At 50.9% G+C, this 57,671-nt stretch carries 46 protein-coding genes and 4 tRNA genes (1 of these 50 only partly in view); 12 read left to right on the top strand and 38 right to left on the bottom strand.

The window, feature by feature from the left end:
* Positions 1–213, top strand: the final stretch of a protein-coding gene (locus B2M23_RS12390; RefSeq protein WP_052237493.1) for a class I SAM-dependent methyltransferase. Its footprint begins 408 nt before the window's first position; 213 of the gene's 621 nt are visible here — the last part of the coding sequence; its start codon lies off the left edge, out of view; it ends in the stop codon at positions 211–213.
* A 45-nt stretch (positions 214–258) separates the two neighbouring features.
* Here the strand turns inward: B2M23_RS12390 and ligA are convergent, their stop codons facing one another.
* The 9 genes from ligA to polA form a co-directional block, all read right to left on the bottom strand.
* Complete coding sequence (gene ligA, locus B2M23_RS12385; protein WP_038354130.1) at positions 259–2,259, bottom strand: NAD-dependent DNA ligase LigA; 2,001 nt, start codon at positions 2,257–2,259, stop codon at positions 259–261.
* Positions 2,260–2,289: 30 nt separating this feature from the next.
* On the bottom strand, positions 2,290–4,494 hold the full coding sequence (gene pcrA / locus B2M23_RS12380) for a DNA helicase PcrA (RefSeq protein WP_013379273.1): 2,205 nt from the start codon (positions 4,492–4,494) through the stop codon (positions 2,290–2,292).
* Positions 4,495–4,514: 20 nt separating this feature from the next.
* Positions 4,515–5,654: an iron-containing alcohol dehydrogenase gene (locus B2M23_RS12375; RefSeq protein WP_038354131.1), complete on the bottom strand. Its 1,140-nt coding sequence runs from the start codon at positions 5,652–5,654 to the stop codon at positions 4,515–4,517.
* Entirely contained in the window at positions 5,651–6,994 is a 1,344-nt protein-coding gene (locus tag B2M23_RS12370; protein WP_013379271.1) for a sensor histidine kinase, read from the bottom strand. Before B2M23_RS12370 ends, B2M23_RS12375 begins: the two co-directional genes overlap by 4 nt.
* Complete coding sequence (locus tag B2M23_RS12365) at positions 6,978–7,664, bottom strand: response regulator transcription factor (RefSeq protein ID WP_013379270.1); 687 nt, start codon at positions 7,662–7,664, stop codon at positions 6,978–6,980. Before B2M23_RS12365 ends, B2M23_RS12370 begins: the two co-directional genes overlap by 17 nt.
* Positions 7,665–7,666: 2 nt before the next feature.
* Complete coding sequence (locus tag B2M23_RS12360; protein WP_038354132.1) at positions 7,667–9,772, bottom strand: hypothetical protein; 2,106 nt, start codon at positions 9,770–9,772, stop codon at positions 7,667–7,669.
* A 262-nt stretch (positions 9,773–10,034) separates the two neighbouring features.
* Positions 10,035–10,124: transfer RNA gene (locus tag B2M23_RS12355), tRNA-Leu, on the bottom strand.
* Positions 10,125–10,179: 55 nt separating this feature from the next.
* A complete protein-coding gene (gene coaE, locus B2M23_RS12350; RefSeq protein WP_038354133.1) occupies positions 10,180–10,794 on the bottom strand; it encodes a dephospho-CoA kinase in 615 nt (204 codons plus the stop codon).
* A 31-nt stretch (positions 10,795–10,825) separates the two neighbouring features.
* Positions 10,826–13,483 (bottom strand): DNA polymerase I, encoded by a 2,658-nt coding sequence (gene polA / locus B2M23_RS12345; protein WP_038354134.1) that lies wholly within the window; start codon positions 13,481–13,483, stop codon positions 10,826–10,828.
* A 361-nt stretch (positions 13,484–13,844) separates the two neighbouring features.
* Between polA and B2M23_RS20945 the strand changes: the two genes are divergently transcribed.
* Positions 13,845–14,354, top strand: a complete 510-nt coding sequence (locus B2M23_RS20945; protein WP_146209094.1) for a hypothetical protein — start codon at positions 13,845–13,847, stop codon at positions 14,352–14,354.
* Between the two features lie 46 nt (positions 14,355–14,400).
* Here the strand turns inward: B2M23_RS20945 and B2M23_RS12340 are convergent, their stop codons facing one another.
* Positions 14,401–16,707 (bottom strand): hypothetical protein, encoded by a 2,307-nt coding sequence (locus tag B2M23_RS12340; protein WP_038354135.1) that lies wholly within the window; start codon positions 16,705–16,707, stop codon positions 14,401–14,403.
* Entirely contained in the window at positions 16,697–18,793 is a 2,097-nt protein-coding gene (locus tag B2M23_RS12335) for an efflux RND transporter permease subunit (protein ID WP_038354136.1), read from the bottom strand. Before B2M23_RS12335 ends, B2M23_RS12340 begins: the two co-directional genes overlap by 11 nt.
* A gap of 185 nt (positions 18,794–18,978) precedes the next feature.
* Here B2M23_RS12335 and B2M23_RS12330 point away from each other — a divergent pair, with 185 nt between their 5' ends.
* The gene (locus tag B2M23_RS12330) at positions 18,979–19,566 is read left to right on the top strand and encodes a TetR/AcrR family transcriptional regulator (protein WP_038354137.1); all 588 of its coding nucleotides are present in this window, start codon (positions 18,979–18,981) and stop codon (positions 19,564–19,566) included.
* A gap of 99 nt (positions 19,567–19,665) precedes the next feature.
* Here B2M23_RS12330 and B2M23_RS12325 read toward each other — a convergent pair whose 3' ends face one another.
* The 23 genes from B2M23_RS12325 to prmA all read right to left on the bottom strand — a co-directional run bounded on the left by B2M23_RS12325 (position 19,666) and on the right by prmA (position 46,417).
* Complete coding sequence (locus B2M23_RS12325; protein ID WP_038354138.1) at positions 19,666–22,842, bottom strand: InlB B-repeat-containing protein; 3,177 nt, start codon at positions 22,840–22,842, stop codon at positions 19,666–19,668.
* Between the two features lie 330 nt (positions 22,843–23,172).
* On the bottom strand, positions 23,173–25,581 hold the full coding sequence (locus tag B2M23_RS21555) for an Ig-like domain-containing protein (RefSeq protein WP_052237494.1): 2,409 nt from the start codon (positions 25,579–25,581) through the stop codon (positions 23,173–23,175).
* 594 nt (positions 25,582–26,175) lie between these two features.
* The gene (locus tag B2M23_RS12310; RefSeq protein WP_038354140.1) at positions 26,176–27,777 is read right to left on the bottom strand and encodes a sensor domain-containing diguanylate cyclase; all 1,602 of its coding nucleotides are present in this window, start codon (positions 27,775–27,777) and stop codon (positions 26,176–26,178) included.
* A 271-nt stretch (positions 27,778–28,048) separates the two neighbouring features.
* The gene (locus B2M23_RS12305) at positions 28,049–29,791 is read right to left on the bottom strand and encodes an ABC transporter ATP-binding protein (RefSeq protein WP_038354141.1); all 1,743 of its coding nucleotides are present in this window, start codon (positions 29,789–29,791) and stop codon (positions 28,049–28,051) included.
* Entirely contained in the window at positions 29,791–31,578 is a 1,788-nt protein-coding gene (locus B2M23_RS12300) for an ABC transporter ATP-binding protein (protein ID WP_181396938.1), read from the bottom strand. Before B2M23_RS12300 ends, B2M23_RS12305 begins: the two co-directional genes overlap by 1 nt.
* A gap of 103 nt (positions 31,579–31,681) precedes the next feature.
* Positions 31,682–32,635 (bottom strand): helix-turn-helix domain-containing protein, encoded by a 954-nt coding sequence (locus tag B2M23_RS12295; RefSeq protein WP_038354143.1) that lies wholly within the window; start codon positions 32,633–32,635, stop codon positions 31,682–31,684.
* A gap of 198 nt (positions 32,636–32,833) precedes the next feature.
* On the bottom strand, positions 32,834–34,243 hold the full coding sequence (locus B2M23_RS12290; protein ID WP_038354144.1) for a trimethylamine methyltransferase family protein: 1,410 nt from the start codon (positions 34,241–34,243) through the stop codon (positions 32,834–32,836).
* Positions 34,244–34,253: 10 nt separating this feature from the next.
* Entirely contained in the window at positions 34,254–34,538 is a 285-nt protein-coding gene (locus tag B2M23_RS12285; protein ID WP_038354145.1) for a hypothetical protein, read from the bottom strand.
* A 12-nt stretch (positions 34,539–34,550) separates the two neighbouring features.
* Positions 34,551–35,558 (bottom strand): DMT family transporter, encoded by a 1,008-nt coding sequence (locus B2M23_RS12280; protein WP_038354146.1) that lies wholly within the window; start codon positions 35,556–35,558, stop codon positions 34,551–34,553.
* A gap of 121 nt (positions 35,559–35,679) precedes the next feature.
* On the bottom strand, positions 35,680–36,366 hold the full coding sequence (locus tag B2M23_RS12275; RefSeq protein WP_052237495.1) for a GntR family transcriptional regulator: 687 nt from the start codon (positions 36,364–36,366) through the stop codon (positions 35,680–35,682).
* The gene (locus B2M23_RS12270) at positions 36,366–37,067 is read right to left on the bottom strand and encodes a GntR family transcriptional regulator (RefSeq protein ID WP_038354147.1); all 702 of its coding nucleotides are present in this window, start codon (positions 37,065–37,067) and stop codon (positions 36,366–36,368) included. The genes B2M23_RS12275 and B2M23_RS12270 overlap by 1 nt, the downstream gene beginning before the upstream one ends.
* Entirely contained in the window at positions 37,067–37,738 is a 672-nt protein-coding gene (locus B2M23_RS12265; RefSeq protein WP_052237496.1) for a cobalamin B12-binding domain-containing protein, read from the bottom strand. The genes B2M23_RS12270 and B2M23_RS12265 overlap by 1 nt, the downstream gene beginning before the upstream one ends.
* Before the next feature lie 642 nt (positions 37,739–38,380).
* Positions 38,381–38,456 (bottom strand) — tRNA-Phe (locus B2M23_RS12255).
* Positions 38,457–38,490: 34 nt separating this feature from the next.
* Positions 38,491–38,567 (bottom strand) — tRNA-Ile (locus tag B2M23_RS12250).
* A 23-nt stretch (positions 38,568–38,590) separates the two neighbouring features.
* Positions 38,591–38,667, bottom strand: a tRNA-Pro gene (locus tag B2M23_RS12245).
* 207 nt (positions 38,668–38,874) lie between these two features.
* Complete coding sequence (locus B2M23_RS12240; protein WP_038352138.1) at positions 38,875–41,262, bottom strand: cation-translocating P-type ATPase; 2,388 nt, start codon at positions 41,260–41,262, stop codon at positions 38,875–38,877.
* 126 nt (positions 41,263–41,388) lie between these two features.
* The gene (locus B2M23_RS12235) at positions 41,389–41,832 is read right to left on the bottom strand and encodes a GatB/YqeY domain-containing protein (protein WP_013379248.1); all 444 of its coding nucleotides are present in this window, start codon (positions 41,830–41,832) and stop codon (positions 41,389–41,391) included.
* Positions 41,833–41,845: 13 nt separating this feature from the next.
* Complete coding sequence (gene rpsU / locus B2M23_RS12230) at positions 41,846–42,028, bottom strand: 30S ribosomal protein S21 (protein WP_013379247.1); 183 nt, start codon at positions 42,026–42,028, stop codon at positions 41,846–41,848.
* Positions 42,029–42,211: 183 nt separating this feature from the next.
* The gene (locus B2M23_RS12225; RefSeq protein ID WP_038352139.1) at positions 42,212–42,760 is read right to left on the bottom strand and encodes a glutathione peroxidase; all 549 of its coding nucleotides are present in this window, start codon (positions 42,758–42,760) and stop codon (positions 42,212–42,214) included.
* Positions 42,761–43,014: 254 nt separating this feature from the next.
* Positions 43,015–43,359, bottom strand: a complete 345-nt coding sequence (locus tag B2M23_RS12220) for a histidine triad nucleotide-binding protein (RefSeq protein WP_013379244.1) — start codon at positions 43,357–43,359, stop codon at positions 43,015–43,017.
* A gap of 14 nt (positions 43,360–43,373) precedes the next feature.
* The gene (gene mtaB, locus B2M23_RS12215) at positions 43,374–44,681 is read right to left on the bottom strand and encodes a tRNA (N(6)-L-threonylcarbamoyladenosine(37)-C(2))-methylthiotransferase MtaB (RefSeq protein WP_038352140.1); all 1,308 of its coding nucleotides are present in this window, start codon (positions 44,679–44,681) and stop codon (positions 43,374–43,376) included.
* Positions 44,682–44,720: 39 nt separating this feature from the next.
* A complete protein-coding gene (locus B2M23_RS12210) occupies positions 44,721–45,458 on the bottom strand; it encodes a 16S rRNA (uracil(1498)-N(3))-methyltransferase (protein ID WP_038352141.1) in 738 nt (245 codons plus the stop codon).
* Positions 45,459–45,472: 14 nt separating this feature from the next.
* The gene (gene prmA, locus B2M23_RS12205; RefSeq protein WP_038352142.1) at positions 45,473–46,417 is read right to left on the bottom strand and encodes a 50S ribosomal protein L11 methyltransferase; all 945 of its coding nucleotides are present in this window, start codon (positions 46,415–46,417) and stop codon (positions 45,473–45,475) included.
* A 267-nt stretch (positions 46,418–46,684) separates the two neighbouring features.
* Here prmA and B2M23_RS12200 point away from each other — a divergent pair, with 267 nt between their 5' ends.
* The 5 genes from B2M23_RS12200 (at position 46,685) to B2M23_RS12180 (ending at position 51,014) form a co-directional block, all read left to right on the top strand.
* Complete coding sequence (locus B2M23_RS12200) at positions 46,685–47,038, top strand: BMC domain-containing protein (RefSeq protein WP_013379239.1); 354 nt, start codon at positions 46,685–46,687, stop codon at positions 47,036–47,038.
* A gap of 3 nt (positions 47,039–47,041) precedes the next feature.
* Positions 47,042–47,512 (top strand): EutP/PduV family microcompartment system protein, encoded by a 471-nt coding sequence (locus tag B2M23_RS12195; protein WP_013379238.1) that lies wholly within the window; start codon positions 47,042–47,044, stop codon positions 47,510–47,512.
* Positions 47,513–47,588: 76 nt separating this feature from the next.
* Entirely contained in the window at positions 47,589–48,890 is a 1,302-nt protein-coding gene (locus B2M23_RS12190; RefSeq protein ID WP_038352143.1) for an S-methyl-5-thioribose kinase, read from the top strand.
* A 2-nt stretch (positions 48,891–48,892) separates the two neighbouring features.
* Positions 48,893–50,128: an S-methyl-5-thioribose kinase gene (locus B2M23_RS12185; RefSeq protein WP_038352144.1), complete on the top strand. Its 1,236-nt coding sequence runs from the start codon at positions 48,893–48,895 to the stop codon at positions 50,126–50,128.
* 109 nt (positions 50,129–50,237) lie between these two features.
* Positions 50,238–51,014, top strand: a complete 777-nt coding sequence (locus tag B2M23_RS12180; protein ID WP_038352145.1) for a Tim44 domain-containing protein — start codon at positions 50,238–50,240, stop codon at positions 51,012–51,014.
* 66 nt (positions 51,015–51,080) lie between these two features.
* On the opposite strand, the gene B2M23_RS12175 is transcribed toward B2M23_RS12180, so the two are convergent.
* The 4 genes from B2M23_RS12175 to B2M23_RS12160 form a co-directional block, all read right to left on the bottom strand.
* Positions 51,081–51,605, bottom strand: a complete 525-nt coding sequence (locus tag B2M23_RS12175; protein ID WP_038352146.1) for a hypothetical protein — start codon at positions 51,603–51,605, stop codon at positions 51,081–51,083.
* Between the two features lie 57 nt (positions 51,606–51,662).
* Positions 51,663–52,211, bottom strand: a complete 549-nt coding sequence (locus B2M23_RS12170) for a YcbK family protein (protein ID WP_052237215.1) — start codon at positions 52,209–52,211, stop codon at positions 51,663–51,665.
* 386 nt (positions 52,212–52,597) lie between these two features.
* A complete protein-coding gene (locus tag B2M23_RS12165; RefSeq protein WP_038352147.1) occupies positions 52,598–52,834 on the bottom strand; it encodes a DUF2922 domain-containing protein in 237 nt (78 codons plus the stop codon).
* Positions 52,835–52,866: 32 nt separating this feature from the next.
* Complete coding sequence (locus tag B2M23_RS12160) at positions 52,867–53,091, bottom strand: DUF1659 domain-containing protein (protein ID WP_038352148.1); 225 nt, start codon at positions 53,089–53,091, stop codon at positions 52,867–52,869.
* 81 nt (positions 53,092–53,172) lie between these two features.
* Here B2M23_RS12160 and B2M23_RS12155 point away from each other — a divergent pair, with 81 nt between their 5' ends.
* The 4 genes from B2M23_RS12155 to B2M23_RS12140 all read left to right on the top strand — a co-directional run bounded on the left by B2M23_RS12155 (position 53,173) and on the right by B2M23_RS12140 (position 57,668).
* Positions 53,173–54,168: an MFS transporter gene (locus tag B2M23_RS12155; RefSeq protein WP_081571210.1), complete on the top strand. Its 996-nt coding sequence runs from the start codon at positions 53,173–53,175 to the stop codon at positions 54,166–54,168.
* Complete coding sequence (locus B2M23_RS12150; protein WP_146209095.1) at positions 54,101–54,616, top strand: MFS transporter; 516 nt, start codon at positions 54,101–54,103, stop codon at positions 54,614–54,616. Before B2M23_RS12155 ends, B2M23_RS12150 begins: the two co-directional genes overlap by 68 nt.
* A gap of 27 nt (positions 54,617–54,643) precedes the next feature.
* Positions 54,644–56,101, top strand: coding sequence for a trimethylamine methyltransferase family protein (locus B2M23_RS12145; RefSeq protein WP_038352151.1), 1,458 nt, complete (start codon positions 54,644–54,646; stop codon positions 56,099–56,101).
* 160 nt (positions 56,102–56,261) lie between these two features.
* On the top strand, positions 56,262–57,668 hold the full coding sequence (locus B2M23_RS12140) for a sigma-54 interaction domain-containing protein (RefSeq protein ID WP_052237216.1): 1,407 nt from the start codon (positions 56,262–56,264) through the stop codon (positions 57,666–57,668).
* Positions 57,669–57,671 lie beyond the last annotated feature (3 nt).

Raw genomic sequence — 57,671 nt, 5'->3', positions numbered from 1 at the left:
TACCGTGTGCTGAAGCCCGGCGCTGTCTTTGCCAATGCTTTTTACACAAAGGCCTGGCTGGACCGGCTGCCCATTACCCGCCAGGGCTTTATAAAATACACGGCCGCCGACCTGGTGCACGTGGCCGAAATCGCCGGATTTGAGAATCTCAGGCTGATCGAAATCCTGAAAAACAACATTTACTGCCTTGTGGCCGCCAAACCAGCGGATTAATCTAAAAACCAAGGGGTATCGCCACGATACCCCTTGGTTTTATTTTTATTCCAAGCCGACCATTTTTTTAAAGGTTTCCTCGTCAATGACTGGCACGTCCAGGCTCACGGCTTTCTCAGCCTTTGAGCCGGGGTTCTCACCGGCCAGCACATAATCGGTTTTTTTACTGACTGAGCCGGACACCTTGGCGCCGTGGCTCTCCAGGATCTCCTTGGCCTCACGGCGTCCCATGGTGGGCAGTGTGCCGGTCAGGACAAAGGTCTTACCCGCAAGCTCTGCTGTGGCCCTGGCGGCATTTTCCGTCATATTGACACCAGCCTCGCGCAGACCGTCCACAATGCGGCGGTTGGCGTCGGTCTTGAAAAAGTCCACAATTTCCACAGCCATTTTGCCGCCAATGTCATAAATCTCTGTCAGCTCCTCCTCGGAGGCTTCCATAAGGGCGTCCATGCTGCCGAAGTGGGAGGCCAGTATTTTAGCCCCATTAGCTCCTACCAGCGGAATTCCCAGGGCAAAAACCACCTTGGAGAGGGGCCTGCTCTTGGAGTCCTCTATGGCATTTATGAGGTTATCCACAGATTTTTCACCCATTTTTTCCAGACCGATCAGGTCCTCACGACGGTCCGAAACATGGTAGATATCCACAATGGTGTGGATCAATTCGCTATCCAGCAGCTGTCTCACCACCGCAGGACCCATACCGTCGATGTTCATGGCGTCTCTGGAGGCAAAGTGCACAATCTTGCGGAACACCTGGGCCGGACAGTCCATGTTCAGACACTTGGTCACAGCCTCGCCGGGCACCCGGTAGGTTTTGGAGCCGCAGACCGGGCAATGGGCAGGCATGGTGAAAACAACCTCTGCGCCAGTGCGGTCCTCTGGGATGGAGTGGTCCACCTCAGGGATAACATCCCCGGCCTTCTGGATGACAACCCTGTCGCCGATCCGGATATCCTTGTCGATGATGTAGTCCTCGTTATGGAGGGTCGCCCGGGAAATAACGGAGCCGGCCAGCAGCACAGGCTCAAGCTCTGCCACAGGCGTCAGGGCGCCGGTACGGCCCACCTGCACGGTAATATCCCGCACAGTGGTCACTGTCTGCTCAGGCGAGAACTTGTAGGCAATGGCCCAACGCGGCGACTTAGAGGTGTCCCCCAGCCGCTCCCGCTCCGCCAGATTATTGACCTTGATGACCATGCCGTCAATCTCATAGGGCAGGGCCTCTCTTCCGCCATGTTCCATCTCCTCAATGTAGGTGATGATGTCCTCCATATCCTTGTAAAGCTTCACCTCACTGGTTTTAAAACCGCAGTGTGTGAGGAAATCAAAGCTTTCCTTATGGGTCTCGAAGGACCGATTCTCGCAGTATTCCAGGTTAAATACAAAGATGTCCAGAGGCCTTTCGGCCGCCAGTTTAGGGTCAAGCTGACGGATAGAGCCTGCGGCGGCGTTTCTGGGATTGGCGAACAGGGGCTCACCCTGTTCCTCCCGCGCAGCGTTCAGCTCCTCAAAGTCCTCCTTATAGATCAGCACCTCCCCACGGACCTCCAGGGTCATGGGTTCTGTGAGACGCAGAGGAATGGTCTTGACCGTTTTCAGATTCTGGGTGACATTTTCGCCGGTCACACCGTCGCCGCGGGTAGAGCCGCGGACCAGCAGTCCATTTTCGTAGTCTAACACGACGGTCAGGCCATCGAATTTATGCTCGACACAGTACGCCACATCGGGGCAGACCTTGCGGATACGGGTATCAAAATCCCTCAGATCCCCGGCGTTAAAGGCGTTGCTGAGGCTGAGCTTGGGCGTGGTGTAGTGAACCTTCTCAAAGGCCTCTGACGGCGCGCCGCCCACACGCTGGCTGGGTGAGTCAGAAGTCAGGAACTGTGGATAGGCTGTCTCCAGACTGATGAGCTCCTGCATCATGCGGTCATACGCATAGTCTGGTATGACAGGCGCGTCCTTATCGTAATACCGGACATTGTTCTCTTCAATTTGTTTTTTAAGCTGGCTGATTTTGGCCTCAGCCTGTTTTAGTTCTTCATTCATAAGTGATTGTCCTCAACGCAAAATTTAGACCTAGGCTTTTGTTACATAAGATGGGTCCAGTTTCTTTATACCCACTCCTGGGAATGCGATTGACACCTGATTCGGTTTTACCTCGACAATGGTGCCGATGCCAAATTTTTTATGCTTGACCTTATCGCTGAGATTAAAGGCGCCGGAGCTTTCCTCCTTGGCCTTTTTAGGCGCTGCAGATTTATAAACATTGGGTTTATGCTGCAAATGGTCGGAAAAGCTGTAGGTCTTTTTCTCCACCGAGGCTTCCTCGACAATCTCGTTGCGCTCGTATTTCTGGACATTCAGTTCCAGGCATTCCGGAGGCAGCTCCTTCAGGAAGCGGGACTGCATCTGAGGCTGGCGGCGTCCGTAAACGGTGCGTTCTGCCGCCCATGACATATACAGCCGCTCCTTGGCGCGGGTGATGCCCACATAGCAGATACGGCGTTCTTCCTCCATTTCCTCTGGGTTGTCCATGGAACGGCCGTGGGGGAATATCCCTTCCTCCACGCCGGGCAGAAAGACCACTGGAAACTCAAGCCCCTTGGCGTTGTGCAGGGTCATGAGCAGGATCTTCCCTTCCTCGCTGTCATACTTGTCGGTTTCTGCTGTCAGGGCCACGGTTTCCAGGTAGGCGGTCAGGCTCTTGTCATCGCTGTTCTTTTCAAATTCCACGGCCGAGGAGATCAGCTCCTCAAGGTTTTCGATACGGCTCTCGCTGTGGTCCAGCTTGCCGAGCTCCAGCATCTCAAGATAGCCGGTATCCTTGATGACATGGTCGATGAGCTCGCTGACCGAATCGGTTTCGCAGCGGTCCCGCAGCTCCTCCATGACCGCGGCGAACTCGCGGACCTTGTTGCGCACACTGGAGCTGAGCTCTGGCACTTCCTCGCAGTGGTAAAAAGTTTCCATGAGGCTCCAGCCCTTGAACTCGGCAAATTCCCGGATTTTTTCCAGGGTGGCTGTGCCGATGCCGCGCTTAGGTACGTTCACGATGCGCATAAAGCCGATATTGTCCAGGGGATTGATGAGCACATGGAGGTAGGAAATAATATCCTTGATTTCCATACGTGAGTAAAAGCCTGTGCCTCCGATGAGCTGGTAAGGCATGCCCTCGCGCATGAAAGCCTCTTCAAAGAGACGGGACTGGGCATTGGTGCGGTAGAGCACCGCAAAGTCGCCGTAGGTATAGCCCTTATCTGCCCTCAGGTTCTCGATTTCCTGAGCTACAAAGCGGGCCTCGTCATAGCCCTGGTTAAAGGATGAGACGACGATCTTATCCTCCCCGGGATTTCGGGTCCAGAGGTTTTTATCCTTACGGCCAGTATTGTTGGCGATCACCTTGTTGGCACAGTCCAGGATCACGCTGGTGGAACGGTAATTTTCTTCCAGCTTGACAACCTTGGCGTCAGGATAGTCCTTTTCAAAGTCGAGGATATTGTTAATATCTGCCCCACGCCACATGTAGATACTCTGGTCGTCGTCCCCGCACACACACAGGTTGCGGTGCTTCGCGGCCAGCAGGTTAACCAGCTCGTACTGGCTGTGGTTCGTATCCTGGTACTCATCGACCAGAATGTACTTAAACCGGTTCTGGTACTGCTCCAGAATTTCGGGAAAGCCCTTAAACAGCACCAGCGTGTTGTAGATGAGGTCATCGAAGTCCATGGCGTTGTTCTTTTTCAGGGTGTCCTGGTACAGGCGGTAGTACTGGGCCACCTTCTCTGCCCGGAACTCGCCGGGGTTGTTCTTCAGGTAATCCTCCGGCGTCCAGAAATTATTCTTGGCTGTGGAGATCTGGCCCGATACATACTGGAATGGAAACATCTTATCGTTAAAATCCAGCTCCTTGATCAGGGTTTTGTAGAGGCGCTTCTGGTCGTCGGTATCATAGATGACAAAGTTGTCTTCATAGCCCAGCCACTGGCTGTGGATACGCATGATGCGGGCGCACATGGCGTGGAAGGTATACATCCAGATGCGGTCGCTCTCCTCCACATTCATGGCGGCGATACGCTCGCGCATTTCGCCCGCTGCTTTATTGGTAAAGGTAATGGCCAGGATCTGTGACGGCCAGGCCTTTTTACTCTCGATAATATAAGCGATTCTGTGGATAATGGTCCGGGTTTTCCCGGAGCCGGCACCGGCCAGAATCAGAACCGGCCCTTCGGTCGTTGCTGCTGCTTCCCTCTGCTGTTCATTCAGTCCGTCTAATAAACTCATTGTTCCTCCGCTTGTTCTCTCTAAAACAAAATATCGCCGTAGTAGATGCTCTTTAAAACCTTGTCCATTTCCTCGCGGGTCATCGGCACCGGATTACGGGCGGTCGAGCCCTTCATGGAATTGTCCAGAAGGCTCTCGTAATGGGCGTTGAAGTCCTCCTCGCTGATCCCCATCTCCCTGAAGGTTTTAGGAACGCCAAACTGGGCGTTAAAGCCCTCGATGGTCTTTATAATATCGGCTCCGATCATTCTTGACAGCTCATCCAGATCTGCCTTGACGGCCTCATCCCGCGCGTTGTACTTGAGAACATAGGGCAGGGCCACTGCGTTGAGCAGGCCGTGGCTTGTGCCAAAGCGTCCGCCGAAGGCATGGGCAATACCGTGGTCCATCCCCAGGCCGGAGTTCTGGAAGGCCAGACCGGCCAGGCACTGGAAGTTGTGTACCTTCTGGCGGTTTTCCACATCGCCCTTTTCGTAGGAGAGGGGCAGGTACGCGCACAGCCCCTCCACTGCGCCCTTGGACATGAACTTGCAGAAATCGTCGTTGTTCTTGTTAATGTAGCTCTCGACCGCGTGGGTCAGGGCATCCATACCGGTTTCTACCATGACGTGTTTTGGCATGGACAGGGTCAGGCTGCCGTCGAGGATGGCGATGTCGGGGATAAACGCCGTGGTCTTCAGGCCCACCTTAATATTTTCCTCTGCAAAGGTAATGACCGCTGCGCGGGTGACCTCACTGGCAGTGCCAGAGGTGGACGGCGCAGCGATAAACTGAAGCTTTTTCCGTTCTGCCGGCGCCTTTCCGCCGCGGATATCCTCCAGTGTAAGTTCCGGGTATTCGCACATCAGGGTCATAACCTTGGTGGCGTCGATGGCGGAGCCGCCCCCCACTGCCATGACCGTGTCCGGGTCAAAGGCCTTCATGGCCGCAAGGCCGGAGAGCACCTCGCCGGTGGTCGGGTTGCCGCCAATCCCGCTGTACACCTCGCAGGTTTTGCCCTGCTCCGCGAAAACTGCTTTGATGTGGTCAATGGTTCCGTTTTTAAACATAGCGGACTTTCCGGTGACCACAAAGATCCGCTGTCCATCCAGATTTTTAATATAATCAATGGCGCCTGGTCCTGTGACCAGCTTATTGCCGTTAAACTTTAATTCTTTCATTCGTTTGCCTCCTTTGGTCCTTCATAAGACGGGAACACAATGATCATTTTGGTTCCCACATTTTCTTCGCTTTCCACCCGGATGATGCCCTTGTGCTTCTGGACGATCCAGTAGGCGATGGACAGGCCAAGGCCTGTGCCGCCCTCTGCTCTGGAGCGCACCTTATCCACACGGTAGAAGCGCTGGAAGATTTTCTCCTGTTCCTCTTTGGAAATACCGATGCCCTTGTCGGTCACACAGATTTCAATGCCTTCTTCAATCCGCTCTGCCTGGACGACGATGGTTTTATTCCGCTCGTCAGCCCCCGGCTCGGTATATTTGATGGCGTTGTCGATGAGGATGACCATGAGCTGAGTCAGCTGCTTTTCATCCCCCATCACGTTCAGTTCCTCCATAGGGACTTTGCTGAGGATCGTGATGGATTTCTGGGCAGCCATGGGGATAAACCGCTCAGTAACCTCCATAATCAGGTAGCCAATATCCACCGGCGCAGGCTCAAAATGCACGTCGCCAGAGTCGGCCCTGGCCAGAAACATCAGGTCCTCGACAATATGGTGCATGCGCTTGGTCTCGTCATAGGCGTTGTCCAGCCAGGTGGACTGGCTCTCAACGGTTTCGTCGCCGCTGGCCTTCACCACTTCCAGATTGGTCTGGATAACGGCAATGGGCGTCCTGAGCTCATGGGACGCATCCGCGAGGAATTCCCGCTGCTGGTCCATACTCTTTCGCACAGGCACCAGCGCCCTGCCGGACAGAAAATAACCGCACAGTAAGGAAAGGGTCGCGCCGGCCAGCACCACGATAAGGATCATCCGGACCGCGTTCTTTAACACACCGCGCTCCGTATCCATATTTTTCATGGCCTGCACCACCCGCATTTCACCATCCTTACTGACGGTAACATAGGTACAGATTTTAAGATTATTGTCGTCGGTCTCATAGTCACTGATCAGGTACTTGTCCCGGTTGCCGCTGAAATAGCGGTTGATAAGCCGGAAAAGCTGGTCCTGATTCAGAGGCTGGGACTCGGACTTGTCCATCACGTTAAACGCATCATCCCAGATGGTAAAGGCAATGCTGTTGTGCACCAGTGTGTCCTTAAACTCCTGGTAGCCCTTCTGGGTCTCTGGCGCAACCGTGCCGCCCTCCTGCTGGGTCTGGAGCTGCTCAACATTGTTGGCCAGCTGGGAGCAGTAGATCTCAAGGTTGTTGCTGACGCCGGACTCCATGTCCATGTTGATGGTCAAATAGAGCGAAACAGCGACAAATACCGACAATCCAATCAGGACCGCGGTATTCATCAGCGTCAGGTTTAATCTTAATTTATTGAGGCTGAGCATTGTCCTCTTCCTTCAGCACATAGCCCAGACCACGGATCGTCTTGATGACAGTCCGGGATTTTTTCAGTTTTTTCCGCAGGTAGTGGACGTAAATCTCCACCGAATTCTCCATGGCCATGCTCTCAATGCCCCAGATCCGGTCGAGGATCTGTTCCTTTGAGATGGTCATCCCCGGGTTTCTGATAAACATTTCCAGCAGCTGGGCCTCCTTGGAGGTCAGCTTGATGGGCGCGCCGCCGATGAGCAGCTCGCCGCTGTTGATGTTCAGCGATAAATCGGAAAAGGTGATGGCATTGTCCTGATAAACCTCCCAGGGACGTCTGCCCAGGGCGCGGATACGGGCCAGCAGCTCCTCAGTGACAAAGGGCTTGACAAGGTAATCGTCCGCTCCCATATCCAGGCCCTTTACCTTATCGGCCGTACTGTCCTTTGCGGTCAGGAGCAGCACAGGCACGTTCTTGCCGCGGTCGCGGATGGATTTGAGAATGTCCAGCCCGCTCATACCTGGCAGCATAATGTCCAGGACAATGACGTCGTAGACATCATTCTCGCTGAGCAGCTTGCCCTCAATGCCGTCGTGGACCACATCGACCAGGATTTTATTTTTTTCAAGGATTTTCCCCAGGGCGGTTGCCAGAGACACTTCATCCTCTACCAGTAAAACACGCATGCTTACTCACCCCGCTTGTCGTCGTCCCAGTTCAGGGGCTTGAATTCGGGCTCGGGCGCCGCGTCTGCCGGTGCCGCCTGCGGCCGGGGCGTTTCGGGCTCGGTATTTATTTCCCGGGTTATGGGCTCTGCCGGCTGCTCGGCCAGGGTGCGGTCAACCTCCCGTTTACATTCGAGGAAGGTCTGCACTGCCCGCTCATAATTGTCCAAAAAATCGGTATCCGGCAGGATGTTTTTATCCATCAGATAGTAGATAAACAAGCCGATATAGTAGGTCTTTTCCGGCTCAATGGTCTTAAGGCTGGAGTATTTGAAAAAGGCGGTCACCAGGTCGTCCCCGGCTGCCAGAATATCGCCGCCAATGCGGACCCACTCCTTGGACAGGGTATCGATGAGGGAGGCCTTAAAGTAGCACCACAGCAGCCCCTTGGCAATGCTCTCGCCCGCAATCTCCAGATTGGCCTGGAGCTCCTTGGCGCCGTTTTTAAAGGCGTCGAGAATCTTGGGCGCGTAGATGACATCCCCGGTGGCGTAGCGCTTGCGCAGGCCGCTCTTTTCAGGAATCAGCCGGTTCAGGAGTATATCGTCCTGCCGCAGTTCCTTCTGAATGACATACCACTCGTCGTACAGGCAGAAGGGCATGTAGCCAAAATCCCTGAACAGGTGGTCGGACACCCGCTTGACTTCCATGAGCTGCTCAGGGTCGCCGTAGACAGCCTCCTCAACCTCAATGAAGTTTTCCATCTGGTAAAACATATTGTTGCGCTCAAAATAATGGCTGATGCCCATGATCAGCTTGACGTCGCGGCTGAAGAACAGGATGCCGTCCAGCTCGTCATCGTTTGGCACCTCGTCCTCCATTGGCAGCTGGAGGTACTGGCGGCCGTTGTACATCATCTCGTTACACGGGAAGTACAGGTCGTTGGGATAGTCGTCGGTATACATGAAAAACAGACGCTTGCTCTGGTCAAAGGCGACAATATAACCCTTGGTCGCAAAGAAAGCCCAGCCTGTTTCCGGATCCTTTTTGCCGTATTTTACATGGAAGCCGTCCGCGTACAGGCAGTTCTTCGCAATGTACTCGGCTGCCTTTTCTTTACTGTCGATCCCCATGAGCGCCAGGTTGGCCGTGTATTTTTTCCAGAGCAGCTCTACTGCCAGGCCATCTGGGGCCTGTATGGGCGATTTGCGCCCCTCGGGGTCTTTTCGGATGTTTTTGGCAATACAGAGCAGCACGCAGTCCAGATGAATGGTGTCAATGGCTTCATCGGGCTTCAGAGATTTCAGGTCTCTCACGACTTTCTCGTTAATGATGTTGAGGGTGTCGCGTATGCGGCGCTCCTCTTTCTTGGTGGTCTTTGTATTGAAATTGTCAATGGTTTTGGTAATGGTCTTTGCGTTTTCCACGCCATTCACATAGCACTGGACATTTTTTTCCGGATCGCCGGTATAGAAAAGATTTTTAAAGTCGATCAGGTAATAGTCCTCAGTCTGCCTCATTTCATAGTCAATGACGGTTTCGTCCTTGATCATGACGTAGAGCAGTGTTTTCTTTTCAATGCGCTCCATAATAAAGCCCTTGCGGGAGAAAAAGGCGTTGACGTAGGTTCGCGGCACTTCCTCGCTGCAGTTCATAGACAGCTGTTCCATGTAAAGGGTATTCTGCATCATGTAGCTGACAAAATTTTTGCTCTTGTCCAGCCCGTTGTTTTCCAGATTGTCAAAGAAGCCGTAGAGCAGCACCTTGTAGACAATCTTGGCCATGTCGTTCTGCTTGTTGATGATCCGGTCGGTCCGGTTGATAATGGTCTGGTTCAGACTGGTCTTATCCGAAAAATAATTCGGTTCGACGACCAGCAGCGCTTCGACTGCCAGAAAGATCAAGGTGTCAATATCCACGGCTGCCATGTTGGTGGCGTGGTAGTTTTCCTTGAGGTTTCCCATGACACGCTGGTACATTTCGTCGATCTGGCTGATGCCCTCCTTGATGGTCCTGTGGCATTCGCTGCAGAGCGCGTCGTATTGTATGTTAATCCGTGAATTGTTTATTTTTAAAGAACGCTCAAAAAACCCCAGTTCTTTTCCGCATTTTTCACAACAATTCTTCATTAAAACACCCTTCCTTTCGATTGAAATAGATCTATTGGTTAAATCCTTCATCCACATCTAACACTTTGCATAGTTCATTATAGTTTATCATAAAACCCTTAAATAATGTAGCTAAAAAGCGGGGAAGATTTGGTCAAAGCACAAAAAACCAGAGAAACAGGCTCTCTGGTAAGAAAAATTATTTTCAAAGGGTATCGCCGCGATACGGGACGGAAATAAAAAAACCATGGAACACTCTTCCATGGTTTTGTTTTTTATAAAATGGTGCGAGGAAAGGGACTTGAACCCTCACTGGAGATAAGTTCCAACAGGCCCCTCAAACCTGCGCGTCTGCCAATTCCGCCATCCTCGCATAAATGCGGACCGATTGTATCACCGGCCCGTGACCTTATTTATTATAAACGGTCTTAGCTCATAATGCAAGCATTTTTTAATTTTTCTTTCATATAAAAATCAAGGCTGTTTTTGAGGTCAGCCAGCGAGCCGTTATTATAGAGGATGGTGTCTGCCAGCGCGATCTTTTTTTCGTCAGGCATCTGGATCTCGATTTTCTTTTTTGCCAGACTTTCGTCCACGCCGTCCCGCTCCATGATGCGTTTAAGCCTTGTCTGGACATCGGTCACTACCAGCAGAACCTCGTCCACCTCCTCGCGCTGTCCGGCCTCGATGAGCAGCGGGCAGTCGTAGATGACAAGCGGCTTCCCGTCCCGTTTCAGCCTTTCCAGGCTCGCGTAGTACAGATCCTTGATGGCCGGGTGCAGGATAGCGTTCAGCCGGTCCCTCACCGCACTGTCGTCGCAGATGAGCTCCCCCATACGGCTGCGGTTCAGACTGCCGTCGGGCAGGAGAACCTCACGGCCAAAGGCGGCCTCGATCTGGCGCATGCCGGGGCTCCCCGGCAGCACAGCCTCTCTGGAAAGCAGATCGGCGTCGATGACGGGCAGCCTGTAGTCCTCCCTGAAAATGGTGGAGACCGTCGATTTTCCCGAGGCGATGCCTCCGGTTAATCCGATAATTTTCATTGCCTTTCTCCTTTCAGAAAGCCGGCCCGTTCTATTTGACCGCGTACCAGGAATCCCCGGCGTGGGCGTCCACTGTCAGGGGCACCTTGAGGTCTACGGCGTTTTCCATTTCCTCTACCAGCAGCTTCATGACGGTTTCCTGCTCGGCCCTGAGGGTGTCGATGATCAGCTCATCGTGCACCTGAAGGATCAGCTGAGATTTCAGTCCCTCGCGTTCAAGACGGTCGTAGACCTTGATCATGGCGATTTTAATGATGTCCGCGGCTGAGCCCTGGATCGGAGTATTCAGCGCCATGCGCTCACCGGCCTGCACCAGCATCCGGTTTCGGGAATTGATCTCGGTGATGTAGCGTCTGCGCCCCCAGATGGTGGTCACATACCCCTTCTCCTTGGCCTCGGCCTTGATGTTTTCCATATATTCCAGCACCTTGGGGTATCTGGAGAAATACAGGTCGATATAGGACTGGGCCTCGCCCCGGGTGATGCCCAGGTCCTTGCCCAGGCTGAAAGCCTGCTTGCCGTAGATCAGGCCGAAATTGATGGCCTTGGCGTGGCTCCTCTGCTCTCTGCTCACCGCGTCCATGGGCACGTTAAAAATCTCGGAGGCGGTCCGGGTGTGGATGTCCTGGTTCTTCACAAAGGTGTCGATCAGGTTTTCATCTCCGGACAGGTGGGCCAGCACGCGCAGCTCAATCTGGGAGTAGTCGGCGTCGACCAGCACCCGGTCCTCGGCTGAGGGCACAAAGACCTTGCGGATTTCCCGGCCCATCTCCGTCTTGACCGGGATGTTTTGAAGATTGGGGTCGGACGAGCTCAAACGTCCGGTGGCGGTGACGGTCTGGTTAAAGGTGGAGTAGATCTTGTGGGTTTTGGGGTCTACCAGCTTAATCAGGCCCTTGCCATAGGTGGAATCCAGTTTGGAGATCATGCGGTAGTCGATGATTTTCTGGATAATGGGGTGGAACAGCACCAGCTGGTCCAGCACCTCGGCGTTGGTGGAATAGCCGGTCTTGGTCTTTTTAACCACTGGCAGCTTAAGCTTATCAAAGAGGATGGCGCCCAGCTGCTTGGTGGAATTGATATTAAAATCATCCTCCTCAGCCAGCTCGTAAATTTCCGAGGTCAGGGTCTCGATCTTTTTCTCAAACTCTACGGACAGCTCCTCAAGCTGGTGGATATCCACCTTAAAGCCCAGTGCCTCCATGGAGGCCATGATTTTGAGCAGGGGCAGCTCAATGTTCTGGAACAGGCCGGTCATGCCGTCGGCTTCGATCTTTTCCGCCAGAGGTTTTTCAAGACGATGGATGACCTCGCAGTTTTTAACCATAAAGGCAGCCAGTCTGGCGATGTCCATATCCTCTGCCCGCACCAGGGTCTTGCCCTTGCCGAAGAAATCCTCCTCACTCTGGATGGTGTCGCCCAGATATTTCATGGCAACTGTCTGAAGATCATAGCGCTGGTCGGACGGGTTCAGCAGGTAAGCGCCGATATAGGTATCAAAGGTGTAATTGACAATGACCGAGCACTGGCTGTGGTAAATATGGGTCAGGTTCTTGAGGTCATGGCCGACGGTCTGCAGGCTGTCGGCCTCAGGAATTTCACCGAGACCGCTGAAAAAGGCTGAAACCATGGCGGGCTTTTCCACAAAGTAGTACACACCGCCGATATACGCAGCCACCCAGACTCGGTCGTCCTCGCGGTAGGCGTAAACCGTCAGCTTCAGCTCTCTGGCCAGGCGGTTCATGACCGTGATCATCTCTGTGGTAGTGCCGATGGTGGTGTACTGGATATCGCTGGCCGCCACCGGTTCGTCTCCCTCGCCGTCATCGGACAGGATTTTATTGAGAATGGACTTGAATTCCAGGTCCTTGAGCATTTCGATGCTCTCCTCGGTAAAAATCGGCTTAAAGGCCAGATCCTCAAGGCTCAGGTCAAGGGGCACATCGAGGCAGATGGTGCCCAGGAAACGGCTCGCAAAGGCAGATTCTTTACCGGTTTCCAGCTTTTCCTTCTGTTTTCCCTTGAGGTCGTCGATGTGCTCGTACAGCGTGTCGATATTGTGGTACTCCTTGATGAGCTTGATGGCAGTCTTTTCGCCTATGCCGGCAACACCGGGAATATTGTCGGACGGGTCACCCATAAGGGCTTTAACGTCGATGAGCTCCTTGGGCGTCACACCATAGCGTTCCATGATGTAGGCGTCGTCCACAGTGGCGAACTGGGTGCCGCTGCGGGTCGCCGTATAAAGCACGTTGACATAGTCGTCCACCAGCTGGAAGGAATCCTTATCCCCTGTGATAATCTGGGTCTTCGTCTCTCTGGCTTCCCCCTGCTTGGAGAGGGTGCCGATAATATCGTCGGCCTCATAGCCCTCCTTTGTGATCATGGGAATCCCCATTTTGCCGAGCAGCTCCTTGAGCAGGTCCATCTGCACCTGCAGATCCTCAGGCATTTTGTCACGGCCGCCCTTATAATCCTCGTACTCCTTATGCCGGAAGGTTGGGGTGCTCAGGTCAAAGGCTACTGCCAGATAATCTGGCTTATACTCATTCTGGATTTTTACTAAGACGTTGACAAAGCCGTAGATGGCGTTTGTAGGAATGCCTTTGGAATTGGACATTTCCCGCACGCCGTAAAACATACGGTAAACCAGGCTGTTTCCGTCGATTAATATACTTTTTTTATTCACGTGAATCCTCCATGGATTTAATTTTGGTCGGTGAGCCCGTATCGCGGCGATACGGGTTGAAGAAAGGAGATGAAATTTGGACTCATTTCTAAGGAGCACAGATTCTTCGGAAATTCTTTTTTCTTTTTAGGAAAATTCAGCGTACCAAAAAACTGAGAGACGGAGCCTTTTACCTAAGAAAGAAAAAAGCGTCCTGCGGGCCTTCCCTTCACAACGATATCTTCTTCTCTAAAGTTGATGCTTTATCTCGCCAGTGTCCGGCTGTACCGGTAATGCGGCACGATTCCTAGTCGTTGTCCACAGCGCTTGGATCTTTTTGCTTATCTGGATAAAAGGCGCAGTCTCGGACTGGGCCACTTCTTTGACAGCCCGTTTTTTCCTTTCAGGAAAATTTCCTCATCATCTGCGTTTGCTTCGTTACCGGTCGCCCATTCGCCTATCGGCTCTTTCCTTGCTCCCTGCCAAATTTCCTTTGGAAATTTGGACTCGTTTCAAGGTGCACAGATTCTTCGGAAATTCTTTTTTCCTTTCAGGAAAATTTCCTCATCATCTGCGTTTGCTTCGTTACCGGTCGCTCATTCGCCTGCCGGCTCTTTCCTTGCTCCCTGCCAAATTTCCTTTGGAAATTTGGACTCGTTTCAAGGTGCACAGATTCTTCGGAAATTCTTTTTTCCTTTCAGGAAAATTTCCTCATCATCTGCGTTTGCTTCGTTACCGGTCGCCCATTCGCCTGCCGGCTCTTTCCTTGCTCCCTGCCAAATTTCCTTTGGAAATTTGGACTCAGCTTCATTATACCAAAAGCGGCTTAAATGTACAGGGGTATTGTAAAAGCTTCTCTCTGTCAGAAGCAGGTGGTTTCATGAAAAGCTGATAAAAAACAGCCGCTGTCAGACATTTGACAGCGGCCAATGGTGTTCCTATTTTTTATTAAACAATGCGGTTACTTTATCCCAGAAGCCTGTTTTTTCGGCTGATATTTCCGGTGCTGGCTCTTCCTGTTTTTTGATGGCCTCTGTCATCATGACGAACTGCACGCTGGCTATATTTTGATTCTGGCTGGATACAAAGGAGACTGGCTTGAAGTTCTTTCCTGTAAGCTTATCCACTGCTGAATCAATTTGATCATTGATTTCAACGTCGATATTCTGTGTTTTATCCGAAAAGGCCTGGGTACCATCCTTCATATCGCCGGCGCCGGATTTCAAATTCTGGATTCCCTGTGCCAGCAGTGAACTGCCTGACGACAGGCTTCCAGCCCCTTCCGACAAAGCCTCTGCCCCCGCTGACAACTGCCTGGCCGCGCTCGAAAGCTGCGCTCCGCCTTCTTCTGCTTTTTGGTTTGCCTCGGACAGCTGCGCACTGCCGTCCTGTAAGTCACCGGCGCCTTTTTCAAGCTCCTGGCCTCTGGCCGCAAGGGTGTCAGCTGCTGTGGACAGGCTTCTGCCGCCATCAATCAGACCATCCGCCCCCTCTGCGAGCTTCTGGCCGCTGCCGCTGTGCTGAAAAGCCTCTGCGCCAGACGTTATCTGCCCAACACCGGAAGCCAGTGCCGGAAGCGAGGTGTCTGCCTCACGTTTTAAAGCGGCCAGGCCATCAGCCTGGGAGGTTATTCCCGCGTTCAGGCTGCCGGCGCCTGTTGAAAGCCCACCGACAGCTTCGTGCAGACCTGCCAGCGCTTCCAGTCCGGAGACATCTGGAATCCCGCTCGCGCTCTGGCCGATTCCCTCTCCAACTGAGAGCAGCTCCCGGCTGTCAGCATCGACGGCTTCAAGGCTGGCCTCCAGCACTGCCCACTCCTCGGCAGTCAGAGCCTTATAGGCGTCTGGATCATTTTTCAGCTTTTCAGTCAGGCTGCCGACAGTCGAATTGGCAGCTTCAATGTCCCGTGAACGCGTACTGACAAGTGCTCCGGCAGCAGTCATCTGGCTTTTCAACTGGTCTATTTTCTCACTCACACCGCTGAGATTCCCAAGATCTCCGGTCTGTTCATACAAGTCTGCCAGACCACTGCTCAATGCCTGGCTTCCTGCGGCCAGCTGGTTGAGATGTTCCTCATCTGCGGCCTGGTCAATGCCCTTCTGGAGGTTTTCGAGGCTTCCAGGCACCTGCTTCAGGCCGGCAATACTGCCAGCCAGCTGATCGGCCGCGTTTACATAGATTTTCGTGCCCTCCGCCAGATTTTCAGCGTTTTGAATGTACACGCCGGTGACCTGGCTCAAGGTTCTGGCGCCATCCACATAACCGCTGACACCTCCGAAAAGCGCGCTGGCCCCAGATGATAAACCGGCTGTCTCTTTATTTAAAAGCGTCAGACCGTTCACCATCTCGTCAGTCTTTTCACTGAGCAATGCGGCGGAGGTATCAAAGCTCCAGGCTCCTTCTGCGAGAGCGGCCGCGCTGCTGTCCAGCGTATCCGCGCCCTGGGACAGGGCATAAACGCCTTCCCGCATGTTACCCGCACCTGCGTCAAGGTCGGCGACGGCCTCACTGATTTCGGCTGTCTTTTTATCCAGCTCGCTCATATCAATCATGCTCGTGTCTGCATCAAAGCTCATGGGAATCCCCTTAAAGGTGATGCCCTCCATCTCAAAATCCACAACATCTGTCTGAATCACAATTTCTTTTTCCTGTCCTGCCATAATATTATACAGCAGCTGTTGGTCGCGTCCCACGTTGGCAGCGGCCGCTCCTTCCGCCTGAATATTTTTACAGTTTTCGTTCAGGTTAACACTGGCCTGGAGGAGATAATTGTCGAAAAAGGCCGGATCCATTTTCTGGTTCTGCCGGACGCTGATCGTAATGACCAGATGTCCGCTTTTTCCTGCCAGATTCTCGGGCAGTGTATTCTTTCCGTCCAAATTGTAGCTCAGGTTGATAACCCAGGGGGTATCGGTTGTTTTCATGGTGCCCTGGTAATAGAATTTACCTTCTGCTGCCTGCACCTGGTAAGCTGTTCCATTTTCCTCAATGGCCGCCTGGGAACTCAGGTTCCGGGTATCCTGGTAATCGCCATAGTCGGTGATGGCGCCCGCGCTTTCTACCTCAAAGGCATTCACCACGTAGATGCGTTCCACACTGCCGTTTTTGTTCAAATTGACATACACATTTTCATCTTTTTCCGCCGTTGCAGGCGCTGCCAGGGCTGCCGGGGTGCTGGCGCAAATCATTAAAACGGCCAGTACAACAGCCAAAACCCCAGACCCTTTCCTGTTTCTAATGTTCATAAGCTGCTTTCCTTTCAAATTTATCGTTTTTTTTATAAAATCTTGCTTTCCAGGTTGTTTTCTCAATAACGCCGTCACAGACACTCAAAATAGCGGGCAATACGAAAATGACCAGCGTCATAGAGATCAGCGCCCCGCGGCCGATTAAAAAGCCCAGCTGGCTGAGGACAGCGTTGGTCGATATCCTGCCAAGCAGGCTCCCGGCAATGGTCATAATGGAGGCTGAGGTCATAATGGACACGGTTGTACTCTGGATGGTTACGCGCAGCGCCTCCTTTTTGGGCAGCAAACGGCGGTTTTCCAGAAACCGATCCGTAAAGAGAATGCCATAATCGATGGTGGCACCAAGCTGTACCGAGCTGGTGATCAGATAAGCGATGTAGTTCAGCTCCTCACCTCTGAAGTAAGGAACCGCCAGATTCAGCCAAATCGATCCTTCTATCACCAATGTCAGAATAAAGGGCAGGCTCAGTGATTTAAAATTAAAGATCAGAATCAGTAACACAAAGCCTACCGCCACGCCGTTAACCAACATATTGTCATGTACAATGGTGTTCCGGAGATCCTCGGCGTTTGGCAAATCTCCTGCGATCAGCGCACCATCACCATAGTAATCCGCCGCAATACCGCGCACAGCATCCACTTTTTCAAATGCGCCGGGATCGGTTTCCACAATATCCATATTGACAACAAACCGGCTGTAATGCTCTGAATAAAGCTTTGAGATTTCGCCCTCCGGCGCAAATTCCGGCGGAATAACATCGCTCACAGTATTCACATAAGAGACGACTGAAGTCACATTTTCCGCCTGCAGGATTGCATCATTCATTTGCTTTTCCCTGGCAATATCTCCTTTAGGCACCATGAGCACAAGGGGACTTGACTTGCCATAAGTTTCCTCGATGGCGGTCATATCTCTTCCCATCTGCGTCGCTGCACTGCTGTAAATCTTAGAAGCTCCGTATATAAACTGGTTATTCTGGCTGGCTAAAAACGAGGGTACCACCAGCAGGCAGAAAAGAATAAGAAAGGGCGCTCTGAGTTTGAGTGCAAAGCGGCTGAATCTTTCAAACCCTGGTATAAAGGGCCTGTGACGGGTTTTATCAATGAGCTTATAGGTACAGATGGCCGCAGCGGGTAATAGAACCAGCACAGCGATCAGGCTGAACAGAATGGCCTTTGCCATGACCCAGCCCATATCCGGTCCAATCTTAAACTGCATGAGAATCAGAGCCGCAAAGCCTGTCACTGTGGTCAGACCGCTGGATAAAATTGACGCTGTGGATTTTTTGACAGCCAGAACCATCGCCGCTGACACGTCGTGCCCTTCGGATCGGAACTCTGAAAAGCGGTGGAGCAGAAAAATGGAGTAATCCATCGAAACGGCCAGCTGTAAAACAGCTCCCGCCGCGTTGGTCACAAAGGATATTTCACCAAACATCAGGTTGGTACCCCGGTTGATCAAAATGGCAACACCAATGCTGAACATAAACAGCAGCGGCTCAAACCAGGAGCTGGTTGTCAGAAAAAGAATGGCCAAAATCAGCGGAATGACAAAGAGCATGATCGTCGATATCTCCTTTGACGTGATAACCGGAGCCAGAGCATTCACCACTGCACTGCCAGTCATTGCGTTGTCCTCACCGATGATCTCCCGCACCGCGTTCACTGCTTCTGTTTCCTTTTCGTCCTTTACAGTAACGCTGTACAGGGCTGTACCGTCCTTGTACCAGTCATCTGTAACGGACTGGTCAATGGTCTCAATAGGCGCATAGATATCCGCTGCATCGTCCAGCCATTCAACCGCCTCTACCCCCTCCACCCTCGCCAGTCTGGCTTTATAGTCAAGGGCCTCTGACACACTGTCTGTTTTTACCATCACACGCATATTCGGAATAGCCTGGTCATATTCCTGACTCATGGTGTCCAGCGCAACAGTGGAGGGGGCTCCATCGGGCAGGTAATCCATAATGTCATAATTGACCCCGACCAGATTGCTTAACAGCATACAGACAATGGATGCCAAAATAAAGATGACCACCACTGTTTTCCGATGCTTTACAATGAAACCCGCAAATCGGTCCATAAATTAACTCCTTTCTATTATTAAACATTTGTTGATTTATTGACTTCTGTAAATTATAATAAAAGAGAAGGAAAAACACAATAAACAATGTTTTGAAAAGCTGATGATTAATCAACATTCTGCACAATTGTGTTGAATTTTTTCATAAATTTTATACACAAAAAATAAAAAAGGAGTATCTTAAAATGACTTCAGAAAAAACAGACCGGCGTGTCCGAAAAACCAGAAAGCTTTTGATTGAAGGCTTAACACAGCTGTTAAAAGAAAAAAGCATTAATGAAATTTCTATAAGAGAATTGTCCGACCTTGTGGATATTAACCGCGGAACCTTTTACCTGCATTATAAGGATATTTTCGACATGCTCACCCAGATCGAGAACGACCTGTTTAAGGAGCTGGACACGCTCTTTTCCAGCCATTCTGTAAAAGAATTAAAATCCTCGCCTCTGCCCATTTTCAAGGACATCTTCCGTTTTGCCCAGACGAACAGTGAACTGTTCCAGATTTTCCTGGGCCCCAACGGCGACAGCGCTTTTGTCAACCGCACTAAGGAACTGGTGCGCCGGCACTGTTATAATAACTGGCAGATGATTTTCAGCCCCTGTGATACCTCAAGGTTTGCCTATTTTTATTCCTTTATCATATCAGGGTGGATTGGCCTGCTCTCAGATTGGCTTGACACGGGTATGCAGGAGTCCATCGATGAAATGGCCCAGATCGCTGAACAGATTGTTTTCAGCGGGATTGATTTTATAAAATGTGAAGAAGCCTGATGCCAAAAAACAAAAAACCAGACAGAAACTGCCTGGTTTTTATCATATTACGTTAATAGGTCCATAAATAAAATATACGCTCTTTTTTATCTGTTTACTTTACCCCTTCATTTTCCGCTTAATAACAAGCGCCATAAGCCCCGCCACCGACAGCAGAACCACTGCGCTGTAAACGCTGGTTTCGTTGCTTGTAATGCCGGTGCTGACATTGTTGACCGGGCTTGGAGATGGAGATGGTGTCGGGGTAGGTGTCACGGTTTTTTCAAAGACAGCTTTAATCACCACATTGCCTTCTGGCATGGTAAACTGATTGTCTTTGATGGTCACTGTGCCTGCTTCCACTTTCCATTCTTTGAATTGATAACCCTTGTTGGTTTTTTGGCTTAGCTTAACCACGGTTCCGGCTTTCGCTTTAGCGGTATCGGCACTGGCGGTTCCGTTGCCGTCACTGTTTATGGTGATGGTGTATTCACCAGGTACCGGGGCTGGGGTTTTTTCAAAAACGGCGGTGATTTTCACATCGCTGTCTGCCATGGTAAACTGGTTATTTTCAACTTTTACACCGCCTGCGTCCACCCGCCATTCCTTAAACTGATAGCCTTTATCTGGTGTTGCGGTTAAGGTAACTACAGTTCCTTTTTTGGCTTTATCGGTGCTGGCTTTTGCAGCCCCATTACCTTCAGAAGACACTTCGATTTTGTACTGCTCGGTGGTTTTTACTTTAAAGGTTGCCGAAATACGATGGTTTTCGGTAATGTTTTCAAAGGTATAACCTGCCTGAGCGCCTATGCTTTTACCGTCTACCATAACATCGGCAATTTCATAACCATTTTCTGGGGTAATGGCAAAGCTCTGGTTCTGGCCTTCTTTTACGGCTACGCTTCCGGCTGGATTAATGGTACCGCCATCTCCGACTTCGGCAACGATGGTGAAGTTCTGTTTCAGCTCAAGGCCAATCTTATTTTTGGTATCGCCGTCAAGATAGGCAAATTTGTAGTTATCCGAATCAGAAGTCAACCCCTTCATTGTAATGGGGAGAGGTCCCTCCAAATTTTCTGGCCCTATTACAACCAGCACTGGTTCCTTTTCTGTGGGTACTGCTTCAGCGGTAATCCCTATGTTGCTGCCATCGCTCAGCTCTTCGGCAGCATACAAAAGGGTACTGCCCTTTGGCAAATAAATATTATTTATTACACCTTTGGCTGTATAATTTTTTGAGATATCAATAACGCCGCCAGCCGTCACACGCATACTGGGAGTTCCTTCGTTAAATCCACCCTGATAAACACCACCGGCAAGCGTTCCGCTACAGCCCGATATAGTACCGCTTTCAATACTGAGCGCCTGAGAGTCACCAGAATTCTTAATGCCGCCAACGCTATTTTCGCCTGTGGCGCTGCAATTGAGAATAGACGCGCTATCCATGGTAACATTCCCTTTTACTCCGATCAGCATACCGCCGCAGTCGCCTGTGCTTTTGGCATTCTTTATAACAGTTCCCTTCTGCAGCAGCAGGGATGATCCATTGCCGCCATTAACTGTAAAGAGTGGCACCTGTGCCTCTGCGCTGCCGCCTTCAAAAATAATATTTGAAATTCCAACAATCCCCTGATCTCCAATTTGTACGGTAGCCGTTGGATTATTACGTGTAACGGTGTTTGCTTTTTGCGGATCTTCAATTTCGTTTCCCTGTGCGTCACAGCTGATAAATTCGGTCAAGACCCTTGATACATCAGCGGTGCCGCCTAAAACCGCGGTTTCACCCTTTGCGTTTTCAGGCAGCACGCAAAGGATGAATTTACGCTGCTCTTTTCCAATCGCAACGGCTCTTTCAAGGGATTTCACAGCGTTTTCCACACTGTACCCATCAGCCTGGTCATTGCCGTCAGGGCCCACATAAATTTTACTATTTCCTGTCAGCTGCAGCACGGAACGATTCTTTGAATCAAAAAGAATGCTATAATTATCGTCTTGAGAAAGAAAAGGGTAGCTGCTGGTTATCTCTTTACCGTCTTGCTGTTTTATAACATCAACGTTTTTGCCAGGCCCCATTTCTTCACTGGTAATATAAATATTGGATTGATTGTTAATTTCTGTCCCACTCAGAGTAATGACTTTTCCAGTAGCCAGATAGAGATTGTCAGGTTCATCATTTTTAAGGTCAATTTTCTTTTTGGGGTTATTATCCATAATCAATGTGCCGTTTTGGTATATACTCGATCCTTTAGCACCACTATTGTTTGCAAAAACACCACTGTCCATTTGTACGCTTCCAGCATTATAAATGCCTCCGCCCAGATTAGCAGCTATGTTTTCTCTAAAAGTATTCCATGCATCTTCATAATCCTTTGTCAATATATTTACGCTGCCGGTTTCCGTGTTATAAACAGCACCGCCATTTTGAGCTGCATTCTTTTCAAAGCCGCTCCAAACCACATTCAGGGTTCCTTCATTATAGATGGCGCCGCCATTTTGCCGGCTCACACAATTAGCGACGTAGGAGCGCGTCATTGTCAGCGTTCCCCTGTTTAGAACCCCCCCTCCATTTTCGCTGGATGAAGCGCTGTAAATATTGCCGTTCAGGGACGTATTTACTGAAGCACCTTTTTCAATAGTGAGCATGGCAACGCTGCCTGAATAATTATCTCGATTGCCATCCCACATCAGGTTTCCCATTGTCAGTGTTCCGTCAGTTACTTTCAGACATGCCGACTGAGATTGCCGTTTCATCACTAACGGCCGATCATAAAACTTATCATTTGGACTTACCTCAACGGTTTTCAGGGTTAGATCTTTATCAATGGTTATTTCATCCTTAAAATCCAGGTTTTTGAAGACCTCGATTACAGCCCCAGTTTCTGCGGCATTAATCGCGTCCTGAAATGTTGGATAAGAATCTTTTCCCAATATCCGGCAAACACCTGCGTCTACCAAAAAAGACCTGGAAGATGTTAAATCGGGATCATTCTTCGCAGTTGCCGTAACAACGACTGTTCCAGTTTTTTTGCCTTCCAAAACGCCTGTTTCCTCATTAATGGTGGCAATTTCCTCGTTATCTACTTTCCATGTTGACTGGATTTTATCACCACTTTGTGCGAGACTGTATAATTCCAGTGTATTCCCTGGCGCCACCGCCCGATCATCCCCAACACAATATATTTCTATCTCAGGATTATCTCCTTCCCTGGCATTTTGTGCCAGGGCTGCTGGCATTGTGAGTAATACCAGAAGTACTGCCAGCAATGCTGTTAAAAATCTTTTTGAATTTTTCTTCATACAAATTTCCTCCTCAACCTTAAATAAAATATAGTAAACATAGTATAGCAATTGAATGACCACAAAAAATCCTCAAAATATTCAAAATTTATTCTTTTATTTCACTTTATCAAAAATACACTTGTTTTTTTGTAAATTTACTTCAGCCTTTTATCTTTCTCACTTTTTCAAAAAAACAAAAAACCAGACAGAAACTGCCTGGTTTTTTATATTAAAAATTGCACATTTTTTCATTTGGGCGGTTTGGGCGGCTCTGATCCTGACAGCAGGTATTTTCAGCCCGATGCTGACACGTGCAGCCCCTTTTTGAATATTAATGAATAATTTAAACTATCTTTTCCTCTTAGCAACAAAAGCGCTTAAGCCTACACCAAGACACAGAAGAATTACAGCAACGGCTGTAGTTGGTGTCGTGCCAGACAGCCCTGTTGAGGCATTGCTTCCCCCAACAGTGTCCTTGACAGTAATGGCAGCCTGGGCGGTCTTGCCGCCATCTTCGGTGGTAACCGTGATGATCGTTTTGCCGGATTTAATGGCGGTGACAGTGCCATTTTTATCGACAGTGGCAATGCTGCTATCGGAGCTGCTCCAGGCTACATTTTTATTTGTGGCGTTTTCAGGTTGAATGGTGGCTTTTAAGGCGAGCGTTTCTTTTGCTTTCATTTCGGCCGATGTTTTATCGAGGGTGACGCCCGTGACCGCTACAGGAACTGGTACCGGAGGCGTATCTGCCACACCAATTGTAATGTCCTTGACAGCCTTTGAGGTATTATTTTTGTTATAGACAGTTTCAAATACATCGTATTTTTTTGATGGTTCACCACCAATCTGATGGGCTTCCACACTGGCTTGGTTCAAGACGGCCTCTTTAGCAGCTGGTGTGAGGAATTCGGCTTTTCCTTTTAAAGTTATTTTGGAGGCTTGGTAAGCCGGGTCGTAATTTTTTATATCATCACTGTTTTCAAGAAAACCTGCAATGGCAAGACTGTTGTCGTAATTTATAACTTTTGAAGACACCTTGTTGGCGTTGTTTGTAAGGTTAATCGCGATGTCTAATCCTCCGATGCCCAGAGCTTCGCTGTTTTTATCAAAACGCTCCTGGCTGTTGTCGATAACCGTATTGAGGCTGGCATCTGTAACCGTGAGGTTTTTATCTGCCGCTGTTCCCACAACAAAGTTTGAGCTGCTGACATTGATGTCGCTTTTTGCATTGTTGAGCATATTAATATTTTTTGCCTGAATACCAATGCTGCCAGAATTATTGACCGCATTTTCTCCAAATTTAGAAGTAATGTTTAAAAAACCACCATCAATTGTCAGATCACCATTGGCAGAAATACCCTGTTGAAAAATAGAGGATTCATAATCACTGTCTATATTAATAGTAGTTCTGCAATTTTTTAAAGTAACATCACTTTTTTTACCTTCTACTGGGTCACTTGGCAATCGTGCTATAATCGTGGATAAAAAAAGTGGTTCAGGATTCTTAGGATCATAGTCGGATGCGGTTTTATTTGTCAGATTAAGTGTGGCATCCTCTGCGGTAAAGCTGCCACCCAAAAGCAGTGAAATGACCCCATGTTTAATACTTTGGGCAGTCAGCTCGCTTCCAGCTCCAATGAAGACATTCCCTCTAGCATCTGCGCTGTTATTAGGCCAAATATCGAGGCCAAGAGATTCATTAAAAAGGTTCATTTTAACATTCTTACCTAATGTAAAGTCTGCGCAGGAGATACCCCGATAACTATTCTCAATATTAAATTTTAAATTATCTTTAATATTGATAGAATTTCGGGCATAGATGCCATAGTATTGGAATAAGTTCTTCTGAATAGGATTTGTGGTTAAATTAATACTACCAGAACCCTCAAAGTTTAGTGTCATCGGATCGTTTTCAAATTCCGGTACATTCAGCGCTTGAAAAAAGATATTGGCAAAGCCTACATTGACACCATCCTTTTCGGGATATCCCTTTGAATTATCCTGAAAAAGTGTATTTTCACCCTCCAGCTTAATGGTTGCAATATCATTTGCACAGGTAGGGGTTGTGTAATAGGCAAGAGTCGTAGCGTCATCAGGTCCAGGTCCTACTCCCAATGTGGAGTACGAGCTTACGGTCACATCTTTCAGGGTAAGTGTTTTGCCATCAGCACTTAGGCCGGCACTCCCCTCACCATCGGTAATTGCATACATTTTACCATCTGCGGGTAAGATGGTATCTCCGATAACAGCGAAGTTTTTGGGCATGGACTTAAGGATTAATTTTGCGGAATCGGAAACGGTCATTGCATGGGGTTGATCTTTATACGTCACAACACAACGCAATTCAAAATCCTCAAGGTAAAAATTAGTTGATCTGAAATGCAGTACCTGTTTCTTGGCTCCGGAGCCTTGAAGGTTAAAGAATTCGTTGCTATCAAGATCACGATACTGCCATTGAAAATCACACTTCTCAGGCTGTTCGACACCAACGGATAATTCGACAGAATAGGGAACGTTAAAGTCCGTGTTGATTGGCTGCTCGGTAATCACAGGGCCGTCTTCTGTGGATACATCTGTTGATGGCTCCTGCCCCTCAGCAGGTAGAGCGGGTATCGTTGGATCAAATTTATTTTGATCCAATTGCAGCTGAGGTATTTCAGCAATCCAACTGGACGTATTGGCGAAGGCTGTTGGTGCTACAAGCAGCAGTGCCAAAAAAACTAATAGAATGGTCGACAGAAAATGTTTCTTTTTCAAAATTTTTCTCCTTTTGATAATGATATTTTAGGCATTTTTTAAATACCTACACCCCTTGATTCCTCAAGGTTTTAAAAAAATCTATATAAATTTTCTCTCCATAAGGCGTATAGTAGAATTGTCCATTATTCTACGACACACACTTATGAAGGAAAACTTATGTCTCTTACTGTTCATCAGCTCCCGCTGGCTGAAACATCTTAAACCGCTCAAGATTTTATGCGGCTTCTTTCTTTTCAGTGGTATTTGAAGCCATTGGTCTTGAAGCCCTGATCTCGGCCAAATTTTATGCTGCCGGCATTGTGAGTAATACCAGAAGCACTGCCAGCAATGCTGCTAAAAATCTTTTTGAATTTTTGTTCATACAGATTTCCTCTCCAAACTTTAAATAAACTATAGTAAATACAGTATAGCAATTAAATGACCACAAAAAATCCTCAAAATATTCAGAATTTGTCATTTTATTTCACTTTATCAAAAATACACTTGTCTTTTCGTAAATTTCCTTTAGCCTTTTATCTTTTTCACTTTTCCAAAAAACAAAAAACCAGACAGAAACTGCCTGGTTTTAATATTAGATTATGCCGCCCCTGCTCAATAGGCAAAGCCGCCGTCGTGGGTTTCCTTGGCCTTGTATAAAGCCTTGTCCGCCGCCTTTGAAAGCTCGACATAGGTATCGCCGTGTCTGGCGATGACTGCCCCGCCCGACAGAGTAATGGGCGGGATATTCATTTTTTTGGCTTCACGCGCGATGGTATTGTTGATATCCTCCACAATCCGCCTGGCGACTGCGTAATCCGCTGTGCTGGTCACGAAAATCGCGAACTCATCGCCGTGCAGGCGTGAGGCCAGATCCACAACCCGGATACGGCCAATGATCATCTGGGCTGAGAGCTTTATGACTTCATCGCCCATGTTGTGCCCATAATTATCATTAACTTCTTTAAAGTGATCGCCGTCCATCATAATTAAAATGCCGGTCTCATCCGAATCCATATTGTCCAGTGTTTTGGTTATTTCTTTCCTGAAAGACCGGTCATTCATCATACCTGTCAGTTCATCAATGGCCGCCGCTTTCTTGGCAGCTGACAGGGCAATCTCAAGCCGGCGCTGGGTCTGCCCCAGCTCGACATAGGCATTTTTAAGCTCGCGGTTTTTCTGTTCCTTGCTGATACGCCCCAGCACATAGATCAGCAGGATTTCAACAATCAGCAAAGGAACCAGCCAGACTTCGAGGGTAGCCTTCAGCATTGACATTACCGGGACAAGCACCAGGCCGCTGTATCCGTCCTCTCTGTTCAGGTAAGCGTAATAGCGGCTGCCGCTCAGCTTCACGGTGACGGCCTTCTGCTCTGTATCCATCACCCTGGACAGGCCGCCGTCTATGCCCTGCCTGAAGCTGTAAAAAGCAGCGGCCGACTGGACTTTCTCCTCAGCCTTTGTCAGCTCGCCCTCATCTGTGGTATCGAGCGCTTCCTTTTCCCTCTGCGCCAAAGACACTGCCTGGGCGGTATTCTCCAGGCTTACCTTGAGGTTTCCTCCCAGATAATCAGTATTGGTGCTTCCAATGACAGTGCCATTCTGATCAAAAATCATGATCTGCTCGTCATCATATTGAAGCGTTGATGAAATGAGTTTTTGGATGTCCCCCATTTTAATATCATAGGCAAACACGGTTTCGCCGTCTGGCTGCAGCTGTGAAATGGTCGTCAAAATATAATGGTTGGCATAGCTCATATAGGGCGGCGTAAAGACGATCTCACCCTTGCCTGCCACAGCGTCCTTGTACCAGGGGCGCTCTGTGGGCACATAGCCTGTCTCCTCGTAAGCCGAATAGGGTTTATCCCAGCTGTAAAGGTACCGGCCCTGGTAGTACATATACAGGCCGTCAAAGGTTTCCCCCTCAATGGCCAGCAGGGGCGCGTCAATACTTTTCAGGTAATCCCATAAAATATCCGGGTTCGGGTTGTTCTGAACCTCCCGTCCCATCATCTGCGCAAAGATCTTAAAAGACTGCTCATAGCTGTCCATGACCTCATCAAACCCGGCTCCGATCTCCTCTGCATGGGCTGTCAGTCGCCGGTTAACCGAAACCGACTCCCAAACGGTGATAAGTGACAGCGCTAAAAGATTAACCACTAAAAACGTTACCACAAAAATGACCGCTTTTTTATTTCTGCGTTTTTCTTCCCCCATTGTAACCTCTCCTCACATACCCTGGCGGGCACCTTGTTCCATATATATTTATATTATATATGAAATCATACCATTCAACAATAGGTTGCATTCCTAAAAGTAAATTTTTTTGTTAAATATGTACTATAAAAGAACCCGTATCGTGACGATACGGGTTGAAAGGAGCGATGAAATTCGGACTCGATTTAAGAAGTACTTCGTTATGCTAAAAGCGGCTTAACTGGTGATTAAAAAAAGCCCATTTTTTGATGAATGGACTTTTTCTTTATATTCAGATGGCCCAGTCCTCGCTTTGCTGCTGGAGCTCGACCATATGGCGGTACAGGCCGCCCTGTTCCATGAGGGCTTCCGGCGTTCCCTGCTGTGCGACCCGGCCGTTTTCCAGTACGACAACTTTGTCAGCCCCGGCCACGGTGCGCATGCGGTGGGCAATGATCAATACGGTTTTATTTTTTACCAGGTTGGAGATGGCCCGCTGGATCTGGGACTCATTTTCGACATCCAGCGAGGCGGTGGCCTCATCCAGGAGGATGACCGGCGCGTCCTTGAGCAGCGCCCGGGCAATGGAGATGCGCTGGCGCTCTCCGCCGGAAAGAACCGATCCATTCTCACCGATTTTGGTCTGATAGCCGTCAGGCATCTTCATGACGAAAGCGTCGCACTGAGCGGCGCGTGCCGCGGCCAGCACTTCCTCGTCGGTGGCGTTCCTCCGTCCAATACGGATATTTTCGAGCACGGTGTTGTTAAAGAGTACCACATCCTGAAAAACAATGGAAAAATTTTTCAGCAGCGTTTCAGGCTCTACAGTGCTGATGTCTGTACCGCCCACGGTAATCCGCCCTTTCTGAATATCCCAGAAACGGGCGGCCAGCTTGGCCGCGGTGCTCTTACCTCCGCCAGAGGGGCCCACCAGAGCGGTTACCTGTCCCTGGCAGGCTGTGAAAGAGACATCCTCGAGCACGGTTTCCCCGCTGTTATAGGCAAAGCCTACCTGGTCAAAAGCGATGTCGTAGCCCTGGTAGTCTGCCTGCTCGCTGCCCTCCTGGACTGGCTGTTCCTCGATCTCCTTCATGCGTTCCACAGTGAGCATGGTCGCGTAGATGGCCGCCAGGTTAACCAGTGCGCCGGATAAGGGGTCAAAGACACGGGTTGCCGCAATCAAAAATACCAGGAAGGTCAGAAAATCGGTCTGGCCGCTGACCAGAAGTACTGATCCTACAAGCACCACGGTGGCAATGCCCACACGCAGCAGCATCTGGGATGTTACCACGAACATGGCTGTGTTGAGCTCAGCCTTGATCTGAATTTTCTCATTTCTGCCCAGCAGGTCGTCAATCTTTTTCAGATAACGGCCGCTCTGGTTGTTGGCTTTGATCTCCCTTACGTTTTCAATACATTCCTGTATGCTGTCGGCGCAGTCCAGCTTTACCTTGTTGTGCTGCCGGCCCACCTTGTTCTGCTGTGCCCGGCTCAGCGCCATGATGAGAAGCACCACAGGCAGCACCCACAAAAGTGCCAGCGCCATACGCCAGTCCATAACAAACAGCCCGATGCCAGCCAAAATGACCGATGCCACTGCCCCGATGAATTCCGGGATATAATGGGAGAAGGCCGTCTCCATGGCGGCGCAGTCGGCCATGATGGTGGTGGTTAAGTCGGACAGATCACGCTTGCCGAAAAAGGATAACGGCAGGCGCCGCAGCTTTTCTGCCAGCCGGATACGCATGTTCGCACTCTCGGCGTAGGAGGCCAGAAAGGTCTTATTGTACTGTATGTACTCAAAGATAAAGATCAGGGCCAGGATCATTACCGAGCCGCCAATATAAAACCACAGGCTGGGTGCCGGGGCATTCCCCCCGATGAGGGGCGAAACCAGCTCTGTCGCGACCAGGTATAAAAGGCCAATGGGCAGCATGAGGATCACATCGGTCAGGGTACAGGCAAAAACTGCCTTGACCAAATCCTTTGCGCCCTGCTCGCTCAGGGCAAACTTTTTCTGAAAATAAGCAGTCATCATGCTGCCTCCTTTCCGGTTATTTTCCAGGCTTCTGTGCTCTGGTATTCTTTCCACATGGCAGCATAGGTGCCGCCCTTTTCCAGCAGCGCTTCATGGGTTCCCTGTTCTGTGACCCGGCCATTCTCCATGACCAGAATGCAGTCGGCATGCCGGACGGTGGTCAGCCTGTGGGCGATCATCAGAACGGTTTTCCCTTTTGTCAGCTCCTCGAAGGCTTTCTGGATCTGGTATTCGTTCTCTGGGTCCGCAAAAGCGGTGGCCTCGTCCAGGAGCACAATGGGGGCGTCTTTCAGAATGGCCCGTGCCAGGGCGATCCGCTGGGCCTCACCGCCGGACAGGTAAACGCCTTTGGTGCCGACAACAGTGTCGATACCCTGGGGCAGCTTTTCAAAAATATCCTCACATCTGGCGGCACGGGCGGCTGCCAGCACAGCCTCTGCCGGCGCGTCCGGACGGGCGCTGCGGATATTCTCGAGCAGGCTGGCCTTCTGGAGCCTTGTATTCTGGAATACAAAGGAAACCTGATCCATGAGGTCGGTGGTAGCGATCTGGCGAACATCCACACCGCCAACGCAGACACGTCCCTCCTGCACATCCCAGAAACGGGGAATCAGGCTGGCCGCGGTCGTCTTGCCGCCGCCGGAGGGGCCGACCAGGGCCACAGTGGCGCCTTCAGGAATTTCAAAGCTGACGCCGTCGATGGCTGGAGTATCGCTTCCTGAATAGGTGAAGCGCACCTGATCAAACACGATGCCCGCCCCCGCTGGCCTGACAGGCACTGCCGGTTCTTCAAGAGGCTTTTCAAGGAGTATCGTTTCGATACGCCTTGCCGCGTCGCGGGCCATCAGGGCGTTTTCTCCCGAGAACATGATCCTTGTCATCATGACCGTAACGACTGGTGTAAACAGGACATAGAAAATAAAATTCAGCAGAAAGGTTTTGTAGTCCACCGCACTGGCAATCAGCAGGATACCTGCCGGGATCAGAAAGGCGAAAACGCCGTTGACCGACACGGTAAAGCCGCACATGGGCAGGCGGCATTTAAGGGTGTAATCCACTGCCCAGGAGCTATAGCGCTTGATGGCCGCGTGAAAATTCTTAAAGGAATAAACGCTCTGCTGGAAGGTCTTGACCACCGGAATACCCCGCACATACTCCACAGCCTCTGAGTTCATGTCCTCAAGGGCGTTCTGGTACTGCTGCATAGATGTGTTCATGCTGGTCCCCATCATCCGTGACAGGATGATAAAGCCAATGATCATGGGCACCAGACTCACCAGGCCCAGCCGCCAGTCAAAGATGAGCAGAATAACCAGCATGGCAAAGGGCGTCACAATGGCCCCTGCCAGATCGGGCAGCATGTGGGCCAGAAAGGCCTCGGTCTGCCCTGCGCTCTCGTCTACAATACGGCGGAGCCTGCCGCTGCTGTTCTGGTTAAAATAGCCCAGCGGCAGCCTGACAATGTGGTGCAGCGCCTCGCTGCGCATATTGCGCGCTGTTCTGAAAGCTGCCAGGTGCGAACACATCAGGGCTGCAAAATAGACAATGATTCCTGCCAGGGCAAATGCCACGGCCAGCCAGCCATAGTAGCTCAGGTTCTGAGCCTGCCCCACGTTGGGCAGCACCGCGAAAATTTCCCTCACCACCTGCCAGATGCAGATAAAGGGCATGAGGATCAGAACCGCGCTGATCCCGGATAAAATACAGGCACAGACGGACAGGGCTTTATACTTTCCCGCGCACGAAAACAGCCCCCGCCGGGCCTCTTTTTGTGGTTGCATCATATCACCTCTGTTTCTCTTTTAGTTAGTTATTTCTAACTACAAAAACAGTTTACTCCTAACCCCTTTATGTCTCTACCCCGGGCAGGCGGAATGCTCCAAACCGTCAATTATTTTTGCGGTACTCGAGAGGCGGGATTCCCAATTGTTTTCTGAAAGCGTCAGCGAACTTGCTGGGGTTTTCATATCCCACACTGTTGGCGATCTCCAGGACACTCTTATCGGTTTCTCTGAGCATCCGGGCGGCCACGTGCAGGCGGTACTCCCTGCGCCAGGTATTGATAGGCTTTCCATACACAGCCCGGAAACAGTTCTTCATGGTGGTCATGCCAATGTCAAAGCGTTTCGATAACGCCTCGAGGGTGATGTTCTGGTCCAGGTTTTGGGTGAGGACCTCGTGTATCTGCTCCACCACACAGGCCTGACGGGCCGAAAGATACCGGCGCCGGTCCCTGCTGCTTTCAAAGGGAGTAATGCTCAGAAAAAGCAGCAGCTCCAGCACCTTGATCCTGAAATAGCCCTTTTGTATCCGCGGGTCTACATGGTAGAGCTCGTCAAAGATGTGTTCGATCTCTTTAGTGGCCCGCAGCACAAAGCATCCCTCATTACCTGAGAGCTTTTGTCTCAGCCTGTCCAGGTCGATTTCGATGCCCTCCAGCACACAGGAAAGGTGTTCCTGAGCATGGGCGATATCGATGAGAATTTCGATGCCGTTATAATAGCCGAGGGGGAAGCGGGAAGCGTCACAGGGAAAATCCCAGCCTGTGATGGCTAAATCCCCCTCGCTGAGATAGGCAAAATGGTTCTTTCCAAAACAGCATTCATAGCGGCCTTTACGGCAGTGGTTAATTTCGAGAAAATTGGAGCCAGGCCGATTGCCGGACTCACTGCACCGGAAAGCCTGAAAATCATTGTAATAAAGCTCCACCCCGTCAAAAACCGGATAGCAGACCATGATCCCGTCGCCGTCGCCGCAGTTCATGCGGTAAATGGTTTTTTCAGCGTCCCGCTGGAGGACCTCAATATAATTGCAGTATGGCTGTTCGCACTCAAGCTTCATTGTTTCACCTGCCTTTAGTTATGCAAACCTAACTTTATTTGTATACATTATAGCATTCAGATGCTTTTATGGCAAGTTTATAAAAAAGCCTTGTTCCAATCTCCAAAACAGCAAAAAACCAGACAGAAGCTGTCTGGTTTTTTATTCGCTTACACCGTCTCCCACAACCCGTATCGCGGCGATACGGGTTCTCTATTTTTAAAACGAACACCTTGAAGGAAGGTGAGGCTTCAAAATTTCTTTCTGCTCTTTGGTGATTTCCGGAGCCTGATACTCATTAATTCGGTTCTCGATCTCCCTTTTTACCTTTAACCGGATATCTGTTTTCTCCGGACTGATATCCTGGGAAACGCCGTATTTGCTGAAAATTTTAGTTAAATAATGGTCTTTTCTGTAGGCGGACGGTGTTTTGCCCTGGAGAAAAGTATTTTTTTCCTGGGCTTCTGTCAAGCTCCTCATCAGCTTGGGGTCCAGTTTCAAGTTTACGCCCTTAAGAGCCCGGTTGACATTGCGCATCATTTCCTCGTCGAGAATAAGCTTTTCAAAGCTGCCGCAGTACCAGGCCGACATCAGGCCAGGATAGCACCAGACCTCGTTAATTTCAGACGCGTAGTATGGCATCAGCGTCGTCATCATGCTCTCTGCCCCTGCCTGGTAATCCACTTTTGCGGAATCGGACAGCGCGCCGCAGATTGTACAGCCGATCTGCATATACTTGGCGAACTCATAGAGCATTCCTTCAATATAGACACATTCCACGGTTCCATAGGCTGGCTGAATGCTGCGCATATCCGTCGCGCCTGAGCAGGAGCAGATGGAAACCTCAATCCCCGGAGACAGCAGCTGAGCATAAACGATCCCGGCCAGTGAGATGGCAATATCGTGAATCACCAGCCCCAGCAGGCTGGCAGGCCCGGTCAGACCGGTCAGGCTGCAGGGACAGAGGATGATATTCTGCTTTTCCTCGATGGCCGCGGTTAAATTATCAAGGCATTCCCAGTCATAGGCAAGGGGGGACATGGGACAGATGGACTGCCCCATTACCGGCTCGTCCCACACATCGTAAAACTCACGGATGAGCCGGATGGATTTACGCGCGCTCTGATATAGATTTCCGTCCTTTGAGTTCTGCGCTGTTGCCCTTATCCCAACGGAAGGCCATTTATCGCTGTAGCGAAGGAGCATGGCAATCTGGCCAACGTACAGATCCTCTGCGTCGCTGTCCACAGGATCAATGACACAGGGACTTGCGCATTCATAAAGGTCTGAGGTTTGGGTGAGCTGATACATTTTCACCACATCGTCAACTGTACCGCTTCGGTATGTACCAGTCTCATCATCCAGAATGGTGGGCACCATCCCAAAGGGAGAGGTGGCTGTGATCCTTTTTGGTCCCTGATTTTCATAATCATATTTGGGAAGGCTTTCCAGACACCTTTCCAGAAGCGTCTTTGGAATAAAGGCCTTGCTGCCTTCGATTTTCGCACCGTTTTTCCCAAGAAGCTCCAGGGCTTTTTCGGTTCCAAAGGTAATGCCGATTTGTTCTAAAATTTCGATAACCTTATCATATATTGTTTCTAAATCCTTTTTTTTAAGAATATGGCTCATTTTTAACTCCTTATAAATATTCACCAATGTATTTTTGGGAGCGCTCCCTGCCATAAGCTGTCATGACATAGGTCGATTCCAGAAAGCCATCTGAACGTTCTGTTGTATGTGTAATCTCCACAAGGCCAGTCCCCTTAAGTGACATCAGCTGAGCGTCAATCTCCTTTTCGCTGCATTGTTTTTCGCCTTTATAGCAAGGTAAAATCCGCTCGTAAACCTGCTGTGGATTCAGCCCTTCCGGGTTTTCCATAATCTGCTTGATAATATTAAAGCGCATGGGCATTGTTTCTGCCATTTTCATTCCCTCCTAACTGATATCTCTTAACGAGAGCAGCTCTGACGGCTTCCCGACAACCATGACTGCCCCTGAGAGTAAAACAATAATTCCAATAATAAAGGTCGCCGTGATGGTGCTTCCGAGGAAAACAACCGACAGGACAGCGGAAACCAGCGTGTAGATAATATTCAGCGACATCCCCCTCGATGCGCCGCAGACATTGTTACACTTATAATAGTAAAAATATCCGATACCCGCGCCAAATCCTGCGATGGCGATAAATACAAAGGCCATGGTCGGCAACGTGGAAAATAGCAGCCCAAAGGCCTTCAGGTTAACACCGCTGGCAACAAAGGGCAGTACAAACAAAAACATGGTTCCCGATGCAAACTGGCGGATACCAAGCGCAATTTCAGGATCAACAAAATCCATTCCCGCACAGGAGATAATGCCCTCCAGCGACCATCCGACAGAGGCTAACACTGCGCAGGCGATGCCCAGATAAAAGTTCGGGTAGGTATCCCCAGATGGCGGCGCCCAGCTGACCGTAATGGCTCCAGCCACACACAGCAGAATACCGCACCAGCCGCGGCCCGAAATTTTTTCCTTTAAAAATATCCGGGATAACACTGCTCCGATGGCTGGAAATGTGGCGCTGATAGCCACAGGATATACTGGTCCTGCAAAGTAAACACCAAGCGTAAAACCAGCCATTGCGATCAGACCGCCGAAAAAAGACGCCAGCAGAATAAAACGTCCCGGTTTGGTTTTTACGGACCGGATGTACTCTCTTCCTTTCCCGTTTTTCAGGTTCGGAATTAAAACCCATATTCCAGATGAAAAGTCCTGAAGACACCCCACGATCATCGGTATCGCGCATAAGCCTAAAACAGCGCCGCTGCTCAAAGGCTCGGTTCCCATACCAAGCGTTTGAAACATTGGGCTGATGCCGTACAAAAGTCCACCCATGAGTCCCCATAGCAGCCCCTTTTTTGCCATGGAAAGATTTTTTTGATACAGTTTTTCCTTAACGTCCATTTTTCTCCTCCTACTATTTTGAAAAGCGCCTTTCTTTTTAATTGATATTATCGTGATAATATCAATTAAGCAATCTAATATTATCATGATAATATTAGATTGTCAATAAAAAAGAAAATCCTTAAAAAACAGATTCCTTTCTTTTATTGGATGCCCTCACCTCTGCAAAATCCGATGGCACATAAGCCCTCACTTCCGCAAACAGCTTTCCATATTCATCATAATATTCTTCACAGACCCTCAACAGCGCTTCGTCCGAAAAAATTTCCAGAGCATCGCACACCGTCTCATCGCCAAAGGATACGTCCAGGGTCATTTTCTTTGTCTCAGCAAGGGACAGGATATCTTCGGTATGCCGTTTGTAGTAATCACGCGTCTTTTCCGTATTTTTTTCACCGGGCAGGGTGTGCCTGAAAATAATGCGGATTTGCTCAAGCGCGATCCACTCATCGTCATCGTTGGCGTAACGCCTGGTCATCTCAAATTCATTGACGCCCTTTCCTCCGCCGAAATCTGCCGACAAAATTTCCTCATCAGAAATATAGGTATTCAGCACGTTTGACAGGCTATAACTTAAATGATATATTCCGCGCTCCGCTGCTTTTACAAAATACCCTACCCTCGGTCTGGATTCGATATAATTTTCCTCAATAAGGTTCGAGAGCGCCTTACGCAGGGTTACCTTGCTGACATTATACTGTTCGCAAAGACTGTTCTCGCTTTCCAACTTATAGCCTTCCGGATAGATCCCCCGCTCAATTTTCTTTTTAAGATCGTTCTGTACTCCCTTATAAAGTTTCGCTTCCATTACCTGCTCCATTCTGCGATGAGTTTTACATATTTTGCGTTATAAAAGGTTTCGCAATAGCCTACAACACCAAGCTCGACATCCGTTAAAAGCTGGGACACCGTCAGTATGCCGCTGCCTTCGTCGATTCCAAGCTGCCCGGCCGTTTCTTTCTGAGCCTTCTGCGGCGTTATTTTCAAATCAATCTGAACTGAATAAGGCGAGATACGGTCTGCCAGAATCTCAACGAAATCTCTGGCCTCCAGCTCCTTCTCAATCAGCGGAAAGCCTGGATAGTAAGGGATATACTTGATGTCATAACCAATGGGCTGCTGCTTTTCATAAAGCACCCGTCTTATCCTGAGCACACGCGTATTGGGATGAATCTTCAAGATATAGACCAGATCTTTGGTCGATTCAATCACATCGACATCCACAATGTGTATCTGATCAATATCTGTGGTCTCAAAGCCGACTTCGTTGAATGTAAGGATATAATCGCTGCCATTTGTTTTCCTTACAAAATGCCCCTTTCCCTGGACCAGATAAACCAAACCGTCCCGCACCAGCATTTCCAGTGACTTTCTTACAGTCAGACGGCTAACATTGTAGGCTTCGCACAGAGCCGCCTCTGAGGGAATAGGGTCATTGGGCTTCAAAAGCTCCAGGTTAATCTTTTCCTTTAAATCATTTGCAATCTTTTCATAAATCGGTATATCCATTATCTGTAACCATTCTCCGCCCATTCGAGGCAGTACTCCAGCCCTCTTCCTGAATTTTTGACATAGGCATCCGCAAAAGCCTCTGGACTTTCCTGTTCCTTTTGCATCAGGCCTCCACCCACAATAATTTTCAGGTCATCACGCAGTCCGGCGTCATGGATCATCTTCAGCGCTTTTTTGACCTCTGCCGTGGCCGTGGTCAGCAGGCCGCTGAAGCCTAAAATCTGCGGGCGGGCCTCCCTGATTTTTTCGACAAAAACCTCGGGCAGGACATCCACACCCAGATCAATGACATTAAAGCCATTGACACAGGCCAGGCCAATAAAAATATCTTTTCCGATATCATGCAGATCGCCGTGGATGGTGCCGATCAGTATGGTTCCCCGGCTGCCCGGAGCTTCTCTCTGATCTGCCGCGCTGCGTTTATCAAGCTTCATAACCTCTTTAAAAATAATGCCGGCCATGATCAGGTCACCGATAAAGTACTCCTCTTTTTCAAACAGCTCGCCCACGTTGTCCATTCCCTGCTGAAGATACTCCGCAATATCGCTCATGCCTATCCCGGCATTAAGGGCTTTTTCCACCAGGCGCAGTGTCTTCTTTTCATTCAGGTCTGTCACACTTTTTATGATGTTCGTTTTAATTTTTTCTCTGGAAATGTCTGTATTCATTTTAAATCACCTTTACGCCTAGTATAACTGATTGTCCTTAAAAATACAACTCTGAACACCATACCCTGCTATCCGTCAGGGCTGCAATATTTTTCAAAAAATAAAAAAAGTCAGACTTGCTGTCTGACAAACCTGCGGCTAAATTTCAAAGTGGTGCCCAGAGGCGGAATCGAACCACCGACAGGCCTTCTTTTCCGGCTGCTGCCTGTTTGACGCTCTTGCTTTTTCGTCTGAGCTATCTGTCTGGCTTTATCTTTTCAAAAAATAAAAAAAGCCAGACCTGCTGTCTGACAAACCTGCGGCTAAATTTCAAAGTGGTGCCCAGAGGCGGAATCGAACCACCGACAGGCCTTCTTTTCCGGCTGCTGCCTGTTTGACGCTCTTGCTTTTTCGTCTGAGCTATCTGTCTGGCTTTATCTTTTCAAAAAATAAAAAAAGTCAGACCTGCTGTCTGACAAACTTGCGTCTAAATTTCAAAGTGGTGCCCAGAGGCGGAATCGAACCACCGACAGGCCTTCTTTTCCGGCTGCTGCCTGTTTGACGCTCTTGCTTTTTCGTCTGAGCTATCTGTCTGACTTTATCTTTTCAAAAAATAAAAAAGTCAGACCTGCTGTCTGACAAACTTGCGTCTAAATTTCAAAGTGGTGCCCAGAGGCGGAATCGAACCACCGACACGAGGATTTTCAGTCCTCTGCTCTACCGACTGAGCTATCTGGGCTTATGTTTTACTGAGCTTGCTTTTTAAAAGAAACTGGTGGGCCCTCAGGGACTTGAACCCTGGACCTGCCGGTTATGAGCCGGATGCTCTGACCAACTGAGCTAAAGGCCCGTATAATCGTTCAGATAAAAAAATGGTCGAGGTGAGAGGATTCGAACCTCCGGCCCCATGGTCCCAAACCATGTGCGCTACCAAACTGCGCTACACCTCGAAACAGAACTCTTATATTATATTATCTTTAACTCTTAATGTCAAGCACTTTTTAAAATTTTATTTTTTAAAACCGTGCTGCCTGCGACTGTCTCACTTGACGACTTGCTTATTCTAGCACAATTCTTAAGCCCCCGTCAAGCATTTTTTAACAAAAATTTAAAATAAAAAATCCAACCCGTATCGCGGCGATACGGGTTGGAAAAATCTACAGGGATGTCTGTTTTAAATCCAGCAGCTTATGCGCCACAAGCCACCGTTCGGTTTTATTGATGGCGGCCTTGAGCAGCAGCATAATGGGATAAATGAGGAACAGCATCGGCAGCAATACCAGCACCACCTGCCAGTTGGTGGGGTAGAACGGTATTACCGCGAAGAAGGTCGGGAAGAACAGCACTGCGCCCACATAGGTGATGGTCATTGCCCAGAACAGGATGGTCCGTTTAACATCGAGGGGCTGGCAGACACCGTAAAGGATAATGAGCCCGGTGACGCCGGTCAGCAGGCAGGCCATGGTAGACAGCTCACTGACGCTGAAATCCAGTATATTCCCAATAATCATAACCACGACAATATTCACGACAATGGTCAGCGCGCCCGGCAGGGCCTTTCTGAGCACTGTCTCCAGGAAATTGCCGGAGAGCCTGTTTTTGTTAGGCTCAAGAGCCAGAAAGAAGGATGGAACCCCTATGGTTACTGTGCTGATAAGCGTGAGCTGAATCGGAATAAAGGGGTACGCCTCGCTGGCCACAATCACAATGACGGCTAACAGAAAGGAGTAGATGGTCTTGACCAGGAACAGCGATGCCGCGCGGCTGATGTTATTGATGACGCGCCGGCCTTCCATGAGCACCTTGGTCAGGCTGGAGAAATTGGAATCCAGCAGAACCAGCTGTGAGACCTGGCGTGCAGCGTCGCTCCCCGCGGCCATGGCAATGCTGCAATCCGCGTCGCGCAGAGCCAGCACATCGTTGACGCCGTCACCGGTCATGGCCACCGTATGCCCCGCGTCCTTTAACGCATTGACAAGCACACGCTTCTGCCCTGGGGTAACGCGCCCGAAAACCGTATATTTGAGGGCGGCCTCCGCCACTGCCTCATCCGTCTCGAGGGTGGTGGCATCCACGCAGTTCTTGGCGTCCATCAGGCCGGCCCGGCAGGCTACCTCAGACACGGTGAGGGGATTATCCCCTGAGATTACCTTGATGGCGACACCCTGTCCCGCAAAATATTCCAGAGTTTTTTTGGCTTCCTTCCGGATTTTGTCCCCGAGCAGCAGGAACGCAATGACCTGCACATCACCGGGCAGGCCGCTGTCTCCTGTGAAAGGGCTGTCGGAATGAACGAGCACCAGCACGCGGTTTCCCTCCGCGGCGTAGCCCTCAACCTTTTCCCGGTAGGTATTGTAGCCGTCTTTCAGCACAAATTCCGGGGCGCCGATAACATAGGTTCCCTGTTCCTCAAAGCTGACGCCGCTCCACTTGCGGGCCGAGGAAAAGGGGACGGTCTTCACTGCCCGCCATTTGGGGGCCTCTCCGTTAAAGCTGTCCTTCAGGGCCTGGAAGGTGGAGTTATCGTCGGTCAGGGTACCCACCATGGCGCGCAGGGCCTTGGCCGGGTCCTTGGCGTTATTGACCAGGTCGATGGATTTGACCTCCATGCTCCCCTCGGTGATGGTGCCGGTTTTATCCAGACAGAGCACATCGACACGGGCCAGCGTCTCGATGCAGTACAGCTCCTGAACCAGGGTCTTGTAATGCCCGAGGCGGATAACACCCACTGCCAGGGCCACACTTGTCAGAAGCACAAGCCCCTCTGGGATCATACCGATCAGGGCGGCCACCGTGGTGACAATGGCATGGTTGATCCCCAGGTTCAGGCCGAAAACCTGCCGCAGCAGGAGCAGCACGCCAATGGGCACAATGGTGATACCGATAATTTTCATGATCAGGTTCAGCGCCCGCATGATTTCAGAATTGGGCTTGCGCATCTGCTTGGCCTGGGCGGCGATTTTGGTGGCGTAATTGTCCTCGCCCACCTTATCCACCTGTACATAGGCCTGCCCGGCCACCACAAAACTGCCGGACAGCAGGGTATCGCCCACCTTTTTGACAATGGCGTCGGATTCGCCTGTCAGCAGGGATTCATTGACCTCAATTTCACCGCTCAGCACTGTTGAATCCGATGGAATCTGTTTTCCGGAGCTCAGGATAAGAAGATCACCGAGGACAATTTCCTCCACTGTGATCTCTTTCTCCTTCCCCTCCCGCAGCACCCGGACATGGGGCTGGGAAATGAGCGAGAGCTTGTCAATTGTGCGCTTAGCCTTGACCTCCTGGATAATTCCGATGACGGTATTGATGATCACAATATTGATAAACAGCGCATTTTTATAGGACCCAACCGCAATTACAAGAACCGCCAGCACAATATTGAGTAAATTAAAAAGGGTCAGCGTATTGTCTTTTACGATCTGGCCCACAGTTTTTGTCTGGGATTCAGGCTGCTGATTATTGAGACCCTTTTCTCGAAGCTCAGCTACCTGCTGTTCGGTGAGACCGGTAGCTGACGATGGGTTAAAGGCGTTCATTTCCATTGCGAACCTCTCTTGTTTTGTATTAGGTTAATAGTAACACCTTTTTCTTAAAAGAAAGTCAGTTTATCGAACGTCAGGGCAAATAAAAAACCGCTGAGCCTGACTTGCAGGGTCAACGGTATTTTATTATTGTAGTTTTTCCCGGACGATCTGATTAACCAATTTTCCGTCGGCCAGTCCTTTGACCTTCGGCATTAACGCGCCCATAATTTTGCCCATGTCCTTTGCACTTTCAGCTCCGGTTTCTTTGATGGTTTCGTCAACAATCGCTTCAATTTCTTCTTGAGTTAATTGTTTAGGAAGGTAAGCTTCGATAACTCGCATCTCTGCTTCTGTTTGCGCGATTAAATCATCTCGTTCGGCTTTTTTAAATTCATCTAAGGCATCCCGACGCTGTTTCATTTGCTTGGCGATGATTTCCTGAATCTCAGCATCGCCCAGCTCAACTTTATTGTCTTTTTCGACCTGCAGAATCGCGGCGCGAATCATCGTTACCGTTGATTTCTTAACCGTATCCTTAGCCTTCATGGAAGCCTTTAAGTCAGCTAGCAGTTGTTCCTTTAATGCCAACTAATGCCACATCCTATCTTTTTTTCATTTTTCTTTTTCTAGCAGCTTCTGATTTTCTTTTTCTTTTTACACTTGGTTTTTCATAGTGTTCTCTTTTGCGAATCTCAGACATAACACCTGCCATTGCAGTTTTTCTTTTGAATCTGCGTAATGCGCTTTCAAGTGTTTCATTTTCTTTGATTTTTACTTCAGACATTCTTAACCCCCCCCTCTAATCCATAACTTTATTTACGGAACTTTTTTTGACATGGTATGAGCTAACTTATATTATATTTAAAAACTTTTTAATTGTCAATCCAAAAGTGGGGATTCATCGGGGTTTTTTGTATCTATTTTTTCATAAGAAAAAACCAGCTGGCCTTAGGGCGTTAAAAAGCTTTTATAAAAGCCTTTCGATATCCTTTTCCAGCGCCGCAGGCTCTACCATCGACTCATAGCGGGCAACCACATTGCCGTCGCGGTCGACAAGAAACTTGGTAAAGTTCCATTTAATATCACTTTTCTGCGCGTAATCCGGGTCGTCCTTGGACAGACGCTCGTCAAAGGCTTTGCCCTTGTCGGTGTTTAAATCAAACCCTCTGAATGCCTGCTGTTCCTTAAGAAAAACAAAAAGCGGCTCGGCGTTGTCGCCGTTCACCTCGATCTTTGCCATCATCGGGAAGGATACGCCGTAGGTAAGGCGGCAGAAGTTTTCGATTTCTTCATTGCTGCCCGGGTCCTGGTTGCCAAACTGGGTGCAGGGGAAGCCCAGAATCATGAGGCCCTGGTCCTTATACTTTTCATAAAGGGCTTCGAGGCCGTCAAACTGCGGGGTAAAGCCGCACTTGCTGGCGGTATTGACCACTAACAGCACCTTTCCCTCATAATCCTTGAGCGTCTGCTTTCCGCCGTCCATTTTTTCAACACGAAAGTCATATATATTTTTCATAAAAAATCACTCCTTTTTATCTGAATATTTCTGATTTATTGTCTATATACCCAAATGCGGGCATAAAAAAAGAGCCTGTCCAAAAACAAGCTCTGTTAAGTGATTTCTGTTATTCATACTCACCCTCTGTGGCGGCCTGAAAGAAAGACCGCAGTGCAAGGCGCAGGCCGAGCCGGTGAGGGAACTCATTGCAGATAAGTAACCGCTCCGCGCAGGACTGCAACGCAGCAATCCGGGCTTTGCCGACGGCCGTATTAACCTGGCGGCCACTGCATGCTTCTGCCGCCCAGCAGGTGGTAGTGCAGATGCGGTACGGTCTGTCCGCCGTCTGCGCCGCAGTTATTCACCAGTCTGAAACCGCTGTCCGCGATTCCCAGTTTAAGTACCAAACGGTTGGCGACGGTATGGATGTGGCTGATAATGTCATCCCCCGCCGGAACAGATAAAATGGATTCGTAGTGTTCCTTTGGAATGATGACCACATGCACTGGCGCCTGTGGGTCGATGTCGTTAAAGGCAAGGACATGATCATCTTCATACACAACCGTCGATGGGATTTCGCCGTTTACGATTTTACAAAAGATACAATCTTCAGACATAATCTTTCTCCCTTCTAATTCAGGAGCCCCGTCATATGGAACTCTGACTCCTTATATAATAACTCAGTTTCAATAATTTTGCCATTAATTTTTTCAATGGTCTTAAGAACCACTGGAATATAGTTGTCGGTGTGTCCCTCATAGGTCCCCTCCTCTTTGGCGCGCTCATAGAGCACAGGCACTTTTCTGCCCGCGTTGGCCTTGAGGAAATCCTGCTCACAGGCCCTGGCCCTCTGGGTCAGGCGGTGGCTTCTTTCGGTCTTGATATCCTCGGGCACCTGGCCCTGGAAAGCATCGGCCTTTGTGCCCTTGCGTCTGGAGTATTTAAAGACATGCACCTGGTAAAAATGAATCTGCTCCACAAAGGCCAGAGTCGTCTCAAATTCCTCCTCCGTTTCACCGGGGAAACCAACCATAATATCCGTCGTGATGGCTGGATAATCAAAGGCGCGGCGCACCCGCTTTACAATCTCCGCGTACTGGGCGGTGGTGTATTTGCGGCCCATACGGCTTAAAACCGTATCACAGCCGCTCTGCAGCGACAGGTGGAAGTGGGGACAGAAGGTCTTGATCTCCGACAGCCCCTGCACAAATTCTTCGGTGAGCAGCAGGGGTTCGAGGGAGCCGAGGCGGATACGTTTCACGCCCTCAACCTTGTCCACTGCCCGGATCAGGCTCAGCAGGTCCACACCGTGCCCCAGGTCCACGCCGTAGGAGGCAATGTGGATACCGGTGAGCACCACCTCTGCGTAGCCATGGGCCGCTACCCGCTTTACCTCGCTCAGGACAGCGTCCACCGGGCGGCTGCGGACCGGCCCCCTGGCAAAGGGGACAATGCAGTAGGTACAGAACTGGTTACAGCCCTCCTGGATTTTTAAAAAGGCCCGGGTCTTGCCCTTGGTTTCAGTGATGTTTAAATCCTCATAGTGGTGCTCCCGCATAATATCGGAAACAAAATTGTTCTGGGTCTTATCCTTTTGGTAGGCCTCGATGTCGGCTACGATATCGGCCCGGTTTTTGGTACCGATAATCAGATCCACCTCCTCGATGGCCTGGACCTCGTCGGGGGCTACCTGCACATAGCAGCCCACCGCCACGATGACCGCGTCCGGGTTCGCGCGCCTTGCCTTGCGCATCATATTGCGGGATTTCCGGTCGCCCAGATGGGTGACGGTGCAGGTGTTGACCACATACACGTCGGCGTATTCGGCGAACCCGACGATGCGGTAGCCCGCCTTTTCAAAAATTTCCATCATGGCCTCGGTGTCGTAGGAATTCACCTTACAGCCAAGAGTATGGAAAGCGACAGTCTTGTTGTTCATCTGTGTTAAAGCTCCAGTCGTTATTCTAACTTGTGATTTTCAGTCTTCGTAAAAAAAGTTCAGCTGCGCCAGCAGCACCACGCCCGCGGTCTCGGTGCGCAGAATCCGGCGTCCAAGGCTCACAGAGTAGCCGCCGGCCTCCTCGATCATGGCAGCCTCTGCGGGGGCAAAACCGCCCTCGGGGCCGATGATGACCGCGATTTTCTCCGGATCAAACTCCAGGGAGGAAATTACGCTTTTCAGGCTGCTTTCTTCCTCGTCTTCATAGGCAATGAGCACCAGGTCATAGTTATCCAAGGTGTCTGCCACCGCGGACAGGGTGGTCACCTCTGCCACATGGGGGATGATGCCGCGCTTGGACTGCTTGGCGGCCTCGTAGGCAACGCGCTGCCAGCGCCGGGTCTTTTTCTCTTCCTTATCGCCCAGCTTTACCACTGTGCGCTCCGAGGTGAAGGGCACAATGGAGGCCGCGCCGGCCTCCACGCATTTCTGAATGACGGACTCCATCTTCTGCCCCTTGGGTACGCCCTGGAACAGGGTAACCCGCAGGCCGTCCGTCTCTCCGCGGGACGGGTGGCTTTCCAGGATACGCCCCTTCAGGCTGTCCTTTCCCACAGTCTCCACCGTCACGATATGGTCCGTGCCGCGGCCGTCACAGACCTCAATGGCCTCATCGTCTCTCAGGCGCAGCACCTTGGTAATATGCTTAAAATCCTCCCCTTCAATGGTGACCTGTCCATCCTCAATCTGTCCGGGGGATACAAAAAAACGATGCATACAAAAGAACTCCTTTATGCCTTAATCCGGGCGGCAACGCTGTTCCACTCGCCCATCTGCTCAATGTTCAAAATCTCGAAGCCCTCGTCGTTCAGGGTCTTTAAAACCGCTTCCAGACGGTCATTGATAATGCCGGATGAGATGAACACCCCCGCTTCCTTCAAATAGGGCTTGATGATCCGAGCCAGCTCGATGATGGCCTCTGCCAGGATGTTGGCCACGATGATCTCTGCCTTTTCATCCGCTGCGATGACGTCCAGAAGGTTGCCCTCGCGGATTTCAATTTTATCTTCCATATTATTGAGCGCGATGTTTTCTCTGGCCACCTTGACCGCCACCGGGTCAAAGTCCACGCCGATGACGTGCCTGCAGCCCAGCTCCCCGGCGATGATGGAGAGAATACCCGTACCGCAGCCAATGTCGAGCACCATATCGTCAGGCCGGATATACTCCTCAAGCTTGGTCACACAGAGCTGGGTGGTCTCGTGGGTGCCGGTGCCGAAGGCCATGCCGGGGTCCATGTTGACGACGATCTCGTCCGCCTCAGGGGTATAGTCCTCCCAGGTGGGCTTGATGATAATGCTCTTGCCAACCCGGGTGGGCTTGTAGTATTTTTTCCATGAGTTGGCCCAGTCGTCCTCCTCCACCTCGGTGATGGACAGCTCACACTCACCGGGGTTCAGGCCGCAGGCAGGCAGTTTTTTAATGCCGGTCAGCAGTTGATGGATACATTCGTCACAGTCCAGCTTTTCATTGAAATACCCGCGGATGACTGAGACATCCGGGTCCATGTTCAGGATGCTCTCATCAATATAGTTGATGGTAGGGTCCTCCTGAATCATCATCAGGTTTTCGCCGGATTCGATGACAACGCCCTTGGCGCCGACCTCATAAAACAGATTGACGATTGCCTCTTCTGCTTCCAGCGTCGTCGTGATTTGAACTTCTAACCAAATCATGTATTACCTCCCAAGTCCTTATTTATCTAAGAATTATTATAATATGCTTCCTCCAAAGAATCTACCATAAGATTTTATTTTAACCGAATTTCCTTTAGAATGGAAGTGAAAATTTAAGAATATGGCGCAGAGGGCTGTCTCCACTTCCCAATAAAACCCGCACTATTTTGGCCGTTGTAAGTAAAATATCGTTTCAACCTGTAACGGTATTCAGATTAATGCTATAATAAGGTTACTATTTATACCCAACAGAAGGAGAGATCGACCATGTCAGAAGAGAAAAAAACACCAAGGTCCATACAGGAATACGTTCCTGGTAAACAGGTCACCTTAGCGCATATTATCGCCAAACCCAAAAGCGATGTCTATATTAAATTAGGGCTCGATGACGAAAACTGCGACGCCATCGGCATTTTAACCATCACCCCCAGCGAGGCTGCCATTATCTCCGCCGACGCGGGCACCAAAGCCGCCCCGGTAGAAATCGGCTTTCTCGACCGTTTCAGCGGTTCCCTTGTCATCACAGGGCGTGTCAGTGATGTCAAAGCCGCTGTACAGGAAATCTTAAACACCCTGCATTCCGTTTTGGGCTTCGATATTCCCAAAATTACCTATTCCTAAAAGATGGCGAGTAACCGAAACCGTGTGGCGCTCGTCGGCAAGATCGGCTGCGGCAAAACAACTCTGATGCAGCGCCTTACCCAGCAGGAAATCCACTACGCCAAAACCCAGCAGGTCACCTACACCGAAGATTTTATTGATACACCCGGTGAATTTATTGAGATGCCCTTCTTTTGCAGACAGGCCATCAACGTGTCCTGCGACGCCGGGCTGGTCATTGTGGTGATCTCCAGCGTCGACACCCAGAATACCATTCCGCCCAATTTTGTCTTTACCTTTAACATTCCGGCCATCGGCGTCATTACCAAGATTGACCGCGAGGACGCTGATATGAAGAGGAGCTACCGCTTTATGAACTTTGCCGGTGTGAACAAGAAGAAAATCTACGAGGTCAGCGCCATTACCGGCGAGGGCATCGAGGCGCTTGAGGAAGCCATCCACAGCTATATGGACAAGCACCGGAACAAAAAATAAAACAGACCAACGTTTTTCAAAGGGTATCGCCACGATACCCTTTGATTCGATTACCGCTATAAAAGGAAGTGATGATATGTCCCAGGAAGCAATCCCTTACTGGTCCGACGACTATCTGACCGAGGATCAGGTGGCCGCCTATCTGAAAGATAAAGACCTTTATCCGCAGGATGCCGAGCTCGTGGTGGAAGACCTCCACGCCATCAAGGAAAGCATTGACGGATATGTAAACCTTATATACCACATTTACGACCAAAACGGCAAATCCATGGTGCTCAAACAGATTGTGGGCGAGCCCAGAAGCAAGCTGGACGAAGCCGCCGGCAGCAAGAACAGCAAGTACATGCACGACTGGAGCCTGGATATCGGACGGCTCCGCTCAGAAATCTCAGTCCTGATTTTCTGGGATTCGGTGTACCCGGGCATCTGCCCCAAGATCTATCTTTTTGACGAGCCCCGCGGCATCATTGTCATGGAGGACCTGACCGACCACAGCCTGCTTCGCTACGAGCACTGCCGTATGAAGGAGCACCCTGAATTTCCCGAAAAGATCGGCCGCTTTATGGCCCGGAACCTTTTCTACTCCTCAGATCTGCACCTGACCCGCTATAAAAAACAGGAGCTCGAAAAGTTCTTTGAGAATCCGGAATACACCGCCCTGGATTTCTTTTTGTTTGCCGACTGCACCATCGTATCCGACAACCGGTACATGCCTGAGGCCACCTGGCCCCTGCGCAGAGCCATCATCGAAAACGAAAAAATTCAGAGCATGATCCGCCAGATGCGCCACCAGTTCCTGACCGACAAGGAGTGCCTGATCCACACCGATCTGCACGCCTCCAACATCATGGTCAATGACCACAGCATGAAGATCATCGACACCGAGTTCGCAGGCTTTGGGCCCATTGCCCAGGACTGGGGACGGCTCATTGCCAGCTTCTGCCTCAACTTTTTCTCCTGGTACGGCGACCATGAGCACACCGAGGGCGAGAAGGCTGTTTTCAGAGCCTATCTGCTGGATTCCATCAACACCATGTACCAGTGCTTTGAGGAAGAATTCCGGGCGCTGTGCGACAAAAACCGGAGTGACAGCTACCGCCTCCGCAGCCTGGATGTGGACGCCTACCTGTTGACCCATTTCCAGGATACACTGCTGTACACAGCCCTGAATGCCGCCTCCCGCATCGGTGACCGCGGCATCTGCTACGACCTCGAGCGGCTGAAAACACCGGACCGCATCTATCCCGAGCAGCTGGTGCTGCTCATGACCATCGAGCTGTTTTTAAACCGCGGCGCTTACAGAAAAATCACCGACCTGACCGACTACCTGCGGAAAATGGCTGGAAAGCACCCGGCCGAAGCCTTTAAGGAGGCATAACCATGGAACCTCTGAACCGAGACACCATTAAAGACTATCTGATCCAGAAGAAAATCTTCCCCGAAAACGCCCTCCTCAACGTCATCGACCTCCACGAGGAGATCCAGAACATCGAGGGCTATGTCAACCTGATCTTTGCGGTCAGAGACCTGAACACCAACTGCTCCGTTGTGGTCAAGCAGCTGCTGCCTTACATCCGCGCCTTTAAGGAGGCCGACGGCGGCGACCACCCGGTGCTTATGGAGCGCCTGCGCACCGAGATTGCAGTACTCACCTTTATGGGAACCCTCTACGAGGATATCGCCCCGGACATCTACCTTTTTGACGAGGCCGCGGGCGTCATTGTCATGGAGGACCTCATGGATCTGGAGCTGCTGCGCTTCGAGCTGACCGCGGGCGTCACTTACCCTGATGTGGGCAAAAAAATGGGGATTTTTCTGGCCCTGCTGTTCTTCCACACCTCGGACCTTCTGATGACCGGGCGCAAGCTTGAGGGCGTGAAGCACTTTTTCTACAACGACGAATCCAAGCGGCTTTACGACCTCCTCTTTGTGAACAATGTTCTGCTCTGTGCCGAAAAACCACTGGAGCCCGAGGCCGAAGAAACCCGGCAGCGTATCCTGTCGAATGAAAAAATCAGGGCGCGCGTCCACGCCCTGGGCTATAAATACCTGAATAATGACGAGTGCCTGATCCACAACGACCTCCACAGCTCCAACATCATGGTGGGGCCAGGTAAGGTTAAGATCATCGACACTGAGTTTTCCGGCTACGGGCCAAAGGCCATTGACATCGGCCGCCTGACCGGCAGCATGATCATCAACTATGTGTCCTGGCTGGGCTATACGGCTTTGCCTGAGGACAAGCGTCTGGCCATGCAGTCCTATGACCTGGATTTTATGGCGGACATGTACCACAGCTTTGAATGCACCATGGAAAAGCTCTGGGCAGAAAACCAAAGGGTCAGCTACCGCCTGAAGGTGCTGAGCTGTCAGGACGTCTGTGACAGCATCTTCCAGGACGCCCTGCAGTACGCGGTGATCAGCCTGATTACCCGCATCTCCTCCGACATGGCCCTGACCTGCGACCTCAAGCGTATTGAAAAGCGCGAGCTCGGCTTTATCCAGAAGCGCTCCCTTGAGATTGCAGAGTACACCCTGCTCATGACCGACACCTTCCACAATATCGACGAGTTTAACGCGTTCCTGCGCTGCTGCGCAGGCATCGGACAACAATAAAAAAGCAGCCCGTATCGCGGCGATACGGGCTGCTTTTTATTGAAGCACATTTTTGTTATAATATGCGTTATATTATAAGTAAGTATATTTTATTTTCAAGGAGATTGTTATGAAAAGAGTCCTCATTTCATTACTCACCCTCCTGTTTCTGCTGGCTGTTCTGTCTCCCGCCGCCTTTGCCCGGGCTGGTGGCGGCGGTGGCGGTGGTGGAGGCGGGGGTGGCGGGAGCGGCGGTCACAGCAGCGGCAGTCACAGCTCTGGCAGTACCCCGGGTCCGCGCCGCTTTTACAGGCCCTACCACAGCGGCTCGCCAGCCGGCACCGTAGCGGGAGCAGGCAGCCTGGTCATGGTTTTTGCCACCATTGCCACTGCCAGATCCTTCAGATACAGCCCGCCCGGCGCTCAGAAGAAAGAGACAAAAAAATGGCTTAGGGCCGCGGCCCAAAATGACAGCCTCTGGGACAGCGCTGAGATGAAGGACCAGATTCGTGAGGCCTACCTGGCGATCCAGCAGGCCTGGACCGACAACCGCCTGGAGGACGCCCGATATTACCTCAGCGATTCCCTTTACAACACCTTTCAGACAAAGCTGAACTGGATGGCCCAGAGAAACGAGCGCAATGTCCTGCGCAATATCCGCCTCCTCTACGCCACACCGGTATCGGCCGGGTACAAAATTCCCGGAGACCGGAAAACAGCCTGCCTGTGCTGCCATATACACGGTAAAATGGAGGATTACACCGCCGACAGCACCACCGGCCGTTTTATCTCAGGCAGCTACTTCTCCCGCCCCTTTGTCGAATACTGGTGTTTTATCCGAAACGCGGACAATACCCGGTGGATTCTCGACAGAATCTATCAAAAGGACGAATATGAAGGCCAATAAAAAACCAACCCGTATCACAGCGATACGGGTTGGTTTTTTATGAATGATTCGTTATTTATCGGGCGCCTACTCTCCCGTCGCGGCCTGATAGGCCTTGCTTCCAATATCGCCCCAGTCTGTCTTGCCCGAGGCGATGACCTCCCCGGTATCTTGGACCACTGCGTACATGTCAAGGATGGATGTGTCCACCGCGTGGCACTCCTCCCCTCTCTGCTCGTAGGTAACCTGCTCAAGAACCGCCAGGTCGCAGGCGTCGTTCTGAGACTTCCGGTCATAGACCAGCATCAGGCGCACCAGGCGTCCTTCGTCATCGGTGGATTCCCTGAGGAGGAGATGTTCATTTCCCTTGGCGTCGCTAATCCAGTCACGGCTCATGCCCTCCTGGCCCTCAAATTCCGCGTGATAAATCTGGCTCAGCACTTCACCAGGGGTGATTCGCCTGGCGCTGGGCACTGCGGCTTCTGTCTGCTGCTCGGCTGTCGCTTCCGTCTGCTGCGCCGGCGCTTCTGCCTGGCAGCCGGCGAACAAAAACAGAACAGCAGCAACGGCGGCGGCAGCCGTAAGCCCTCGGATTGAAATCTTATTTTTCATTTTTTGCACCTCGATCTTTGTCGAATATTTTATCACAATTTCCTTTATGCTGCCTTTTTACACCTCTACATGAATATAGCCGCTCGCGTAATAGGGTAGAACGTTCATGCCCAGATCTTTGGCAGTCTGGGCCAGATCCCCCACGGCCACACCCGGGCAGTACAGGTCCGCGGCGTCGCCGCGCTTGTGGAAGGACCAGGCCACGCCGCCCACCTCGGTGTTGCGGTCCTCGCACCGCACGCCGGAGGTGATAACAACCGGAAGCCCATAGTACTCACGCAGGGCCTCGATTCTGTCGAGCAGCACTGGGTTCATCCGGGCCGGCCAGCCGTCACAAAGGCCGGCACAATCACACCGGTATTCTGCCATCTCGAAATGAGCGCTGGCCATTTCTGGCGCAATCGCCGCTGGCCCGGATTCGGGTTCAGCGCTCTCAGGCTCCGGCTGTGGGAGTTCAGGCTCCGGCCCAGTCTGCTCCGGCGCTGGCTGGGCGATCTCTGTCTGCGGCGGTACAGCGCTCTCCCCCGGCACTGCGCCAAAGATGAATACCAGGCCGGCGCTCCCGGCCGCCAGAAAAATCCACAGGGCTGTCTTTTTATATTTCATATGCTCTCCTTTTAATCTACTCTAAGGTACATCCAATGACTCGGAACCATACCCGCTCAGCTTGACCATAGGGCGTGGTTCCCTACAATAAAAACGGGCAAGCGGTCAGAAAACCAAGAGATGAAGCCTTTTACCTAAGGAAGAAAAAAGCGTCCTGCGGGCACTGCATTCACATTAATATTTTCTTCACTAAAGTGGAACACTTTATCTAGCCAATGTCCGGCTGTGCAGAACGTACGTCACGATTCCCGGCCGTCACCCGCAGCGCCTGGACCTTTTTTCTTATCTGGATAAAAGGCGGAGTCTCGGACTGTGCCAGTTTTCTGACACGCAAACAGGCAGGCTGTTTTCTGCCTGCCTGTTAAAACACCTGGGATGCCCTTTGCCTATTCGGTCTCCAGGGGCACTTCGGTTTTTGTGGTGTCGATTCTGACGGCGTTTGTGGCCTTGACCAGCGCAAAGCCATCGGGCTCAAAAACGCCCTCGGCCAAAATGCCCTGGGCCCCTGCCTTGATCTGTTCGTCGGTGATGCCCTCCAGGTAATCCGGAATGCTCACGCTGTAGCTCTTGCCATCACTGCGTTCAAAATACAATACCAAATCCTTACTTGTCTCTGCTTCCATTTGTTTTCTCCTCTCTTTCCTGAATTAAATGCTTACGCGTTTTCTACCAGATCATCAGTGGTGACCCGCATACAGCCTTCCCCGATGGGCTCCTGGAGCCCCTTGATGTGCTTATAGGTCGCGTAGAGCGCCTCATCGGTGGCGGCAGGCTTGACGTCGCCATAGGTTTTCGTCTTTTTCACAATCTTTCCTTTTTGTTCTCCGTAATTGGAGACCACCTTCAGGGCCACTGCCTTTGTGTACTTTACAACTGCCATTTTCGAACCTCGCTTTCTGTCCCGCTTTTGGGGTACGCTTATATATCCGGAAAAAACGCCCGGGGTCACACGCGATTCAAAATGACTTTTCCGAATCATAATGAATCACTTTTTGACGGTACCCGCCGCCGAAACCGCCTGACTGCGTCATTTCATTTTGGCACGGTCCTTGCGTTAATAAAAAGCATCAAACATCGAGAAGAGAGAGGAGACTACACGATGGCAGATTTAGTAAACGGCCGATTGAACCTATCCAAGGGGAAACGCATGTACGCTCTGCTGATGATCAGCATTGCGTCGGGGATTGTGTTCTTTGCCTGTATCGGCGTGAGAAACCTGTATTACAACCAATTGATTGCGGCGCTGGGGCTGACCAACGCCGAGTACGGCATGCTGGGGTCCGTCAACGGCATTGCCAACCTGATTTTTTACCTGCCCTCCGGCTTTATTGCGGATAAGGTAAACACCAAGACCCTGCTGGTCATTTCGTTTTTAGGGCTGGGGGGCCTGACCATCTGGTTCGGCTTTTTCCCATCCTACATTTGCCTGCTCATTATTTTCTTTGGCTACGGCATCTTTTCCATCTTTACTTTCTGGTCCGCCATGCTTAAGTATGTGCGGCTGCTGGGCAGCGAGGAAGAACAGGGCAAGATGTTCGGTCTCAGCGAGGGCATTAAGTGGGGCGCCAACGCGCTGGTGGGCTTTGCCGGCCTGGCCATTATCGGCGCCTTTGTGGACGGCGTCGCGGGCATCCGGGTACTGCTGTTCTTTATCGCAGGGCTGTATATTGCCTTTGCGCTGCTCATTCTGTTCACCTTCCCGGGGGCCAACACCGCCACCGACGAACCGGTGAACCTGCGCCGGTTCGTCGAGGTGCTGAAGGTGCCGGGCACCTGGCTCACCACCCTGATCGTGGCTTCGGCTTATATGGCCTTTGCGGCAGCGGTGGCCTACTTTGGCCCCTACTGCGCGGATATTATCGGCGTGTCGGACGCGGTGGCGTCAGGGCTTGCTTGCCATTACAAGGAACTACGTGATCGCCGCGGTGGCGACCATTATCGGCGGGCTGGTGGCTGATAAATTCGCCTCCCGGGCCAAGGTGCTGGCAGTCTACTTTGTCCTGGGCATTGCGGCCACCATCTCCATTATGATCACCCCCACCACGCTGGCCTTTGGCATTGTCACCACCTGTCTGGCCACAGCCTTCTTCTGCGCCACCCGCGGGATTTCCTACGCGGTCATGGGCGAGGCGGGCATTCCGGTCTCCATGACAGGCGTGGCCATGGGCATTATCTCGGTCTTTGCCTACGCGCCGGAGTCTTTCATGTACACCATGATGGGAAGCTGGCTGGACGCGGACAAGGTATCGGGCTACAACAGTATTTTTATCTGGATCATCGTCTGGAGTGTCATCGGGCTCATTGTATCCCTGGTGACCGCCAAGCTGAAGCTGGGCGAAAAGAACAACGTTATCGGCAGTAAGGATGGGATGCTTGATCCCAAAACTTTGGAAAGCATTGAGTAAAACAAAAAACATTCAGGAGGAGAAAAAATGTTAAGAGATATTCAGGATTGTTTCATTTCGGAAAAAGAGGTTGAACACATTCACGCCATGTCTTTGCGGGTGCTGGATGAAATCGGCGTGGCCTTTGAGCACGAGGAGGTGCTGGAGGTCTTCCGCAAAAACGGCGCCCGGGTTGACGGCGACAAGGTCTTTCTGTCAGAGGCCATGGTAAACGAAGCTTTGGGAACTGTCCCCCGCAACTTTGAGGTCTACGGCCGGAACAGCTCTGTCTTTATCGGGCCGGACCGCGAGGATCCCTTCCCGGTCATGGCCAACTCGGCGGGCCTGGTCACCTATATTGAGACAGACGATACGGTGCACAAGGCTAACGTGTACGACGCCATCAAATATCACAAGCTGACCCAGACCAGCGAGGTGCTGCAGATGTCCAAGGCTTCCAGCATCGACTACCCAGGACTGGGAAATGACAAGGAGAACAAGATTCTCAAGCAGTATGCCATCCAGCTGAAATATTCGGACAAGCCCATCGCCTCTGCTCTGCGGACTAACCCGCACAATGTGGGCACTGGACGAATTCGGGATGGGGTTCTGGCAAGCTACGAGCTCGTGAAACGCTATTATGACATCTGGGATAAATACGTGGTGCTGGAGGTAGTCTGCCCCCTCTCACCGCTCTCCAACAACTACGAGTGTCTTGAAAATGTCCTCGGCGCGGCCGCAGGCAACCAGCCCATCACCATCTGCACCTGCTCCATGACCAATGTGACCTCCCCGCCGACCCTGCTCGGCACCATTATCCAGGACAACGCGTCCATTCTGGCCATGACCGTGCTCATTCAGCTGCTGAACCCGGGCAACCCCATTATCTACAACTCGCTGAGCGCGCCGTCAGATATGCGCAGCGTCCAGCTCAGCATCGGAGCCAGCGAATCCTTCCTGCTGTCCATGGCAACCCTCGGCATGGCCCGCTTCTACAACATGCCGGCCCGCACCATCGGCGCCTACTCAGACGCCATCGACGTGGATTACCAGGCCGGAGCCGAATCCATGCTGACGGGCATGGCGCCCATTCTGGGCCGCTCGGACCAGCTGACCCACGCCATTGGGACCATGGGCTCCTTTAACTACGGCAGCTTTGAAAAATTCGTCCTGGATGAGGAGGTTCTGCTCTACCTGAAGCGTGTCCAGCAGGGCATCAACTTCTCCGAGGGCCGGGAATGCTTTGACCTCATGAAGGAAGTCGGGCCAAGAGGCTCCTACATCCAGCGCAGAACCCCCAAGGCTTACCGCGAGGAGCACTACCTCTCCAAGCTGTTCCACCGCAAGGGCTCCGGCATTACCATGCGCGAGCAGGTGGGCACCCTGAGAAGCCGCGCCGCCGCCGAGGTCGAACGCCGTCTGGAAGAATACAAGCTCCCCGAAACCACCAAGGCCCAGGACGCTATTCTGAACGAGGTGCTCGTAAACCTGGACTATGATATTTAACCGGCTGTAAACCACTATCCCCCCATGAAGTAAAAACGGCGCTCCCTCGCATGAGGTGGCGCCGTTTCCGTTTTTCAACCCGTATCGCGGCGATACGGGTTGAATTAACGGTTTCCTTTTTACCCATTTTATTATACAATGAAAGAAAAGACGAAACGGAATGAGAAACTTGATTACCATTGATAAAATCGAACATACCCCAGAATACGAAGCTTATTTGCGCCAGCTGCCCCAGGAGCTGCTCCTCAAAATTGTGGAGAACGCCTTTGCGGAAATCTTTGTGAATGACAAGGACGGACGGGTGGTCTATGTGAATCCCTCCTCCATGCGCTACCACGGCCTCCAGCCCGAGGAACTGGTGGGCAAGGCCAGCGGCGAGATCAAGCGCGGTATCTGGGAGCCCCACAGTTTTGCCGAAGTCATGGAAAAGAAGTGCCCCATTGTCACGGAGAACATGTACTACATCACCCACAAGAGCCTGATGTCCGTCAATATCCCGGTGTTTGACGCAGACGGTGAGATCGAGCTGGTTATCTCCACGGCCATGGACTATGTAACCCGCACAGACCTCTCCTACCGCACCAGTGAAAAGTCCATTGTCTCCTCAGACTCGGATTTCTCCGACGAGGTTATCGGCAGAGGCGAGGCCTTTAAGGCCTGCCTGAAAAAGCTGGAGAAAGCTGTGAACGTGGATCTGAACGTGCTGATCCTGGGCGAATCGGGTACGGGCAAAAGCTTCCTGGCCGAGACCCTCCACAGGCACAGCCTGCGCCGGGACAAGCCCTTTTTTGCCATCAACTGCGCCGCGATCCCCGAAAACCTGCTGGAAAGCGAGCTTTTCGGCTATGTCCCGGGGGCCTTTACCGGCGCCGACCCCAAAGGGCGGACCGGGCTCATCAAGAACGCCGACGGCGGCACCCTCTTCCTGGACGAGATCGGCGAGCTGTCTCTGCCGCTCCAGGCCAAAATTTTGGATGTGCTGGAGAATAAGCGTTATATCCCTGTGGGGGGCAACGCTTTCCAGCATGTGGATGTACGCATCACTGCCGCCACCAACCAGAACCTCATCGAGCTCATCAAACAGAAGAAGTTCCGCTCCGACCTCTACTGGCGCCTGAATATCATCAAGGTAACCATTCCGCCCCTGCGGGAGCGCAAGGAGGATATTATCCTGCTGGCCAACTATTTTCTGAAAAAGAACAACCAGAAATACGGCACCAGCAAGCTCTTTGACAAAAAGATGATGTACCTCATCAGCGACTATGACTGGCCGGGCAATATCCGCCAGCTCAAAAACGCCATTGAGCGCCTGGTGGTCTACTCCGAGCACATGATCCTGGAGGAGGAGCTGTTCTGGGAATACCTGCGCGAGGAGGGCGAGGTGCCGGCCGGCCCTGCGCAAAAAAAGACCTACAACCTCGAGGAGATCAAGCGCGATCTTGTGAACGAGGTCTACACCAAGTACAAATCCAGCCGCAAGCTGGCCGAGGTCATCGGCGTCAGCCAGTCCACCGCCAACCGGCTGATCCAGAAATATATCCGCGGGGAGGACACCCCGGACGACTAAAGG

The organism is Eubacterium limosum (genome assembly GCF_000807675.2).
In the GTDB taxonomy this organism is placed as follows: domain Bacteria; phylum Bacillota; class Clostridia; order Eubacteriales; family Eubacteriaceae; genus Eubacterium; species Eubacterium limosum.
The sequence above is the reverse complement of the archived record's forward strand: the minus strand, read 5'-3'. Positions and strand labels throughout refer to the sequence as shown.

Bases quoted from the DNA above. Each gene is read 5' to 3' on its own strand.
- B2M23_RS12170 (WP_052237215.1), bottom strand. From the start codon at position 52,211: ATGAAATATAAAAAGACAGCCCTGTGGATTTTTCTGGCGGCCGGGAGC.
- B2M23_RS12295 (WP_038354143.1), bottom strand. From the start codon at position 32,635: ATGAAGCTTGAGTGCGAACAGCCATACTGCAATTATATTGAGGTCCTC.
- B2M23_RS12155 (WP_081571210.1), top strand. From the start codon at position 53,173: ATGACTTTTCCGAATCATAATGAATCACTTTTTGACGGTACCCGCCGC.
- B2M23_RS12340 (WP_038354135.1), bottom strand. From the start codon at position 16,707: ATGAACATTAGAAACAGGAAAGGGTCTGGGGTTTTGGCTGTTGTACTG.
- B2M23_RS12335 (WP_038354136.1), bottom strand. From the start codon at position 18,793: ATGGACCGATTTGCGGGTTTCATTGTAAAGCATCGGAAAACAGTGGTG.
- B2M23_RS12175 (WP_038352146.1), bottom strand. From the start codon at position 51,605: ATGAAAAATAAGATTTCAATCCGAGGGCTTACGGCTGCCGCCGCCGTT.
- B2M23_RS12310 (WP_038354140.1), bottom strand. From the start codon at position 27,777: ATGGGGGAAGAAAAACGCAGAAATAAAAAAGCGGTCATTTTTGTGGTA.
- mtaB (WP_038352140.1), bottom strand. From the start codon at position 44,681: ATGAACAACAAGACTGTCGCTTTCCATACTCTTGGCTGTAAGGTGAAT.
- B2M23_RS12365 (WP_013379270.1), bottom strand. From the start codon at position 7,664: ATGCGTGTTTTACTGGTAGAGGATGAAGTGTCTCTGGCAACCGCCCTG.
- B2M23_RS12290 (WP_038354144.1), bottom strand. From the start codon at position 34,243: ATGAGCCATATTCTTAAAAAAAAGGATTTAGAAACAATATATGATAAG.
- B2M23_RS12300 (WP_181396938.1), bottom strand. From the start codon at position 31,578: ATGATGCAACCACAAAAAGAGGCCCGGCGGGGGCTGTTTTCGTGCGCG.
- B2M23_RS12325 (WP_038354138.1), bottom strand. From the start codon at position 22,842: ATGAAGAAAAATTCAAAAAGATTTTTAACAGCATTGCTGGCAGTACTT.
- B2M23_RS12165 (WP_038352147.1), bottom strand. From the start codon at position 52,834: ATGGAAGCAGAGACAAGTAAGGATTTGGTATTGTATTTTGAACGCAGT.
- B2M23_RS12240 (WP_038352138.1), bottom strand. From the start codon at position 41,262: ATGGAAATGAACGCCTTTAACCCATCGTCAGCTACCGGTCTCACCGAA.
- B2M23_RS12265 (WP_052237496.1), bottom strand. From the start codon at position 37,738: ATGAATACAGACATTTCCAGAGAAAAAATTAAAACGAACATCATAAAA.
- B2M23_RS12195 (WP_013379238.1), top strand. From the start codon at position 47,042: ATGGCGAGTAACCGAAACCGTGTGGCGCTCGTCGGCAAGATCGGCTGC.
- B2M23_RS12185 (WP_038352144.1), top strand. From the start codon at position 48,893: ATGGAACCTCTGAACCGAGACACCATTAAAGACTATCTGATCCAGAAG.
- B2M23_RS12280 (WP_038354146.1), bottom strand. From the start codon at position 35,558: ATGGACGTTAAGGAAAAACTGTATCAAAAAAATCTTTCCATGGCAAAA.
- B2M23_RS12370 (WP_013379271.1), bottom strand. From the start codon at position 6,994: ATGCTCAGCCTCAATAAATTAAGATTAAACCTGACGCTGATGAATACC.
- B2M23_RS12200 (WP_013379239.1), top strand. From the start codon at position 46,685: ATGTCAGAAGAGAAAAAAACACCAAGGTCCATACAGGAATACGTTCCT.
- B2M23_RS12180 (WP_038352145.1), top strand. From the start codon at position 50,238: ATGAAAAGAGTCCTCATTTCATTACTCACCCTCCTGTTTCTGCTGGCT.
- B2M23_RS12160 (WP_038352148.1), bottom strand. From the start codon at position 53,091: ATGGCAGTTGTAAAGTACACAAAGGCAGTGGCCCTGAAGGTGGTCTCC.
- ligA (WP_038354130.1), bottom strand. From the start codon at position 2,259: ATGAATGAAGAACTAAAACAGGCTGAGGCCAAAATCAGCCAGCTTAAA.
- B2M23_RS12140 (WP_052237216.1), top strand. From the start codon at position 56,262: ATGAGAAACTTGATTACCATTGATAAAATCGAACATACCCCAGAATAC.
- pcrA (WP_013379273.1), bottom strand. From the start codon at position 4,494: ATGAGTTTATTAGACGGACTGAATGAACAGCAGAGGGAAGCAGCAGCA.
- B2M23_RS12225 (WP_038352139.1), bottom strand. From the start codon at position 42,760: ATGAAAAATATATATGACTTTCGTGTTGAAAAAATGGACGGCGGAAAG.
- rpsU (WP_013379247.1), bottom strand. From the start codon at position 42,028: ATGTCTGAAGTAAAAATCAAAGAAAATGAAACACTTGAAAGCGCATTA.
- B2M23_RS12275 (WP_052237495.1), bottom strand. From the start codon at position 36,366: ATGGAAGCGAAACTTTATAAGGGAGTACAGAACGATCTTAAAAAGAAA.
- B2M23_RS12270 (WP_038354147.1), bottom strand. From the start codon at position 37,067: ATGGATATACCGATTTATGAAAAGATTGCAAATGATTTAAAGGAAAAG.
- B2M23_RS12145 (WP_038352151.1), top strand. From the start codon at position 54,644: ATGTTAAGAGATATTCAGGATTGTTTCATTTCGGAAAAAGAGGTTGAA.
- B2M23_RS12285 (WP_038354145.1), bottom strand. From the start codon at position 34,538: ATGGCAGAAACAATGCCCATGCGCTTTAATATTATCAAGCAGATTATG.
- B2M23_RS12305 (WP_038354141.1), bottom strand. From the start codon at position 29,791: ATGACTGCTTATTTTCAGAAAAAGTTTGCCCTGAGCGAGCAGGGCGCA.
- B2M23_RS12220 (WP_013379244.1), bottom strand. From the start codon at position 43,359: ATGTCTGAAGATTGTATCTTTTGTAAAATCGTAAACGGCGAAATCCCA.
- prmA (WP_038352142.1), bottom strand. From the start codon at position 46,417: ATGATTTGGTTAGAAGTTCAAATCACGACGACGCTGGAAGCAGAAGAG.
- B2M23_RS12190 (WP_038352143.1), top strand. From the start codon at position 47,589: ATGTCCCAGGAAGCAATCCCTTACTGGTCCGACGACTATCTGACCGAG.
- B2M23_RS12210 (WP_038352141.1), bottom strand. From the start codon at position 45,458: ATGCATCGTTTTTTTGTATCCCCCGGACAGATTGAGGATGGACAGGTC.
- B2M23_RS12375 (WP_038354131.1), bottom strand. From the start codon at position 5,654: ATGAAAGAATTAAAGTTTAACGGCAATAAGCTGGTCACAGGACCAGGC.
- B2M23_RS12360 (WP_038354132.1), bottom strand. From the start codon at position 9,772: ATGAAGAATTGTTGTGAAAAATGCGGAAAAGAACTGGGGTTTTTTGAG.
- coaE (WP_038354133.1), bottom strand. From the start codon at position 10,794: ATGAAAATTATCGGATTAACCGGAGGCATCGCCTCGGGAAAATCGACG.
- B2M23_RS12330 (WP_038354137.1), top strand. From the start codon at position 18,979: ATGACTTCAGAAAAAACAGACCGGCGTGTCCGAAAAACCAGAAAGCTT.